This window comes from Bacillus sp. RB3 (assembly GCF_030164735.1).
Classification (GTDB): domain Bacteria; phylum Bacillota; class Bacilli; order Bacillales; family Bacillaceae_G; genus Bacillus_A; species Bacillus_A cereus.
In genome coordinates this window covers 1-48,105 of sequence record NZ_JASNGE010000037.1, presented here as the reverse complement: position 1 = coordinate 48,105, position 48,105 = coordinate 1, and the positions used below count along the sequence as shown (strand labels likewise).

The window sequence follows — 48,105 nt, the reverse complement described above, 5'->3', positions numbered from 1 at the left end:
TAAAAAATCCCCTCCATAATAAACAGTAAAGTAACTTTCTTTCAACTGTCTACTATAAGGGGATCATATCAATACGCTAAAGTCATCTTTTCTACCTTATTATTTCACTAACTCTCCATTATAAGCTTTTATATCTAATGGAGCAGTTAAATACTGTGCTGCTTTACTAACGAAAGATGTGAAGTGTTCACTCGTATTATGGCTCGCAACTGCTGCTTCATCTTTCCATACTTCTACCATCGTATAAACACTTTCTTTTTCTGTATCTTTATATAAATCATAAGATACATTTCCACTTTCTTCTCTTGAACCGTGAATGAGTGGCTGAATTTCTTCTAAAAATGATTGTTGTTTTGCTGGGTCTACTTGAAATATTGCGTGAATAATAATCATGGTGTTTCCCCTTTCATATTCCATATATTTCTATGACCTAATTAGATTACTTCCACTCAGCAACTTTGTCAATTGGAAGACGTACTGATTGGTAACCACTATCAGCAGCTTTTCCGATTGAAATTAACATTACTGGTACGTAACGTTCTTTATCTAGTCCAAATGCTTCTGCGATTTGGTCTTTTTCAAATCCACCAATTGGACAAGTATCGTAACCGTGAGCACGAGCTGCTAGCATAAATTGCATTGCTACAAGACCACCGTCAATTAGCACTGTATCTTTCATGACTTCTGGTGTAACCATTGAGAAGTAAGCTGAAAGTTTTTTCATTTGATCTTCTTTTACTTCTGCTGGCATAAGTCCACGCTCTACTGCTGTACCATAAATTTCTTCTGCGTTATCAAAGTTGTTTAAGTCACCAAATAAAGCGATCATTGCTGAAGACGTTTCTACTTGTGATTGGTTGAATTTCGCAAGTGGCGCAAGTGTTGCTTTCGCTTCGTCACTTTCAATTACTAAAAATCTCCATGGTTGCATGTTTACAGATGATGGTGCAAGTGTTGCTTCTGTAAGAATTTCTGTCATTTCTTCTTTGCTAATTTTCACTGACGTATCGTACTTACGAATTGAACGGCGTCCTGTTAAAATTTCGTTAAAATCATTTGTTTTTACTGAGTTAGTCATAGTTGTATTCTCCCTTTTTTTATAATTCTTTTATATTTTCTTGAATGTGATTTAACATATTTAAAAGATTGTCGCGCTGATCTTCACTTAATCCTTTAAATGCTGAAGCTGCAAAACGTTCTTTTTCCTCTTGAAACGCCTGAATTTTATTTCGTCCCTCTTCAGTAAGAGAAACTAACGTAATTCTGTTATCGTCTGGATTTTTACGTCTTACTATCATTTCATTTGCCTCAAGCTGTTTTAAATGCCTCGTTATCGCAGCATTATCAATATTCACTTCTTGTTGAAGTGCTTTTTGACTAATTTCACCAACTTCATATAACTGAAGTATAAGCTCTAAACGAGACTGGCTCATCCCCGTACACCCTTCAAACTTCGAACTTACTTCTTTATTTAGAAAGTGTAATTTATATAAAATAATCGCTTCTTTTGAGCATGAACTTGTCAAACTATCCCTCCTTTACATACAAAACAAAAACATTTGATGTATCAATAGTTGATATATCAATTAATATAATCTATATCGATTTAGAATGCAAGCATTTTATTTTCATTTATATTTTTCCAAATTAAGGCGCCTTGTCGCGTTACAAAAAATGTTAATTGCACTATAATAGTACTAATTTAAATGACTGGAGAGTGATTGTAATGCGGCAATACACAAATAGAAAAAGGGAATTAAAAATGGGAAATGAAATGAGGATATTCACATATGACAACAATAAATATAGGGATCGTCGCGCATGTAGACGCTGGCAAGACGAGTTTGACTGAGCGTATTCTTTATGAAACGAATGTGATTAAAGAAATTGGCCGAGTAGATAGTGGTAATACACAAACTGACTCAATGGAATTAGAAAGGCAGCGCGGAATTACGATTAAAGCATCTGTAGTCTCTTTCTATATCAATGACTTAAAAGTAAATGTTATAGATACACCTGGACACGCTGATTTTATCGCTGAAGTGGAGCGATCATTTCGCGTTTTAGACGGTGCAATTTTAGTTATTTCTGCTGTTGAAGGTGTGCAAGCACAAACAAAAATTTTAATGCGCACATTACAGAAATTAAACATACCAACAATAATATTCGTAAATAAAATTGATCGTAGCGGTGCAAATACTGAAAAAGTTATGAAACAAATAAAAGAGGTTCTTTCAAATGAAGCATTCCCTTTCTACTCTGTAGAAAACGAAGGAACGAAAGAAGCCCGAATCATTGAATACAAATCATATGACGATTGTATGGAACTGTTAGCACCATTTAATGAATCGTTACTTGAATCATATGTAAATAACGAAATAATACCGGACGCACTATTAAGAGAAAAACTAGAACAGCAAATACAGCAAGCGAATGTGTATCCAATCTTTTTCGGTTCAGCAATGACTGGTATGGGCGTAACAGAACTTCTTGAAAAACTTCCGGCTCTCATTCCAGCTCTTACATCGGCACAAGAGGAACCATTATCCGGTGTTGTTTTTAAAATTGAACGTGAACCTTCTGGAGAAAAGGTTGCTTATATAAGAGTTTTTTCAGGTAGCTTACATGTTAGAAAATATGTTAATATACAGCGCAGTAAGTCTCTATTCCATAAAGAAAAGATAAAAAAAATGTGCCTATTTCATAATGGAGATACCGTTCAAACTTCTACCGTTCCTAGCGGTGAGTTTTGTAAAGTGTGGGGGCTGAATGATATTAAAATTGGTGATATTATCGGTGAACGTACGGATTATATAAAAGATATTCACTTTGCCGAACCACAAATGGAAGCTGCCATTGATGCGGTACCTAAAGAGCAAATTCATAATTTATACGCTGTTCTTATGGAACTATGTGAAGAAGATCCGCTCATTAAAGTTTGGAAAGACAATGTTCATAATGAACTATATATTCGCCTTTTCGGTGAGGTACAAAAAGAAGTAATTGAAACAACACTTTATGAGAAATATAATTTGCAGGTTAATTTTTCAAATACGCGAGTTGTATGTATCGAGAAACCAATTGGCGTAGGCAATTCTGTTGAAGTAATGGGTGAAAAAGAGAATCCATTTTACGCAACAATCGGATTCAAAGTTGAACGTGGTGAACTTAATTGCGGTATAACATATAAATTAGGTGTTGAGCTCGGCTCACTACCTTTAGCATTTCATAAAGCGATTGAAGATACGGTATTTCAAACGTTAAAACAAGGATTATATGGGTGGGAAGTTACAGATATTATCGTCACGTTAACACATACTGGTTATGCTAGTCCTGTTACAACAGCGAGTGACTTTAGAAACTTAACACCGCTCGTTTTAATGGATGCTTTAAAACAAGCTGCAACATATGTATATGAACCAGTTAATGCGTTTGAATTAACTGTACCGGAGCAAGCAATTAGTACCGCAATGTATAAGCTCGCTGCCGTTCCAGCAACTTTTGCAGAGCCTATATTATATAATAATTCTTACCAATTAACAGGATCATTACCTGTTGCGAAAACAGAGAATTTTAAACGCATGCTTCATTCATTTACAGAAGGAGAAGGCATATTTACAACGAAGCCAGCTGGTTTCACAAAGCTTATGGCTCCCTTCCCTACTCGAAAACGTGTTGATTATAATCCGCTGAATCGTAAGGATTATTTACTTCATGTTTTGAAGGCTTATTAAAGTAAAAGAGGTGCAATTCGCACCTCTTTTGCATGTATTAATAGGTTAGTTTGTCCTAACAACTTCTTTAAGTTTTCCTACTATTTTCGCTATAGCCTCAATTGAATTTTCCGTTTCATATCCCCCAACATTTACAGAATGATTTGCATTTTTGACAACTTCAATCTGTAAATTCGTTTTATATAACTGATCAATTTGATCTGCATTGTATTGGTGATCTTTATCCCCAATAACTAAAAACCCTTCGTGTCGACTATGTAAGATAGAATCAAAAATTGTATCAAACGTCAGTAAAGGTGTAAGTAGTATCATTTTTGACTGCGCGAATTCTTCTCTCTTCATTAAATCATTTACAATCGGAATTGTTCCGAGTGACTTCCCTAAAAACATAGTCTCGTTGTATTGCTCATCTTTTAATACTTCATTTATTACAGGATTAATATCATCCATCATTACTTTCGTTACTTCTTCCATTGGTTTATTCATTAATTGTCCATCATAAGAATAATGAATATGTACAACATCTATTTTATGTTCAAGCATTAACATCGTTGCGTAATAAAATAACGGCTTATCATAATTGTATCCTGAACCTGAAAACATAAAGCAAACGGTACTAGAACCTTTTTCGATATGTGTATAATAAATTACTTTGTCATTTATATGTACCTCTTTTTTAGTTCCCTTCACCATTTTCCCCTCCGAATACATTTACTTTTGTAATACGATATGTTCTGTGTGAACTGATACATCCTTTACTTTCTCTTTTATAAATGCAGGCTGTAAGTTATATGTATGCAGTTCTTCTACTGGCACCCATCTAAACAAATACGTTCTACCCTCTTCTTCCAAAATATATTGATCCGCTCCACTCGCAGGTAACTCATGTAGCTCTACTTCATAATAAAAACTAATTTCATGAAACTTTCGCTCAGAAAGTGTAAAGAAATTTTCTACTGACCATATTAACCTTTTCCTTTTAATAGGAACACCTATCTCTTCCGCAAGCTCTCGTTTTAATGCATCTTCACTATTCTCTAGCATTTTTACTCTACCGCCGGGTACATACCAAAAATCTTCACCGTCACCTTGCAGAATGAGTATTTTATTATCATGTTTACAAATTGCTCCAACGCGGTAATTAAAACATGTTTCCTCAACTTTGAACGTAAGATCCACAACGATTACCTCCTATATTTCATTTAAAAATCGCTATAAAACTATTATTTATCGTACAAATAAGATTACTAAATTTCCCTAGTTTGTTCAATGTTTTTTCAATTTTACGAATCTTTTCATCAGTAACAATACATATGCATATATTACAATAATAGTACATGCGAAAAACGCCTTGTTTCTTTAATAACAAAGCGTTTTTTCTTGATACTATATTTAAATTGTTATCTTCCCACTCTCCCACCACTCCATGAAAGTTTTTAAAGAAGGAGCAACCCACGTTCTACTATCATTTTCATGGTTCCATACATATATATCATCTCTTTGCACTATTCCATTCAAAATGGAATAACCAAACAAATCACCATTTCCACCATCAGCGAAAAATAATAAACAGTCAAAAGGCATGTATAAATCCTTAAAATCAACTATATTTCTCATACTCATATTTTCAGTTTTAATTTTTGAAGCAGACCATATAAAGTCACCGTATTCACCTTCTATACCGTTTGTTTCCTGTAATAATTGATATAAATCATTCGGTAACTCCACATGTAAACATTTTTGTATATCAGTAAGTTCATCCTTCGTAGCTGGGTTTTTCAAGCTTAAATTTGATGAGATACTGTGAATGGTGTCTTTCCACATCACCTTTTCCTCCTTATGTGCAATCAAGCATATTCAAAGAACTCCGCTAAATTTATTGATACCATCTTTCTAACAATTCCTTCTCCCTCTCGCCTGAAATACCTGCTTTTAATTCCCATTCTTCCGTACTCTCCATCCACTCATACACATCTGTAACTGTCTCGTCTATTCTTCTAAAAGTAAGCCCTTCATTAACCGCACTTTCGATACAAATAGAAAACCCGCCTCTCCACGGCTTCGTCCCACCATCTAATGGGAAAGTTTCTGGAATCCACAAAGGCATTTCTGTCCAAGGCTGCACATTGTGTTCACTCATAAACGATTCGTCTACCCAAACAAATTCAGCATCGCTATTCGTAACTTTTTTACACGTATTTAATAGCTCTTCCATCGTCAATTCATCATTCGGACCTGTTATATTGAATGTACCTGCTTTATTATTTTCTGCCATGTTGAGTCCAAATCTCGCGACATCTTTTATATCAACTATCTGCACTGGACGATTTTTTCTTCCTGGAACTAACACGTTACCTCCTTTTGCTACACGCTGAATCCAGTATGGAAGTCGATCTGTATAATCGAACATTCCTGAAAGAAGTCCTGCTCTTACGTGTAAAACACGCCCCGGCCAATACTTCTCTGCTTCTTTTTCGCATAATACTTTCAGCGCACCATAATGCTCATAAGGAGATATTTCACCATTCTCTACAGCCTTTATTTGCTCTTCCGTCGGTTCAGGTTGTAATATATAGTCTTCTTTTATGTCATGCGGAATCCAATCTTTATATACGGAAAGGCTTGAGATGAATATATAGTGTTCAATATTATCTTTAAGCACTTCTCCAACATTCCTAATATGATGTGGAGAAAATCCACATGTGTCTATGACAACATCCCACGTTCGATTTTTTAAACTTGATACATCGTTATTTCTGTCACCGGTTAACTGCTCCACATTAGAAAAAATTTCTTTGTTTGTTCCTCGGTTAAATAACGTAATTTCATGCCCTCTCTGTAAAGCCTCTTCTACAAAAGCTCTTCCTAAAAATCGCGTACCACCTAGAATTAAAATTTTCATTGTTCTCCCCCATTCTTGATTGAAAATCGTTTCTTTTGTTAAACGATTTTTTGTTGTGGAAAGTTACGGGGTTGGTCTGATTTTTTCTGCAAGTTCAACATATGTAATTTCCATTTCATATATAATTAAAATATCGGATATTTGATTAAGCACTTATACATGTAAGTAGGTGAAAAATATGAATAGAAACATAGTTTATCATTCAACATTATGTATTTATTTTCTCACATCGCTTGTATATATCATCTTACTGAACATAGAAAATGGTCGTAATTATTTAGGGTTTACTATGGTTATTCCGCTTTTAGCTGCTGTTTTATATCAGAAATTATATAAGAAACAAAAAATAGTTCATACATTTGGAATTTCACGTCCAAAAATAAGAACATTAATTTTCTCCATTTTATTCCCAATACTTCTAGGTCTATGTCTGCATTTCTATTTCTATTTTTATATTTATAATATAAAATTCTTATTTCATCATTGTAATGAATTAGGATTTCTCCTACTCATTGGTCTTACAATTGCTGCTTTGTCTGCATTTTTAGAAGAAATCATATGGCGGGGAAATTTTCATTACCATTTACGAAAAAAATATTCATTAAAACAAACAGCAATCATTACTGCATTGCTTTGGTCTTTATGGCATTTACCAGTATCAATCTTTTATAAAAATTATCAGTTTCAGCTTGTAGGAATATTAAGCTATCTCTCATTATTATTTATATTATCTATAATTTTGACGTATACGAGAGAGTATAGCCATTCTGTGATAACACCCGCAATTTTACATGGTATGTTTAATGTATTTTATTTAACAGATGGAGTAGAAACAAGATGGGATATTAGCCTAATGGAATTAATTAAATTTATCTTGCTGGCAATTGTGTTTTGCATGATGTATCTAATGCATCGAAGAGTTAAAAGTACCTAAACAAATTATAAAGTACTTCAACGCCTATTCAATAATCGTATAGGTGTTGAAATTTTCTAATCTTAGGTGCTTAACTTAGTTAATACATCACTTTTTTCTACCATAGAGAATAAAACAAGTTTAACTAAACCTTTCATTCTTATTTTTATAAAAATAACCATATTAATCTTTTAAATAAGGAAGTATGAATTCTTTAATTAGCTTCCATCTATCCCCTGCATTCGGTATGACTTCAGAAGCAATCACTACCACCAGTTCCTTCTCTGGTACGCAGCAAATCATATTCCCACCATCGCCCATTGCACAGTATGAAAAGATTCCATCCTCTTCTCGTAACCACCATAAGTAACCGTAATGATTTTGGTTCATTGCTATTGATTCTTTTACCCATGATTTTGAAAGAATTTGTTCTCCATTATAAATACCTTCATGCAAATACAGCTGTCCAAACTTAGCCATATCTCTAGCTGTCAACGTTAGTCCCCATCCGCCCGTCGAAATACCATTTGGATCATGAACCCATCCCTTTACATCTTTTCCGAATAAGTCATCAAACCCAAATGCTTTCATATTGTAGTTTAGAATTTCTCTCATGCCGAGCGGCTGAAATAAGTGTTCATTCGCAAAGTCACGCGCACTTTTTCCTGTTACCCTCGTTATGATTGCCGATAGTAAATGAACTCCTGCAGATGAATATTTAAAAATCCCAATTTCTCCGCCTTCTCCTATCTTATTTAACGTATACTGTACCCAATCTCGTTGCGTACATAGCTCTTCTAACGGTTCCTGCCAGTCTACGAAAGGATGTGGAGCCGTCATTGTAAGAAGATGCCGCACTGTTATTTCAGATGAATGAACGTTATATTCCGGGAAAAATTCTATTACTTTTTGATCAACACTTTTTATATAGTCTTTATCTACACATATCCCAATTAACGTAGAGATAATTGTTTTTGTAACTGACGCTATATGAAATGCATCAGTTGGGCCGTGACCATTATAATAGTTTTCAAAAATAACATTACCTTTCTGTACTACTAACATACCATTCATATTTTTGTATTCTTCTTTTATAATCTGATCTAACTTTTCAGCAGTTTTCATTATTCATTCCCCTTTAATCCATGATTAAAAAGGTTCGATAGGTACATATATATCAACTATATGTTTATTTTCCGGGTGTTGCCTTGGGTCATTTTTATACATTTCAAAAGGATACGAATCTCTCGGCTTATATCCGCTATTGGGAAGCCACTCACCATATAAGAAACCCCACGCTCCTTTATATTCATCTTGGAATATTTCAAAATGACCTACCGCATACTTTCCAGAAGGTATTACCATTATTCCAATGTCGCTCGTTTCTACTGCGGATTCATTCGGAATTGTTATACAAAGACTCGTTCTTAAATGATTGTCTTCTGTAAATTCATGATGATCATGATAAATGGTTAATACTTTCGTATCCTCGAATACATGGTAGTTTTGCTTCGATGCGTAATGAAATAATTTCTCTATCATTTTTAGAAAAGCTATCGTTAACTCTTCATATGTACCGATATGTCTTATGTATGCGACGTTTATATCGTCCGCTGATACAATTTCAACATTTCCTCGAACCTTCTTACATTCATTGTATTGAGAAGGATTACTTACGTCTTTGCAATTCTTGCTATTGTCGTTTCGATATTGCGAGGGACTTACACCGTAATAATTTTTAAATGTTCGGGAGAAAACTGCTGAATCTGTGAATCCGAAGTGATACGCAATATCTGTAATTGTCATATCCAAACGGTATGTAAGTAAATTTGTTGCTCTTTCTAATTTTAATCGGTTTACATAGCGTGATAATGGCTCGTCTACTATCCCCTTAAAAATACGATGAAAATGAAACTTTGAAAATCCTGCTACATCCGCTAACTCTTCAATTGAAAGTGAATCATCTATATGTGATTCTATATAATCTTGCACTTTATAAATGCGTCGTAAGTACTCATTTCTACTTTGTTTACTCTCCATACTTTTATCTCCTCACAACAAAAAGGCTAACGTTAAGCTAGCCTAATTTTACACATTTTTCAAAAATAATACTCTACTACCGCCGTTCCCATCATAATTTGTATGTACAGATACACCCTCTACCTCATCATCCCCAGCCTCAATTCGAAAACCAATTTCTTGATGAAACTGTATCGACTTTTTATTAGTTGGTGACGTAATTGCTTTTACAACTTTACGATTATTTGCACGAGCGACATCAAAGAAATATGAATACAATGTCGATGCGATTCCTCTTCTTCTATACTTCGGATTTACACCGATAAAATGAACATATGCTTCATCTTTATGCGTTTGCGAAAAGAATCCGCATAAGAACCCTAACGTTTCTCCTTCTTCTTCAATGATAAAACTCGTTTCTTGAAAGTGAACGAAAAACAATTTTGGCAACATGGCAACCATGTCTCTCCCGCCCCACCAATCATTTAAAACTGAATGAATCTTTACATAATCTTCCCCTTGGATGTTTCTTACTCGCATATGTTTCTCCCTCTCACTCACTTCATTTTTTCATAAATTTTAATGACGGTTTCTACTAATAGAATGAATACCCATATCCCGCAAAATACAAGAACAGACTGGAATATAGAAGCTAGCATAACAATACTTATTAAACCTAATTCTGATCCTAAAATTGACATTTCATTAAATCCCATATTATGTATAAATGGACCAGTTGAAAAAGCCATTAAAATTGATCCTATTAAATAAATCACACTCATTATTTTTAATATTCTTATAGAAAGATACGAAGTTTTTTCTTGCTTCACTTGTGATAATTCGATCTCCCCGTTCTCAATTCCTTTTTGCAAACAGTCTTCACATAGAAATTCTTCCTTAATTTTTTTACCACCGTGCAACGTACCTGTTATTTCTTTACATCTTGAACATTTTCGATTTATCATGGTGTTATCACTCCAATCTATTCAGATTATACTTATATAATTCTGCATTTACCTTTATATTCCTTTTATGTGTTTTATAGAGAAAGGGCGTGTTTTATGATTTCAAAACTTACGTTTGGCCTGAAAAAATCTACCGCTCATTATGTATTAAGACCTAGTTGTTATGCGATTATTTTCCATTCATCTTCTTTAATGATTGCTGTTATCCAAAAAGGTGACCGTTATTTTTTACCTGGTGGCGGTATGGAAGGTAATGAAACAAAAGAAGAATGTTTGCACCGTGAACTACTAGAGGAATTAGGATGGTCAATTGAAATTGATCAATATATCGGTAATGCGGCACGATATTTTTATGCAGAGAAAGAAGATACATATTATTTAAACGATGGGTTCTTTTATATTGCGAACATGGTGCAGAAAAAAACTGAAAACTGTGAGGATGATCATGTTTTACGCTGGATGTCTCCATTACTTGCTGTTAAGCTTCTCATTCACGATCATCAAAAATGGGCCGTTGAACAAGCGCTTTTATTACAAAAACAAAAAGGATCTCCTTCTATATGAAAGAGATCCTTTTTACTGTTAACTTACTTTTTTCAAATTGAGAGCTGGCTTTTTGATTCCACCTTTTTTTACAACATATAAACCGATGAAGATAATAAGCCCGCCAACTAGTTGCATCATATTGATTTGTTCCCCAATTGTTACTGCCGCAAAGATAACTGCGAACAATGGTACGAGATACATATAAACCATTACTTTCGTTGAGCCTATTTGACTAATGCCGACATACCACATTGCTAGTCCGAAGATGGTCGCGAAGATGATTGAATATGCTAGTGATCCCCAGCTTGGTGTATCTACTGGCAATGTTAATGAATTTACGTTGAATAAACAGTATATAACTAGCGGTACAATTCCAATTAAAGTAGACCATGACGTGACTCTCATTGCGGAGTATTTTGTGATAAGAGGTTGCGCTAATATTGGATACCATCCCCACGCAATTGCTGCGACTAATCCAATTACATTTCCGAGCCACGCATACTCGTAAGTAGCTCCTCCTGTATGCCCTGTTAATAAAACGAATGCTGCACCAATAAACGCTACTATTGAACCAATTTGTACTTTCATCGAAAAACGTTCTTGTTTGTGTAATACTGCTAATATCCCTGTAAAAATAGGTGACATTGCAATTAATAATGAGGCGTTCGTTGCTGAAGTATATTTCACAGATAGCATAAACATCGTTTGATACATTGCCGTACCAACGATACCGACTGCTACTAATCGTAACCAATCTTTTCTTTCAATACGTAATGAGCGTTCCATCATAAATGTAATAAGTAATAATACCGGTGATGCTACTAAAAATCGTAAACTATTAAATTGAATGGATGACATATATGCCACGCCATACTTTCCTATTGTATAATTTGCTCCCCATACTAATGCAACAGATACTAGGAGCCATTCCATTTGCCATCGTTTCATCCAAATCTCCCCTTCCATATTTAGCATAGTAAAATTGGCTGGATATAACACCGTCCAATTGGCTGTTTTTTTACCCAGCCAATTTGTTATACTGAATGTATATAAGAGATGCGGAGGCGTTTGTATGGAATGGAAGCTAGATAACGACAGTAAAATCCCCATTTATCAGCAAGTTGTTGACTTTATTGAAAAACGTATTACATACGGAGAACTTCCTCCAGGAAGCTTCCTACCTTCCGAACGAAAATTAGCTACACAGTTAAATGTAAACCGAAGTACAGTAACGACTGCTTATAACGAACTACGTGCTATGGGAATTGTAGAAAGTACGACTGGTAAAGGTACACGTGTAAGTACACATATGTGGGGCGTTTCTCCAACATTAACGCCGAACTGGAGAAATTTCGTAGAAGGCGGTACATTCTTACCAAACTTACCGTTACTTCGCCATATTCGGGCAGAAGTACAACAAAATGAAAATATTATTGATTTCGCAAACGGAGAACTCGGTTGTAATCTCTACCCACACGATCAACTACAAACAATTTTACGAGAACAACCGTTAACACATTCATTAAGTTACGATCATCCACAAGGCTATCTCCCGCTGAGACAAGCGGTCGTAAAATATATGAAGGAATATTTAAAAGTGGAAGCGACTGAACAATCCATTATGATTACATCTGGCGCACAGCAAGCCTTACACCTTATCGTGCAATGTTTATTAAATCCAGGTGATGCAGTCGCTTTCGAAAGTCCTTCACACTGTTATTCCTTACCGTTATTCCAATCAGCAGGTATTCGTATTTTCCCGTTACCTGTCGATGAACATGGTATTAATCCGGATGATGTACAAGAGTTGTATAGAAAACATCGTATAAAAATGATCTTTTTAAATCCAAATTTCCAAAATCCTACGGGAACGATGCTGCATCCAAAACGTAGAAAAAAACTGTTATCACTTTGCGCAGATTTACGAATTGCGATTGTGGAAGATGATCCTTCTAGTTTACTTACACTAGAAAAGAAACAACCTTGCCCTACTTTAAAATCGATTGATGAAAATGGAACTGTCATTTATGTACATTCTTTATCTAAAATGATTGCACCAGGTTTACGAGTCGGCTGGCTTGTCGCTCCGCAGTCTGTAGTAGAAAGGTTATCAGACGCAAGGCACCAAATGGAATTAGGTATGAGCATTTTCCCGCAGTGGCTTATGCAACAATTTTTCGAAACTGTACCATTTCATTCTCATATCGTACCGTTACGAAAACAATTAGCAGAAAAAAGAGACGTTATCGTTCGCGCCCTAAACGAGCAACTTCATGATAAAATCTCTTTTTCAAACCCGACTGGTGGTATATACATATGGGGAAAATTAAAAGAACCAATAAATGAAAAGCAACTTATTATGCAAAGTTTAAAACAAGAAATCGCCTTTATGCCCGGTAGTATTTTCGGTGCGAAAGATGGTTATATTCGTTTATCTTATGGAAAAGTGAATATTGATCAAATTGAGGAAGGTATTTCTCGTTTGCGAGAGGCTATTTTAATTTGTGAAAAATAACTTTACATAAAGCTCTATCGTTTGACAAAAGAAAAATCTACCATTATTATCAACACGAACCTAGTTTTCCCGCATTAACGGGCAATCAAACTCCCACCTCAAAATTCAGCTGTAGCAAAGAAGTTAGGTGGGAGATCAACTGCCCGTAAATGCCCGATTGGTTCAATTAATAATCAGTGGAGGATGAACCCCCCACTGATTAAAGTTTCACTTTATAGGAGTGATAAAAATGAAAATTTATGTTGATGCAGATGCTTGTCCTGTAAAAGATGTGATTATTTTAGAGGCTACGAATGCAGAAATTCCTGTAACCCTCGTTACTAGCTTTTCTCATTATTCTAATGCTCAGCAACCAAAAGGTGTGGAAACAATATATGTTGATTCCGGAGCAGATGCTGCAGATTACCGAATTATGCAGTTAGCAAAAAAAGAAGATTTAATCGTAACACAAGATTACGGTCTTGCTTCGCTCGCTTTAGCAAAAGGCTGTATCGTACTACACCATAAAGGCTATAAGTATACGAATGATAACATTGAACAATTGTTACAAACACGATATTTAAGTGCAATGGTTCGAAAAAGTGGTAAACGTACAAAGGGACCGAAACCATTTACAGCAGAAGATAAAGAGAAATTTAGAGAGCTCTTTAAAAGTATGATCGCACTTTAAAAATGAATCGTCTATTTGCAAGGAAAACTTCGCAAAAAAAGAAGAGAATATCGGAATGAACATTCTCTTCTTGAGGTTTACCCGTTTAAAATGAAGGTAGATTATCTAAATTATTTTCTTTTATTCCATCCGGTTCACTACGTATAATATCTCTACCATACTTATGAAATACGTCCACATGAGCTAACTTCCCTGATTTTGCTTCACTAAGAGCAGTCATATAATCTAACTCTCTTCCGCTACTTGTTTTAAAAGCAATCAAATCACCTTCATCATTTTTACGAACAGCAACAATTTGTTCTGCTCCTGAAGTAACTTCCTGAGCTATTTCAAATTGAGCTTGCTCTTCCCCTTGATGTAAATAATCATTATATACTTTTTCAAAGTCTTTTTTGTCCATTAAACTCACCTCCAAAACATTTTATTAGTATGGTTGGGAGGTGTTGATTTTATGTACTTTTCTGTTAGAAAAACGAATTTTTAATACCTACGCAAACCCTTCAAAGTCTCCAATATATCATCTGTAAAGGCTGTACTACCCTCTGTCTCTAAAGCTCTGAAATATAAACTTCTTAAGAAAGCTCTAATATTTTGTACCAAAATATCATATTGAGGATGCGGGATGTCTTCAACAATTGCTATGCTATGTAGCCAATTGCTCCACTCTTCTTCAGTTAAAAGATTTTGGTTACGTAACGACATAATTGGTGCTACTAATCTCTCATCCTCAAAGTGAATGTATACGTAGTCATGTAAGCGTACCTTCTGACGAACAGCTGCAAGAATCGCATACGAAAATTCACGATTTTGGATTGTACGTGCTAACGCATCAAGCGCATCTGCTGCATGTGCAGTAGAGTGTGCCCAGCCTTTTCCTTCTACGTAACCTCTTACATCTTCTTCTAAATATACATATTCCAGCACTTGTTCTGCTACACTGTACAGTTGTTCTTCGGATAACAACGGTTCTCTTTCATGAACAGATAAAATAAGCGGTGGAATTAATACGGAGAATGCACGTTTAAATACAGAGTCTGTTCCCTTTTCACCAATTTTATAAAATAAATAATCAGGACTAATTGCTTGTAGCATTAACCCTCGTAATTCTTTTTGTCTAAACACATCATTTGTAATCCATGTATGAAGCGTACTATAAATTAAATCATCACGTAATTCAGCATCTGGTGATCCGATATAATCTAGCATCCACTGCGCATATGGATATGCATCTACGTCTTCTGGTACAGCATAATTGTTATTTTTAATTTGTAGTAGTTCTTCTTTTAGTTCTAGTACTTCATTCATTATATTTCTTGTCCCCTTTTTGCGTTTTTTATTGTCTTATCCCCTTTTATTTGCTTCATAAAATTAATTTAATTATAACAATAAACAAAAGGCTATACATATATTTCTGATTATGTATTACGCTCTTTCATGAAATATAACTTCTGGATTTCCTAAATCACTATTCTTAAATATAACATTCGCACACTCTTTCGGATTATGCTCATCTATATACATTTTACAAGCCGCGTGATACCTGTTTAAAAACATCTTCTCTGCTTCTTCATAACTTCCAAAAGCTTCAGTTTCCCGCTTAGCACCACGTTTTCTCGCAATCTCAAAATTTGTATCTACAAAGATTTTGTAATCAAATAAATCCGCAACGTCTTTTTTCAATAGAAACGTTCCATCTACTATTAATATCATATTTTGCGTGGCCAATAGCGGCTCATTATGTACAGGCATATCCGTTATTAAGTTATGAGAAATCGTTTCATACTGTAAATTTTCGTTAGGTCCTAAAGGCATTAATAATCTTTCTTTGAAAGCTATATAATCGTGTGCATCTTCATAATACCCTCTTGCAGATTCTTTTCCTTTTGCATAGCGAATCACTCTTGGATTATGAAAATCATCAATGCTGGCGCGTGTTACTGGTAATCCTCGTTTTTTTATTTCTTCCGCTAGTTCGTTTGCAAATGTTGTTTTTCCTGAGGCTGTAATACCGCTTACTCCAACTCTTATTGGATGGGTTAAGTTTAGCTTTACAATATGATCTGCAATTTCTTTGATTCTTTGTTTTCGGTTCATGATATCTCCCTTTATAATTAGTTGACATAATATAATTATAGATAATAATTCATGTCACTACTTGTCAGTAAATTGATATCCTTTCTCGAATCGCTGATATCTCGAAAAAATCATTGATATATTTTAAGTTATGATAGATATATTTGAAAAATCGTTGATATATTATTAGCTTACTTTCCCTTAAACCCTCGATATAAAGCAGTCCGTAATTCTTGTTTGTATTCTTCAATTTCTGGCATTTCGAGTTCTTCTGCTAGTCTGATAGCTAATTCAATATCATACGGTACTCGTACAAGTTGAATAGAAAAGCTCGCTGCTTCTTTTTCATTGTAAGTCCCTTCAAATATTAAATAGGAAGCTTGCGTTATTTCAAGTGGGTTTCCTACGCTACCGGCATTACATAACGTTTTCCCTCTGAAATTTTGAACGAACGCTTGGTGAACGTCACCGTAACAAACGACATCTGGTTTTCTTTCCCCTTCTATATTTTCCGTCAGATCACTATTTTCGAACATACTAATACGTTCTTCTCTTGAAGCGTGTGGTTGAATTCTTTCATATAAACTTCTCGGTGAAGCGTGAAACATACGAATGAATTTTCCACTCATATAAAACTCGATTGAAAATGGTAAGTTTCTTAAATAGTCATTTTGTTCTTCCGATAATTGTTTTTGATGCCATTTCAATGCTTCAAATTCAGTCGGCTTTGTAATAAAATCATCCCAGTTTCCCATTACGACTACTTCACATTCTTTACGAATGATTTCAATTGCTTCACTGGAATGAGGTCCTTTTCCTACTAAATCTCCAAGGCAAATAATGCGCTCGATTCCTCTTAATTTAATATCATTCAACACGGATTCTAATGCTTGAATATTACCGTGAATATCTGAAATTACTGCTATTTTATCCATATAAATTACTCCTTTATTTATTAAATTCGCTTGATTGATACCATTTTGGAATATAAGATGAAAAATGATTATGATCTTCTAAAATTCCATTTAATCTTTCCTTCATATCATCTACTAAATGCGGTGTACTTCGATTCGTCCAAACGATATCCGCTGGGAATGTCATCGCGACGTACAATGTATACAGTTTCCAAAAATGAAGCGATGGTTCGCCTCCGAAATAACCGTGAACTTGTCCAACCGCAAATGGTTTACTTATTCTTATAGTAAAAATCGCTACGTTATAAAAATCGTGTATTGGATCACCAAAATCATATCCACCAAAATCGATAACGATAAATTCCTTATTATGAATCATGCTATTTGCTGGATGGAAGTCATCATGTAAAAATCTTATTGGACGATTTCCCAATAAATCTTTATGATTTTCTACAAAGGTTAATACTGGCTTCAAATCCAGAAAATTCACCTCGTAATCTGTTAGTGCCTCTATGTATCTTTCGTATTTATTCCATCTAGATGTTTCCCATTTATTACTTGCACTTTCTCTTTCAATTGAGTGAATCCTCTTTAATACTTCCCCTGCTTTTCTTCCTGCATTATACTGTTCTTCCAACGATAACTTCGTTAAACCTTCTTCACCATTTATACCTCGGGTCCATTCAAATACTTGAACACATTTATTTAATTTCTCAATTATTATGAAATGAATTAACTTGGGTGTTGGAATATGTAATGACTCTAATTGTTTCATATACGTATATTCTTCTTGTTTACGTTCAAAATGAACAGCATCACATACTTTTACAAAATAGGTTTCTTGATTCTTTAATTCAATTTTATACTTCTCTTCATGTGAAAAACCTTTTGAAATAGCTGTACACGTTGCAATACGAGGCCATTCTAGTATTCTCTCTATCTCTCTAAGCATTTCTTCCACAACGTTCACCTCTATCAATATATGTACAAACTCCCTAACACTTCATGCTCTCGTTTATTTCCACCTTTAAACTCTACTGCAAATGGATATTCACCATTCTTATTCAAATGTTCTAGTACTAGCCCTTCTCCAATCGGTTCACAAAACTGCACATGAATATCTCCAAATACTACACTTTGACACTCGGCATTCCATTTTTCATTTTTCACAACTGAGCTTGTAGATAGCTCCATTACTTCTTTCCATTTCCGTACTGTTTCTCGAACATTTTTTACTGCGTAATGAATCGTTTCAATTTGTTGCACTTTGTTTTTATGTTCAGTAATCGTCCCACTGTTACGTAAATCGTTTCTTCTTTCTTCGTCCGTTTCATTCCACTGTATAAAGAAAGGTAATTTCGGTCCGTTCTCTTCTTGCTTAACGAATAACATTTTCCATTCTAAAAGTCGGCCATCTTTTCTCATACGTTTCCCTTCAAATGGCCCTATCGTATGTAAGCCGTACTTATTAAAGTTAACTGCTAGCTCCTCAATTGCATCTGTTCGGATCGCGATTTGTAGCATTCCTTCTCCATTTTGTAGTTTCACCACTGTTTCTTGTACTAATGGATTTTCTGCTTCTTTCGCTTTTTCTTCATGTTGAACTGCTAAAAATTCTATATATGATAAATCAAAATAACTTAAACTATTCCAAGTACCCCAATTCGTATGCTCTCCGCCTAATACAGTATGAAATCCCAGTTCCTGCATTTGTTTTGCCGCTTCCTCCGGTGTACCATGAACTGTGTGAACGAGATGATCAAATCGTAACATGTCTTTCTCCCCTTTCTCTCCATCCTTTTATTGTATATTTTATTTTTCTTTCATTCAATTCAAAAACTTTAAAACCCAGTTGATTTATACGATTAATATGTATTATAATGAAACAAATTTAATTATTGCTGATTGGAAAAACCAAAGGCACTTTTCTCATACGGGAAAAGTGTCTTTTTCATTTATTATTACAGGGGGATTATTTATGCAGAAATTAATTGTCTTTGCTATTATTGGATTTTTCGCTCAATTGATCGATGGAGCACTCGGAATGGCGTATGGGGTAACGTCTACTTCACTATTATTAATGTTTGGTATTGCACCGGCTGTAGCTTCCGCATCGGTTCATTTAGCTGAAGTCGTTACAACTGCAGCTTCTGGCGCATCTCATATCAAATTTGGAAACGTTGATAAATATACAGTTTCCAGGCTTACATTACCTGGGGCAATCGGCGCATTTATTGGGGCATGTTTTTTAAGTAATTTGCCTGGAGATGTAATCAAACCGTACATTTCCGTATTTTTATTTACTTTAGGGGTTTATATTTTATTACGATTCATCATTCAAAAACAAATTGTCACTTCAAATAAGCGTATGTCTGCCAAACAACTTGTGCCGCTTGGTTTATTCGCTGGATTCGTTGATTCAACTGGTGGCGGTGGTTGGGGGCCGATTACGACACCCGTTCTTCTAGCAAGAGGAAATGAAGCTAGAAAAGTTATTGGATCTGTAGATACGAGTGAATTTCCTGTTTCACTCGCTGCAACAATCGGCTTCTTCATCTCACTTGGCTGGGAACAAGTAAGCTGGGTTTGGGTATTTGCCTTAATGCTCGGCGGTATTGTCGCAGCTCCAATTGCTGCATGGTTAGTCCGCATCGTTCCACCCCATTTACTTGGCGTATTAGTTGGTGGTCTTATTATATTTACAAATATACGTACACTGCTTACTACATTTAAAGTGGATCCAACTGTTATTTCACTTTCTTACGTTGCAGTTGGTCTTGTCGTTATTATTTCTATTTTCATTGCTGTTCGAAATCATTCCAATCGCCCTCACGCATCAACGGCTGAGTATCCGAATGATCAGAAGCAAATGCTACCATAACTATAAAAAATACCGCTCAATTTAGAGCGGTATTTTTTATTTTTCTATTTTCCAATTAATCATCGTTTCTGTAGCATTTACTCTCTTCATATGTAACTTTTCTAAAACACGCATCGAACTATAGTTATCTAGGAGTGTCTCCGCAATTATTGTTTCTACCTCTCCTGTTTTGAAAGCCCAATCGATTAGTTCTCTTACAGCTTCTGTTGCATAGCCCTGATTCCAATATTTCTCAATAAATCCATAGCCTATTTCTACTGTTTGATTCTCGTTTGGTTTCCCTTTAAACCCAATATCACCTAAAACGCTATCATCTTCTTTCCGAAAAACATACCACGCTCCCCATGGTAATAAAGCCGCATCTTGTTTTACATTCTCTACATGCCCTACAATATGCGGACCGCTATTATATCCTTGCTCGTTAGCGACTTGAATCCTCTCTTCTGTACACGGCACTATATAGAGCCTTTTTGTTTCTAATTTCATTTTGATTTCCCCTTTTTGCTTAAACGTTACTCTAATTATAACAAATAATATGACTTTATTATGAATGTCGAATTATATTTTTCTGAATTTTCTTTTTATTTAGAGGGTTTTTCAATATTTTTTGCGAAACATTTGTATAACAATTTTTTCTTTGCTTATTGCTACATAATAGTAGGTTCGGGTGGAGTTTTGCAAGCGTTTCCTATACAATAACCGATATTTTTTGACTTTTCCTAACAAAATATCTTGCAATATATTCAGAAAGTCATTACAATTGCCATATATTAAAAATCTTAGCAATATATAAATCCTCATCAATCCGATGAGGTAGAGGTTGCGACTTTTAATAGTAAAACGGACGAGACACAGAGAATGTCACCGACTCCGTTTGAAAGGAAAAGTTGCCGAAGTTTATATTTCTTCTCTGGAAATATGAGCTGGGGCTGTCTCCGAAAGGAACAGAACTGTCACGTTTACAAAATTACCGTGTAAACGTGGGGTGCTATCTTAACGGAAGGGTATGATGGGGTGGTTATTTGTGAAACGTTCCGCCAAATTCCTTTGGCGGTTTTTTGTATTTTTCTCCCCCGCTCCTTCCTAACCTACAAGAAAAGGAGTGTTGAACATGAATAGCGCAACAAATCAATCTACCTCTAAAACGCAAACTACACAAGGACAAGGTGAATTAAAACGCGGATTAAAATCGCGTCACCTTACGATGATTTCTCTCGGCGGTACAATTGGTACCGGACTATTTCTTGCCAGCGGTGGTGTCATCCATTCAGCTGGTCCTGGCGGCGCATTAATTGCATACGCCGCAATTGGAATTATGGTTTACTTCTTAATGACAAGCTTAGCTGAACTCGCAGCTTACATGCCTGTTACTGGATCTTTTAGTACGTATGCAACAAAATTTGTTGATCCATCACTTGGCTTTGCACTTGGATGGAACTATTGGTATAACTGGGCCATTACAATCGCTGCTGAACTTGCAGCCGTAACATTAATTATGAAATTTTGGTTCCCAGATACCCCTTCTCTTATTTGGAGTGGATTATGTTTAGCTATTATTTTCCTTTTAAACTACTTATCTGTTAAAGGGTTTGGTGAATCTGAATATTGGTTCGCACTTATTAAAGTAGTTACTATTATTATCTTTTTAATTGTCGGCTTCATGATGATTTTCGGAATTATGGGCGGCGAAACTGTTGGCTTCAAAAACTTCACTGTTGCAGATGCTCCATTTAACGGCGGCATCATGGCAATTATCGGTGTGTTTATGGCAGCTGGTTTCTCCTTCCAAGGTACTGAATTGTTAGGAGTTGCTGCTGGTGAAACATCTGATCCAGAGCGTAATATTCCGAAAGCAATTCGTTCTATCTTTTGGCGTATTCTTTTATTCTATATCCTTGCGATTCTCGTTATCGGTTTATTAATTCCTTATACGACTGAAAGCCTTGCTGCAAGTGATGTAACAGTAAGTCCATTTACACTTATTTTTGAAAAAGCGGGCGTTGCCTTTGCTGCCTCTGTTATGAACGCTGTTATTTTAACGGCAGTACTATCTGCTGGTAACTCTGGTATGTACGCATCAACTCGTATGCTTTGGGATTTAGCTCGCCAAGGAAAAGCACCAAAATTCTTAGGCAAATTAGATAGCCGCGGTGTACCTGTAAACGCATTAATCGTAACGTCAATTGTCGGTAGTATCGCTTTCATTGCTTCTTTATTCGGTGACGGTGTTGTATACATTTGGTTATTAAACGCATCTGGAATGTCTGGCTTTATCGCATGGGTTGGAATAGCAATTAGTCATTACCGTTTCCGTAAAGCATATACCGTACAAGGCAAAGATTTAAAAGACTTACCATATAGAGCAAAATGGTTCCCATTCGGTCCAATCTTCGCATTTACACTTTGTATCATCGTAATTTTAGGACAAAACTACGGCGCATTTATGGGTGAATCAATCGATTGGAACGGCGTACTCGTTTCTTACATCGGTTTACCACTCTTCTTAGTACTATGGTTAGGATATAAATTTACGAAAAAAACAAAAGTGATTCCACTTGATAAATGTGAACTAAAATAAAGTGAAACGAGCAAACAAATTTGTTTGCTCGTTTTTTATTGCAAACCTCTTTGCTTCCCTATTACTCCTGTTTTTGCCATAATAGAAGAAATATAATTAAAGGTTGGGATACAATGAACATTCGCATTACTGATGAAGCAAAAGCAGCTATACATAGATTAGAACGTAAAGACAAAAAGATCATTCGCATTAGAGGGACAATGACAAACTCTTGTAGTATTTTCGTTGATGTCGATTTAATTTGGGATACATATAACGCAGATGATGTTGTATATGAAGATGCAGATCTTATCGTACAAATGGATTCATTCACGAAAGACTACACTGGTGATACGGTGAAACTTGATTATAAGACGACAGGTTTTAGTATTACGACTCCGAGTGAGACTTTAGTTTATGGATTGTCGATTAAAAAATAAAAATTGTTTTCATTTGACCACTGAGGTGAAAAAATGGGTAAATATGTTCCGTTAAAATTTTTATTTAACGAAGAATTAGCAGAAAAAATGGCTGATTCTATTTGTAAACACGATCCTACTTTCTCTAAAAGAAACTTTGTATCTTCTGTAACATGTAAAGTTGAAAATTTAGAGTTAAAGCATCGTATTGAAGTAATTGCAGATGAATTACACAATGCTTTACAAAAAGATTTTAATGCAGCCATACATATATTACTGAAAACATTAGGACCAGAAAATACAACAGAAGTAGGCACATTTACATGTATGAAATAACGAAAAGGAATACTGCTGAATATGCCATTCGGCCTTTTCTTCAAACATACCATGAAGACACACTAGACATATTGCAACAGTGGATTTATGACGAAAACAGCCACATTAGAAGATTAGTTTCTGAAGGTACAAGACCAAGGCTTCCTTGGGCTAAAAAAATTGGAGCTCTAAAAGGTGACTTTAAGAACAATTTACAGCTTCTTGAACCTTTAATGAATGACCCTTCTAAATATGTTCAAAAATCTGTAGCCAATCATATGAACGATATTACGAAAGAAGATAAAGAACTCGTTTTTCAGTGGTTACAGCAATTACGTGATAAACAGCATCCTATTAATCCTTGGATTATAAAACATGGACTAAGAACAGTAATAAAAAGTGGTACTTTACCAAAAAATTTTTCTTTTTAAGTATTTTAAACAAAACCGCTTATGCTTCAAAAATGAAGCATAAGCGGTTTTCCTTTTGAATACAGAAATAACAAACATAAAAAGTACTTTAAATTTCTTCTTTATATCATTATTTTACTAACTCTTCTATGTTATTACTTTCCTTAATTTTTTCGGATGATAGCCAGAGTGAATAACTTGTTCCATCCTTGTTCCTTAAATATATGTTAAATTCCTTATTATATAGTTCTTCTTTAAGAATAGTGACTACCTTTCTCAAATCATCTATTACATATGGATCATTTCTATATTTTATCTCACTGTCATTGAAAACTAATGTCAATTCATACTCTAGACAATTGCCGTCTTTCGGGTGTGGACAAGTAATATCCTCAATTTCAAAACGATCATTTTGAATTTCATTTAACCTTACGCCTACTTTTGTTTCAGTTTGAACCAAATATGTCCAATAACCGCTTACTGTGTTTTTCATTGTTAAAAGCAGTTCTTCTTTCGTTATAGCTTTTTGCACATTTTGAAAAGGCAAGCCTATAGATTCACCATTATAATCCTCAATTTCAAGTGTTGTTATCTTTCTATTACTCTTCTGAATGAATTGGATTAGAGCATATAAACGATCTAATTCTTTTGATTCAAATTGACTGTAATCAATCTTGTCACTCATTTTTAAAGTTAATAATAACTTATCCGTTGGTTTCTCCTCTATATCATCATCCACTATATATTGAAAAACATTTTTATTTTCAGGTTCCACGTAACCTAATTTTTTAATTTCTTCTAGCATTGGTTTAAATTTCTTATATTCCTCATATGTTTTTTTCCGTATTGATATTCATCACCTTTTATTATTGAATATAAGAAGCCATCTACCTCTACTCTAAATTGAATATTTTTGTTATTTTTTGCTTGAACAGTATGATATGTATGCCCCATATTCCCTTCGTTTATAGCACCCCAATGTGTTACAATCACATCAATTCCGTGCTTTTTTTTCACATATTTTTTCACCTGATCGTCATCTTTATAATTACACCCACTTAAACATAAGAAACATAACAATACTAACATTACATTTTTCATTCTTTTCATATAGCACCTTGCCCTCTTTTCGCATAAACAAAATATTCCATATATAAAGAATACTAAATCGCTGAATGTTTTCAAAGAATTAAAATATTTTTACACTCGGTATATATATCTATTTCTTTTATTAATGGCTCTAATAAGTTTTAATATTGATAATCGAATATAATAAAAAGAAACCTAAATTTAAGGTTTCCCATTTTTACCAACAATTTAAATTTTAATAGATATTTTTTAGCCAAGTAATAATTCGTAGTACCTGAAACGACTCAAACCAAGTAATGAAAAACAGGACAACAAAGAAAGAGATAAGTGATATGAATTTTAATCTTCCATCTTCACGTCTAGCAATCGCTATAATACTCAGAACCACTCCAATTAAAAAAGAAATATACCCTAATAGGATAATAGGCTCAGAATAGCTATCTATTATCCTATTTAATCCAAATAATAACATTCCAAAAGTCATCAAGGTTATTGAAAATACACTAAATTTTTTCATAATTCAACCTCCAGTATAATTTTACTATTTTATGGAGAGAATAATTTTTTTATGCGTATGAATGAACAATTACACTATAAAAGTAGATAACTCAATTTATTTTTTCATTAAACAACTGCCTTCTTTTATACCCTCAAAGGATTTTCACTCAATTAACCCGAATATATAAATAACAATTCTCACAAGGAGTAACTTTATATGAATCTATTCGAACACGAAACATAAAACCGTTCCACTTTAATAAGAGGTCCTCCCTTTTTCTTTTCTCATCATATCATCCATTAAAAAAATAGGAGGACATAATTATGAAACGTGATCCATTATTTTTAACTTTATTAGAAAGTGCAAATACACATTTTAGCGGCTGGGATTTTTCTTTCATTTCAGAAACAGGTCGAATGAAGAGCGAGCCTTTATCGTGGTCATACGGCAGTACTGCTTTTCAGCTTATGCAACGTGCAGAATCAATGCTCGATATGGGTACTGGCGGCGGAGAGTTTTTATCTATGTTACAACCGTTCCCGTCAACTATATTCGCTACTGAGGGCTACGCTCCAAATGTGCCAATTGCTCGAAAGAAATTAGAGCCTTTAGGGGTTACCGTTGTAGAAGTGACCGATGATACTGCTTTGCCATTTCAAGATGGTCAATTTAATTTAATTATAAATCAACATGAATCGTATGCTGCTTCTGAGGTAAACAGAATTCTTTCTCCAAGTGGCGTTTTTCTTACACAACAAGTTGGCGGTCTTGATTGCGCGGAACTTAATGAGCAGTTTGGCTCACCACTAAATAGCGAATTTGCAAGTTGGTCTCTCGAAACCGCATGCAGTGAGTTAAAGCAAAATGGATTTACTATCTTAGATGCAAAAGAGGAATTCCCTTTCCAACGCTTTTATGACATTGGCGCTATCGTCTATTATTTAAAAGCGATTCCGTGGCAAATTCCTGATTTTACTGTTGAAAGGTATTGTGAGGAATTATATCGTATACATGAAATCATCTTACAAAAAGGTTATTTTGATGTGAAGCAACATCGTTTTATGATTAAGGCGATTTGTAGCTAACAAAAAGAGGTGGCAAATCCACCTCCTTTTTGCTCCGTTTACATATGTTCTCTACTCTTTCATAATAAGAAAAGTTATATCATGCATATTACAATTATGACCAATGAATTGTATTTCTGAAACATATAATCACCTCGCATATATGATGAGAGCAAAAACGTGATTTTTCACTTTCCTCTTCTATTGAGAAATGAGTTGTTTTTCATATCGCTTGTTCGCATCATCTTCTGTCAAACATGCAGTTGTGTAATGAATAATATTCCGGTTATCATACGTAAACATATGTTCTAACTTATTTTCTTCTGTTAATACTGTCGGTAAGTATTTTGGTAAATTGCTAACTACTCCTCTATTATCACCATCTAATATCCAATCAATTTCTTTCCATTCTAATAGACCTTCAGCCGTACGTAATGGTGTATTCATTTGCATTCCATCTGGCAAATCAGCAACGAACACATACATTCCTTCACTAGCCTGGGGCTCATCTTTACCCTTAAAACCAACAGTCCCTTTATACGTTACACTTGAAAGTTCTATGCCCGTTTCCTCAAATGTTTCTCTAATTATTCCTTCGTATGGCGTTTCATTATCTTCTATTTTTCCTCCAACACCATTCCACATCCCCATATTCGGCTTTTTATTTCTATTTAATAGCAGTATTTTATCGCTTTTTCTAATAAAGCAAATTGTGTATTTGTACATACGATCATTTCCTTTCATTTTCCACATGAGTTATTTGGCTTATTTTCAAGTATCGACGAGTCTAAACATAAATTTTTCATATCATTTAATCCAAAAGGTTTTTTAAAGAAAATAAAGTGAAACTTTAATAAGTGGGGTTTTGCTCCTTTCCCACTTATTCTATTATTTTCATTTTTGAAAAAGGATAATATACAAATTCCACCTTGCCAATTATGTTATCTTCTTCAATATATCCTAAGCCATTTCGACTATCTCTACTTACTTCGCGGTTATCTCCCATTACAAATAACTTATTTGGCGGAATTTTTGTCTTTTGAAAGTTATAAAACACTTGTGTGTTGTTAAATAAATCTTTGTTTGTATATGGTTCTTCTTGCTTTTTATCGTTCACATATACCTTTCCGTTCGTTATGTTAATTACATCACCAGGAAGCCCTATTACACGTTTCACATAATATTTCGATTCATCCGCTTCCTTTATAATGACAATTTCTCCGTGTTGTAAATTAGAAAGACGTACTACTGCTTTATTTACAAATACGTAGTCTTCTTCATATAAAGTCGGCTGCATCGATTCCCCTTCCACCTTACATAAAGTAAAAGAATGGTAGCCTATGACTATCACCAATATAAATAGTATGTACTTTCCCCAGCCTCTCTTAATCTCCTTTTTCATATCCATTCCCACCTTATAAAGCGCTTTTTAACTCAAAAAATATATCACTGCACAATATGTTTCCATGCAGTGATACTATTTTTACTGTGCCTTGTTCGGTTGTTCTACTGGAATTGAATTTGTATTTGATCTATTTGTTTTTAATTCAAAATACGCATCCAAAATCTCTTTACCAATCGCAGAATTAATTCCTGATTTATCATCATTCACCCATGGTACAACAACTGAAAAAGCTACTTCCGGATCAGCATCATATGGTGCATAACCGGCAAGAGTTAAATTATAACATTTTTTTCGGTTGTTGTTCTCATCTCTTCCAATATCACTTTCTCCACCATATACTGTCTCAGCTGTTCCTGTTTTTCCCGCTGGTTTATATGGTAGACCTTTAAACGTTCCGGTACCTGTTCCGTCAGCTTCTTGAAAAACTCTTCTAAATCCTTCTTTTACATGATTAATGTACGAAGTGTCCATATCCACTCTATTTAATACAACTGGTTCAATCGACCGAACGACTTTTCCTACATCCTCTGGTCTATTCGGTTGCTCTCTAACTTCTTGTACAATTTGTGGCTTCATTCGGTAACCGCCATTTGCAATGGTTGAAATATATTGTGCAAGCTGAAGCGGCGTATATGTATCATACTGTCCAATCGCGTAATCAAGTAAAAATCCGGGTATGTTATCAGTTCTACCTACTTGACCAATTGATTCATTTGGCAGGTCAATACCAGTCGACACACCTAGGCCAAATTGTCTAAAATAGTAGCGCATTTTATTAAATGTTTCTTGTTTAATATCTAATGGATTGTTTGGGACATAATTAATGCCTGCCATTTTTAAAGCCGTATTAAACATATAAACGTTCGATGACACTTGCAAAGCTCTTAAATCATCAATATCCCCAAATTCTTTCCACGATTTCTTCGGCTTAGAACTTCCTTTAAAATACATTGGCGCATCAAAGAAATGTGTATACGGCTTAATCGCTTCTGTTTGATATCCAGTTAATAAAGTAGCCCCTTTTACAGTTGACCCTAACTCATAAGAACTTGTCATCGTTCCTAATGCATAATCTTCTATTTGCATACCGCCATCTTTATTTACAATTTTCTTTCCTGCCATTGATAAAATTTGACCGTTTTTCGGATTCATCATTACTACGAACGCACGATCCATCATCGGCTCTGCAGCATGAAAGGCTCGTAAATTCTTTTCAAGGCTTCCCTCTACTCTTTTCTGTAAATCCATATCGACTGTTAACATCAAGTTATTTCCACTTTTTCCTTCAGTCACTTTTTCTGTTCGAACAATCTTCCCTGCTTTATCCATAATATTTTTAGACTGTTCTTTCGTTCCATGTAGTGCATCTTCGTATTGTTTTTCAATGTAACTTTTACCAATACGGTCGTTTCGATTATAATCACGAACTAAATAATAATCTAATTGTTCTCTTGGCAACCCTTCATTTTCATTAGAAACGCTACCTAGTATAGAGCGCAGTATTTTATCATTTGGGTATTCACGTTCCCAATCTACTGTCGTATCTACCCCCGGTAAACTTGCCAACCTTTCACTAACGACAGCATATTCATTTTGACTTACATCTTTTTTAACGATTTGCGGCGTCATTTTATATCCCGCATTCATTTTGCTTTTAATGGCTAGTACTTCTAGGTCTTCTTTTGAAAGTTCACTTAATTCTTCTTGTGTAATTCTTTCCCGGCGCAGTTCTTCTACTTTTTTATCTAACTCTTTTCCTTCTATTTCTTGCTTTCTAAATTTACTCTCATCTTCTTTCGTTACTTTCGCTGCTGCCCGCTTTTCATTTAACTGCATCCAAAAATCCTTTTTATCTGTTTCTGTTAACTTGTCTATGTCCTCTTGCGACATTTCAATTAGCTTAGCTAAATCTCTTGCTACTTGTAAAACTTCTTTCGAGTCTACTCCTCTCATTTTCGTATATGTAACGGTTCGCAATGGTTTATTATTTACAATAACGTGACCTTGCCGATCAAACATTTTCCCTCTAGGAACGGGAGTGCTTACCGTTACATCTTCCTTTTTATTTACTTCATTTCTATACGTTTCTCCATCAATGATTTGTACTTTACCTAATTGAATTATAATAGCTGAAAATAAAAGAAAGACAATAAAAAATAGTACATTTAACCGAAATGGAATATGAGTCTTTTTCTTTTTCGATAGTTTTTTCTGCTCCTTTTTCTGTCTCATTTCGCTCCCTCGCTTCATTCTATTAACATTTCTACGCAAAGTCATTATGTATCAAATTTATTTATATGATATATATAGAATTTTATATTAATTATATAAGAAATAAAAGATTTAATTTTCAGTTTTTTATTTTTATATCCTATTTATTACCATTCCCTGAATGCAAAATAACATGAATATTATTCTAAAAGAAAAATGGAGCAAATTTATTTTTATAAATTATAGAGATGTTGTTACTACATTATCAAAATGTTTTCATATGGCTTAAAACAGCGATTACTCAAATAAAAAACTGAGGTATCTACCTCAGTTTTTTCGATAACTTATTTCATTAAAGATACCTCTTCAACAAATTCACCAATTTTATTTTGAAAAACATAATCAAAGTTATATTCCTGTCCTGTTAACTCTTCATTTACTAAAATAGTTGTTGCCCCTACTTCTCTCTTTGCGATTTCCGGGAATGAAGCGACAGGTTGTACTTTTAATGACGTTCCCATAACGAGAAGTACATCTGTTTCATATAAACGTTTCATCGCATTTTGATATTGAGGCAGTGTATCTCCGTATAAAACAACGTCTGGATTTAAAATGAAATTACACTTCTCACAGCGCGGCACTTCATGATCAATCATATACTGTAAATCATATCCCGCTTTACACTTCGGACAATGTGCTGTTTGAAGTGTTCCATGTAAATCAATGACATGTTTACTGCCACCTAATTGATGTAAACCGTCAATATTTTGCGTTAAAATCGTAATATCTTTCCCTTGTTCTTCTAGCTCAGCTAAAAAACGATGTCCACGATTTGGTTTATATTGATGGAACGTATTAATTTGAAAGATTTCTTTATAATGCTTCCAAAATTCTTTCGGACTTCGGTTATAGTACCCTCTTGATAAATACATCTCCACATTCGCATCAGCATACAATCCATTTGCTGAACGGAAATCTGGGATACCACTTTCCGTACTTGCACCAGCGCCTGTTAATACTGTAATTTTCTTCGCTTTTTCTAAAATTAAACGTACTTCTTCAAATTGTTGCACAAAAATCACCTCTATGTATTTTCCTATTCTTATTATACCAGTTGTTTACAGGAGGTGTTGTACAATTCATTTTACTTAATGCGTTGCGCCCCCAATCTCTACAATATCTACTTCAACTGTCATCGTTACTTCAATTGCCAATTCTATTCCCTTACTAATAGTAGAAAGTGACATACTCGGTTGCCCTGGATAATTACTCGCTTGTTCTAGTAAAAACGGAATATGAATGAATCCGCCTTTTATTTTCTTATCATGTTTCTCTAATTCATGCATAAGTCCATAGAATAAGTGATTACAAACGAATGTGCCTGCCGTCTGTGACACAGATGACGGTATGCCCTCTTCGCGAAGTTTTTTTACGATTGCTTTCATCGGAAGTGTAGACCAATACGCAATCGCTCCTTCTTCTACAACCGGTACATCTACTGGCTGATTCCCTTCATTATCAGCAATTCTTGCATCATCAATATTAATTGCGACACGTTCTATCGTAATATCTGGTCTGCCCCCAGCTTGTCCGATACATATAGTAATTTCCGGCCCCAGTTCTTCTATATACTCTTTTAATACGCTTATTGATTTATGAAATACAGTTGGTATTTGTTTGCTTATTATCTTGTATTCTCCAATTGTTTTTTCATGCAAACCTTTTGCTACTTCCCAAGCTGGATTGATATTTTCTCCGCCAAACGGATCAAACCCTGTTAATAATACTGTTTTCATAGTTTTATCCTCCTAATTAAAAACGATATACAAGGCCGTACATAATAAACATATTTATGATAAAAATTGAAAGAGCAATTGGTACTTGCGCTTTAATAACCGCATTTTTATCCTTTAGCTCTAAAAGCATCGCAGGTACGATATTAAAGTTTGCTGCCATTGGCGTAAGCAGTGTTCCGCAATATCCAGCAAACATACCGAGTGCTGCCATAATTGCTGGGTTTCCGCCGTGCATTTGAACTATTAAAGGTAAGCCAATTCCGCCAGTAATAACAGCAAACGCTGCGAATGCATTTCCCATTACGACTGTAAATAGCATCATGCCTAAACAGTACGCCATAACAGCAACGAACGGATACTCTGTCGGTAACACTTGTCCGACTAAATCAGAAACGACTTGTCCAACGCCCGACTTCGCGAAAATACCGCCAAGTGCCGCTAACATTTGTGGTAAAATAACAGCCCAGCCGACAGCTTGTAATAGTCTGCTTCCTTCTTGAACAGGCGTTGTTATTTTCGATTTTGTAATACGCATCGCCGCGACAAATGCGAGTAATGCACCAAGCGCTAATGCAACTAAAGTTACTTTATCTGGATCAACAAGAGAGACATTTCCCCATTTAATTTTCCCTAACGTCAACGTACCGATAATTGTAAAAATAGGAATTAATAGTGCAGGCATAAAAATTTTATTTTTTAATTTCTCAGCATGTTTTACACGTTCTTGTACTGGAACTTCTTTTTCCTCTGATTTTGTCACTTTATTTAGCGAGGCTAAAACGACCATAGCGAGCACGATACAGCCAACGTAAAACGAAGGAATTACATTTCCAAATAAAAATGTAACTGCAAACAATGCCCAAAATAAACTAGAACCGAATCTGTTTGGATGTTCACGATCGAATGCGATACGAACAGCGATAAAAGCAACAATTATCCCTAATACATAATAGATTGTATCCATTGTGATGATGTTCATATTAGATTGCCTCCTTCTCTTCTTTTCCTTCTGCCTTCATTGTTTTCTCTATATATTTATCAAACCTTCTAAATCTAATCCAGCTTACAATAAGTGCAGATATTGCTGTCGGAATGCCCCAAAGTGCCATATCCCATACACCGACATGCATACCTACTGAATCGAAGAATCCTTTCATTAATAAAATAGCACCAGTTGCGATGAAAATATCTTCTCCGAAAAACCAAGCTGTATTTTCCGCAGCAGCTGCGTTTGCTTTAATCTTTTCTCTTAATTTTCCAGGAAGTTTACCGTATTTACCTTGCGCAGCCCCTTCTGCCATCGGTGCAACGAGCGGCCTTACTGTTTGCGCATGCCCACCAATATTAAGCCCTAGTGCTGCTGATGATTCTCTTATCGTAAAATATGACATTAATACTCTTCCAGTTGTTGCTCCTTTTGATTTCGTTATAAGTGCTTCGGCTCTCTCTTTTAAACCGTAACGCTCTAAAATTCCGATTACCGGTAAAGTTAATATAATTGGCATAGACATATATCTATTTTCTATGAAAAATTTACCGAACATGCTGATCACATCATAAAAACTTAATCCTGAAACCATACCAGTAACAATACCTGCAACCATAACTACTAAAAGTGTATTTAATCTAAATAAAAAGCCCACTGCCACTAATAATATCCCGATTAATTTCACCAATTCCAACACTTCCCCTCATTTTTTATTTCGGTGCACATATAGAAATACCATCATGTCCGAATGTTCTGTATATTCTTTCTGCAAATTGCACTGCTTTTTCCCCATCACCGTGTAAACAAATCGTTTGCGCCTGAACTGCTACTTTCTCTCCATTGATCGAATTTACATGGCCTTCTTTCACCATTTGAAGTACTTGCTTTATCGCTTCGTCTTCATCTTTTATAAGCGCATTTTCTTCTGTACGGCTCGTTAATGTACCATCTTGTTTATACGTACGATCCGCAAAAGCCTCTTGTACGAGAGTTACATTGTATTTTTCTGCAGCCTGTATAAACGCCTCGCTATTTGCTAATCCGTAAAGTAATAGACTTGGATTTATATGATAAATTGCCTTTGCGATTGCATCTGCAATTTCCGGATTAGACGCCGCCATATTATATAAGGCACCGTGCGGCTTTACATGATGCATCTTCCCGCCAGCCACTTTTACAAACCCGTCTAATGCGCCGATTTGATATAAAACATAATCATATACTTCACTTGCTGAAACATTCATGTTTCTTCTACCAAATCCAATTAAATCAGGAAATCCAGGATGCGCCCCTATTGCTACGTTATACTCCAAAGCTTTTTCAACAGTTTGACGCATAATAGACGGATCACCCGCATGAAAACCGCAAGCAACGTTTATAGAGGAAACGAACGGAAGAATTTCATCATCATTCCCCATTTTATAAGCTCCAAAACTTTCTCCTAAATCACAGTTTAAATCAATTGTAGTCACAATGTATTCCTCCTAATTCCAGCTTCGTAAAGCGATGAATTTCTTTAATAGATTCATATTTACTTCCTGTTCTATGTACAATTGTTCCGCTTCTTCAAGCGTAATTTTCTCAAAAGAAACATAGTCCCCCGGCTTTAGCTGGGCAAGAAGAGGTAAATCTACTGAAATGATATTTCCCATTCTCGGATAGCCACCTGTCGTTTGCCTATCTGCCATTAATATAATCGGCTGTCCGCCATTAGGAACTTGAATGGTTCCAAATGTAACAGGACTCGATAAAATCTCTTTTTCTTCAATCCTATTTAAAACTTCTCCCTCAACCCTATAGCCCATACGGTCAGCATAATTAGATACCTTATACTCTTTCGTAAAAAATGCCTTTCTACTTTCTTCTGTAAATTGATCGTATTCAAAGTCAGCTATGACACGAAGCTTAAGATGTTTCTTATACTTTGGTAGTACGCTGTTGCTAATTACCCATTTCGTTTTTATTCGCTCATCTTTTTGTAAGTCTTGAATGAAACGATTCGCCATTTCTGAGTACGTACCAATTTGAAAACAATCTCCTTTTTTCATCATTCTTCCTTCTATACCACCAATCGCAGCACGTATGTACGTACTTTTGCTTCCCATTGTACCCTCAATATGTATACCACCCGCAAAAGTCACATACGCTCTACAACCACTTTTCACTTTTCCAAAACAAAGCATACTACCTTCTTCCGCTAAAATGGGACGCCATAATGGGATACGTTCTCCATTTAACAACGGTTCCATATCAACCCCACCAATTGCGAGTAAAGTCGTTTTCTTTATTAACAATTTAGGACCTAAAATCGTCATTTCTAATCCTGCTTCATTCTCTTCATTACCGACTAACATATTGATGAGCCTAAGCGCATTTTTATCCATAGCACCCCCAACAGGTACACCAAACTGTTGATAATAAGATCGCCCTAAATCTTGGACTGTTGTAAACATTCCTGCATGCAAAACTTCTACATCCATTCTTTAGCCCCCTCAAGCGATACGTACTCTTCCTTCGTTATCGGGATAAATCGTAAATACATACCACTTTGAATATATGTTGGTATTTCTTCTTTCGGATTAAATAGAGTAATAGGTGTTCGGCCGATAATATTCCATCCACCTGGTGTTTCAAGCGGATAAATACCTGTTTGATTTCCCCCAATACCTACTGAACCAGGAGAGATTTGTAATCGTGGTGTTTCTTTTCTAGGTGTTTCTAATTCTTTTGATAGTCCTCCTAAATACGGGAACCCTGGTGTAAAACCAAGCATATATACAAAATATGTAGTTTCACTATGTATTCGAATCACATCTTCTACTTGTAAACCGTGATAATGCGCGACCTCTTCTAAATCAGGTCCATATTCTCCCCCGTAGCACACTGGTATAGAAATATGTTTCATATCCTGTTTTACTTCTTCTTTATAAGAATCACACAGCTCCTTTATATACTGGCGAACGTAATCATATGACCTTTCACTTCTCTCATTTCTCTTCCATACTTCGTATACATTGTAGTAAACAGCTAATGAAGTAAACGACGGAACACACTCAATCATTCCTGCAAACGGATATTGCTGCAGTGCTTTAAATAACCGCTGTACTTTCTCATATATACCCATCTTAATTTCTTCACCAAATGTAACAATAATTGCTTGATCCCCTAACGCAGAAAATTTCATCCTACTCCCTCTTTCTATGCCAAAAAGCCGAGTTCTTTCGAAATGCGATGCGCTGTTTCTTTCACCTTCGCAATAAAATATGAAATGTTACTTTCGCTGTACTCAATTGCTAATCCTGAAATACTAATGCCTGCTACAACCGTTCCATCGCTCGCGAAAATGGGTGCTGCTATCGCGGCTGTATGATTTTCTAACTCAGAATAACTAATTGTGTAGCCTTCCTTTTTTGCCATTTGCAACACTTCTAACAATTGTTCCTTATCCACGATCGTACCATCTGCAAACTGTTTTAAATCCACTTCCTCTATGTATCTCCGTTTCTCTTCCTCAGAGAAATACGATAGTAAAATTCTTGGACATGCACCAGCATAAAGCGGTGCTCTTCTTCCAACCGCCGTATACACGCGTACCGGCTGAACACCCTCCATCTTTTCAACGTAAATTGCGTCATTATCATCTTGAATTATTAAATTAACTGCCTGTCCTAAACTATCTCTAAGTTCTTTCATATAAGGAATTGCTATATTTCTTACTGATAATCGTTGTGAAACAAGTTGACCGAACCGTAAAAATACGACCCCTAAACGATATTTCCCCTTTTCGTTTTTTTGTAAAAACGCCATCTCTTCTAACGAGCCAATTAAACGATAAACAGATGTTTTCGGCATATTTGTAAGCCGAACCATCTCAGTTAAACTTAGCTCTTCATGCTCATAAAACAACTCTAAAATATCCATTGTCTTAACTGCCGTTTTATTTATACTCATTCTATCTCCCTTTCGTTCCAAATTACGGAACTTAAATTCCATTTTTCGAAACAAACATATAATTTAAAATTATAAAATACTCTTTCAATTCAATCAATAGATTTTAAGCAAATAAAAAAGTATGGAAGAATATCTCTCCCATACTTCACCACACTTTATAACGCTCTTACTTGTTCCAACGGCCAGAAAACAGCTTGTCCTTTTCCGACAATTTCATCTTCTGAAATAAAGCCAAACATGCGACCATCCTTAGAAACTTCACGATTATCCCCTAAAACAAATACTTGGCCTTCTGGCACTTTCGTTTTCCCAGTGATTTGTTCTAACGTAAAGTCTGGAGTTAATACACGACCTACTGCTTTTTCTTTAAACTTTTTTAAATATGGTTCTTCCATCGCTTTTCCGTTTACATATAAAACATCATTTTTATACTCAACTGTATCGCCTGGCAAACCAATTACTCGTTTTACTAAATCGTATCCTTCTTTTCCGTGGAAGACGATAATATCAAAGCGATCTAATCCACTTATACTATAACCAATCTTATTCACGAGAACTCGTTCGTTATTTTTTAAAGTGGGCATCATTGATTCACCTTGCACTAAAGAAGGTGTAAATAAAACACCGCGAATAATAGCAATTAATACAAGGGTAAAACCTATCGTTTTAGCCCAAGAGAATAATTCTTTCTTCGTATTTTCCTTCATCGTTTCTCCTCTTTCTTAAGCACTTATTTTATTATTTCAACTAATTCTTGTACTAAATTAGGATCTATTTCAGAAAAACATGATTTTCCTTCTCTTACCGCTGTACCGACATGCGCCTGCGTGATTCCAGTTTCATCTAGCAATCGCTTTATATTTTCTTTCGTCACGCCAGCTCCAGCTACAAGCTGAATTTGACCATCGCTTACCTTTTGCATTTCTGTAAGCACCGGAATATTCTCTACTATATTTCCTTGTCCACCTGAAGTTAAAACGTGAGTCACTTTATGAAACTTCTTTAAAGTTCTCATCGCTTCTACTGGATTTTCTATATCATCTATCGCACGGTGGTACGTTACATTTATTCCATCTACAACAGATAGTAAGTCCGCTAATTTCTCTTCATCCACTTCATTTCGTTCATTTAATACGCCTAATACTACACCAGCTGCTCCTAACTTCTGTGCAACTATAATATCTTCTTTCATCATTTCAATTTCTTCTTCCGTATATGTAAAAGACTTCGCATGCGGACGAATCATAACATGAATTGGTATACTTACCGCTTCTACCGCTTTTTTTATAAAAGCATAACTCGGTGTTAAACCACCTTCTGTATAAGATGAAATTAATTCAATCCGCTTCCCGCCAGCGCTTTCAATTCGTTTTACATCTTCTAAACATGTTGCAATAACCTCTAGCATGAGATGACCTCTTTTCGTGCTTTTTTCTTATTATAACATTAGTAAAAATAAGAAGCCTAGCTTTCTCCTTTAAAACTTAAAAAAGAAGAATGAAAAGAAAGATTTTTTTATTGGCAACAATTATTGGTAACATCCTATTATTCATGTACACTCCTACCATAATGAAAAAACCCGTCATTTTGACGGACTTTTCTAATTTCAAGCTTTTCTTTCCTCAGTTTTCATATCAATGCCTAATTGATCTTCCAATAACTTTACACCTTTCTTTGTAAGATGGACAGCTCGGTTCTTATCCGTTTTTGTAATCATTCCTGTTCAAAAAATAGTTTTGCTATTGCAGATCCTAACCAACCGGCAATATGGTAGCGTCGTTCACTCCAATCAAGGCAAGATTTTGCAAATACCCTCCTTTTTGTATCTGCCTCATCAACATTTATTCCAAAATTCAGAAACCATTGCTTACCTTGTTCCGTTACAATGTATTCTCCATCCTCTAAAATTATAAATTGCCTATCTAGTAATTTTTCAGTTATCTCTACACCGAGTTTGCCTGCAAGATGATCATAACAAGTTCGAGCATAACGAATTTGTTTTAGTTGGCTTGATTGTTTTAAAGAGCGAACTTGAACTGTTGGTGCAATTGTCCCTAACTTTTCAAGCACTTCTGCAACTTCTTGATTAGCAAGTCGATAGTAACGATGTCTACCATGTTGTTCAACTGTAAGTAAATTCCCTTCTACTAATTTAGAAAGATGCGAACTAATTGTTGGATGTGACACTTTTGCCATATAAGCCAATTCACTAGCAGGTAGTGCCTGATTATTCATTAGACAATCTAATATGATTGCTCTTGTAGGTTCAGCAATTAGTTTAGCTATATATGAGATATTCGGATATACATTCATATTTCGATGATACCCTAACTATTAAATTGATACAATTATTTTAAGTTTAATAGTAAAGGAGAATGTATTATGAATGCAATTGATCTTAGTATATTAAATTTGAAAGAAACGAGAAGGCGCTCAGAAAAATTATGGAATTCTCTTCCTAATAATTTTCTTAATTGGAAGCCTGATCCTGAGGCTATGTCTTTTGGTGAGATGATTCGTCATGTATGGAGTTCAACTTTTTACTACCATATGATTATAAAAAACAACGGTTCAATAAACGACATACGTATCCCGTATGATGACGAGCCGATTACTTGTGTAAAAAAAGAAATTGAATTGGCACAATCATACTTTACTGACTTCATAGAATATGTTCAATCGATAAGCATAGCCGAGCTAGATTCAAGACTTATTGATAGAAGCGATGTTGGCTATCAACGATATTTAGGCGATATGCTATTACGAATTGCCTATCATGATGCGGTCCATGCAGGTCAATTTTTACAATATTTACGAACGGTAAACTTAGAAAGACCATTAATTTGGGATTAAATACGAAAAATGTTTATACAGCCTCCAAACTGGCATTACAATAAGAATTTTTCAACAAGAAACAATCACAAAACCATGATAATCATTTATATTAAAAACCTACATCTCAACTAAGTACTTCATACACATAAAAAGCACGGGTTTGATTACTAATCAAACCCGTGCTTTCAAAACAACTATAATATCCATAAACAATAAAATGTAAGCTTTAAAAACTACGACCGAAACGCCGCATCCGCCAGCATAGACAATGTTGCATCATCCATCGGTGGATTATGCAGTCCTGCTCTGACGTTTAAATAGTAACGATGGAGCGGATTTTTTTCTGATAAACTTTTTGCTCCTACGATGCGCATCGATTTATCCACTATAGATATCGCCGCATTTGTTACAGCATATTTCACGGCTGCTAATTCTACTTGCAGTGATAGTTTATCTTCTGCCTCATCGTACTTTTTCGCAATTTGATATAAAAAGACGCGAGCTTGCATAAGCTCGAGTTCTAATTCTCCAACTAATCTTCTAACATTCGGCAATAAACTAATAGAATGGTTTAAACTGTTTGGCTTGTATGATTCCGCAAATTGAACTGCATAATTTCTTGCTGATTGTGCAATTCCTAAATAACATGCTGGTATATGTAGCAACCAGCCAACCCCCTTTTGTTTTACTTTCCCGCCTTTTATATCTGTAAAAAAGCGACTTTCTATCTCTACATTTTGTAAGACAAGGTCGTGGCTAGCAGTCCCTCGCATTGCAACGCTATCCCACGTTTCTTCAATAGATACACCGAGTGTATTTCTTGGAATAACAAACTCACCAACTTCTTCTTGGCCTTCCATACTTGCTGAAATAATAAAATAATCAAGTACTGGCGCCATCGTTGTAAAAGTTTTTCTTCCATTTATAACCCACTTCTCGCCTTGTTGAACCGCTATTGTTTCTGGTTTGCCGCCACGCGTCGGACTCCCTGATTTCGGTTCTGTTGCTGCCCTGTTAAAGAGCGCACCATTACGTACTTCTTCGCAAAACCATTTGAACATCTCATCATTCCAAGAGCGATTTTCCGCTAGCTCTTTCACAATGCCAAGATGCCAGCCAATCGATAATGCAGTAGCTCCGCAGCCTTCCGCGATTTTCTCTTGAAATAAAACAAAGTCATATAAAGAAATCGCACTACCACCAAATTCCTTCGGTAACGTTAATTTCGTATATCCGATATCTTTCAAATCATTTATATTTTCATACGGAAATGATCCCAATTCACTTAGCTGATGCTCCCTTTCCATGAACTTCGGAATCAATTTATTTATTTGTGCAATAATGAAAGATTGTTCTTCTGTTTCAACAAATGAGAGTGCCATACTATAATCTCCTTTATGTTCGATTCATCAACCGCTCACTTTTTCATTATGATTATATGAAGCTACCTCTCTATTGTTTCACTATTCCGATAAAAATACAATGTTTTTGACTAATAAGAAAAGTTCCTATTTAAGGATAGGTTCTTTTCTTATGTTAATCTCCCTTCAATGCCTTTAATGGCAAAGAGGTTACATATCCAATATACGAGAATAATTCTTTAAAGAAGAATGGAATTTCTGTGTCTAACGTTTTATATGCTGATGTCGGCGTTGGTGAAGCATACGCTTCAATATTAATATGTTTTGCAATTCTCATTGCGCGTTTCATATGAAGTGGATCACTTACAATCGTGTATGTGCGTATTCCGTTCTCTATTCCAACTTGCTTCGCATTTTTTAAATTTTCTTCAGTGAAAAGGGATTTAGTTTCAATTAAAATATCTTCCTCTTTTACACCTTGTTTCATTGCATATACTCTTGCAGTACGTGCTTCCTCAAGTTCTGCCTCGAACTTTGTACCACCTGTAAAAATAATCTTTTTAATATTTCCGTTCTTATATAAAGAAATCGCATGATTAATTCTTTCTTTAAATACAGGAGATGGTTTTCCGTTCCACGAAGCTGCTCCTAGTACGATACCAGCATCCGTTTTCACGTCATCATTTGCTTTAAAACGATAACTCCAAATATCGTAAGCTGCATAACTTACATATAAAATAGCAGAACAAATCATTAGTAAAAATACTTGAAAGATTCGTCTTTTCTTACTCTTCTTATTTTCTTTCATTTGTAATTGCCTCCGTACATCATCCATACTTCTATAAAAAACATTTATATCAAATCGTTTTGTTTGAGTTTATTTAAAAGAAGGAACTTTACTTGTTATTTATGTATAAAAGGGTTTTCATTTAAAATTGAGGATTATCAATTCATTTTCATTTGCGGTTTTCATTACATTTTTTAAATTCATAAGTTTATTACCATACAACTACATTGTAACGAATTTTTTCTCAGAAGGGAACGATGAAACAAAAGGAATTAAAATAAAGTAGCATTTTGTAAGAAAAAAGGTATATTTTTCATGTCTCACGAACAATATACCTTTCAAAACACGAATTATAACTTTTCTTTATATAACTCTAATTTTTCTAACAATTGTTCTTTTACGCCTGGCCATTCACTCGAGATAATACTGTACACCACCGCATCTCTCACATAACCATTCGGTAATTTTCTTTCATTTCTAAGCACACCTTCTTTTACTGCGCCTAATCTTTCAATTGCTCGTTGTGCTTTTTCATTTCTTGCATCCGTCTTAATTTGCACTCTCAGCATATGCAGTTTTTCAAAAGCATACTGGAGAAGCATATACTTACACTCTGTATTTATACTCGTACGTTGTACACTCGGATGATACCACGTTTGCCCTAACTCAACTGTCTTATCTTCTACTGAAATATTATATAAACGTGTACTTCCTACAATCTTATTCGACTGTTGATCTACGGTTACGAAAGGTATTTGATTACCTCTTCCGTAGCCCTTTATCGCTTTTTGAACGTATTGTTGCATATCTTGCACACTATCCATTTTAGAGATTAAATACGCCCAAATATCCCGATTTCCTTCTACAATCGAAAACAAAGTTTCGACATCAGTATTATCCATTAACCGCAACTTTGCTCTTTCGTGAATAATTTCCATTTTTAAGCCCCCTTTGCTGTTACTATATCATAAGAATCAAAAACGTATTATAAGAATAAAAAAATATAACGAAAAGAATTCTTTTCAAATATATTCTTCTCGTATAAGGTAGGAAGACCCATCAGTAACCCTTAAAAAATAATTTTTTGATAATTTCCAATAAATTCTATATAATGATAAACGGGAGGGGATAAAAAATGCTAGATCAAATTACTTGGGGAACGCCAGGCAGCTTATTATGCTTAGGGTTCTTTTTTGCGGGACTAGGAATCTTCTTAAGAAGCGTTACGTCGTATACGAAAAATAAATAAGAATATCCCGCTTTTAAACAAAAAAAGCCCTCTTTTTACAGACGGCTTCTTTTGTTTAACTTTATCTTATTAAAACTTCAAAGCAATAAATAAGCAATCGGCGTAATAATAAGTAACGTTAAAATCGTTCTCTGCACATATAAAATAATAAGTTCAGATACTTTTAATGGAATATCTGTTGATAATATACAAGGAATGGAAGCGGAGAAAAACAAAATAGATGATACGGAAACAACTGCAATAACAAACTTTGTCACAATTGGTGCACTTACTACTAATAATGACGGTAAAAACATTTCTGCAATACCAACTGATGCGGCTTTAGCGGCTAAGTCTGCTTCTGGTAATTGTAATAGCCATGTAAACGGATAGAAAATATAACTGATCCAATCAAATATTGGCGTAAACTTCGCTAAGACGATACCAATTAATCCTACTGACATAATGGATGGTAAAATTCCCATCGTCATAATAAATCCGTCTTTTAAATTTAATGCAATATTTTTCATAATGCTCGGTGCAGACTTTGATACTTCTAACGCATCTTCCCAAGCACGTCCTAACATTTTCTCTTTATAAACAGGCTCTGGGAACCCTTCTTCTGTTACATATGTATCTGGTTTTCTACTGAGGGGCGGGATTCTTACGGTGATAGCAGTCACGATGAATGTTACAACAAGTGTAGTCCAAAAATAAACATTCCATAAATGCATAATATCTAATGTTTTTGCGATGATGATCATAAATGTAGCGGATACTGTAGAAAATCCTGTAGCGATAATCGCCGCTTCTTTTGTCGTATACTTTCCTTCTTTATACACGCGATTCGTAATAAGGAGAGCAAGCGAATAACTTCCAACGAAGGACGCAACTGCGTCGATTGCCGATCTCCCCGGCGTATTCCATAATGGCCTCATAATCGGCCGACAAAATGTACCGATAAATTCAAGCAATCCATATCCGACTAATAACGCTAAAAACGCCGAGCCAATTGGAACGAGCAAACTTACTGATATGACTAGCTTCTCATACAAAAACGGTCCAACATCTGGCGCAAAGAACCAAGCTGGTCCTACTTTTAAACAATATAATATGCCAAATACAACGCCAACTACTTTTAAAATAGAAAAACAAATGTCTACGATAGATGCATTCCATTTCTTCGTATAAAATGGATAAATCGCACCAATTGCCATAACAAATAATGCATAATAAGGTACTATGCCAGGAACCGAAGCCCTAATCCACGATACGATATGATCAATCATAATAGACGATGCACCGTTTATCGTAACAGGAACGAAAAACATAAACACTCCAACGAGACTAGCAAGTATAAACCGAAGAATAATTCCCTTCTCTTGCCCTGTCTTAATTACATTACTCTTTAATTCAATTTCACTCAAAATTCGACACCTCCTATTATCTAAATATTCTGTATAATTATGTTGGATTCCTTCTTTCCATTTCTACTATTTCATCATATAAAAAAAGCCTATTTTAAAATAGGCTTTTTCTACTACCTCTCATAATCATCCACAATCACTTGAATGATACGATACGATTCTTCTGCTACTTTTTCATTACTATCCCTATTCGCATCATATGTAATTAACGCCTTCCAAAGTGCCCATCCTCTCGCTCTATTCCACGTTTCTTCATCCATGCGTAATACTTCATTAAATACATTTCTACTATTTTCATCAAAAAACGTCCACGCCATCGCTGCATCACAAGCCGGATCCCCTACTCCTAAAATACCAAAATCAATTACGGCACAAAGCTTTCCGTCCTTAACGAGTAAGTTTCCAGGTGCAACATCCCCATGAACCCAAACTGGCTTACGGTCCCATGTTGAACTAAGTGCTACATTCCAAAGGTGCTTTAATAATGCCTCGTCAAAAACATCCTTATTATTTTCAATAGCAACTCTCGCCTCTTCAGCATATACAGATATAAGCCCGCCTCGGTAAAAATTATGTGTTCCAGCTAAAGGTCCGTTACTCGCATTGATAGATTGCAATTCTACTAAAAAAGATCCTAAGTCCGCCGCAAATTCATTTAAATCCCGAACGTTTTGTTTCGTAACTGTTTCTCCCTCTATCCACTTATTAATAGACCAAGGCAATGGATACGCTTCAGACGGATTTCCTTTCGCAAGTGGGGTAGAAATCGGTAAAGAAAGCCCCTTACTTAATATAGGAAGCCAACTATTTTCTTTCTCTACTTGCGGTGCATATGCCGCATCACTTGGCAATCTTACACTCATCTCATACCCTAAGTGAAACGTCCTATTATCATGCCCACTAAACTTTACAGGTTTCACTTCTAAATGGGCCCATTCGGGAAATTGTTCCCCTATCAATCTTTTAACTAAATCAGTATGAATTTGATTCATTCACTTGCCCCTTCTCTTTTGAAATTTACTAAGTCCATCTGTACTCCCAACATACTCAAAACCACTTCTTTTATAAAAATCATTCAGCGTACGATTATGTCCAACGCAATCTAACTTCAAATACTCTTTATCACATTGTACATTCTCGTCTATCCACTGTAAAACCCTCTCTCCTATTCCGTTCCCCTTATACTTCCGTTTCACCGCAAATCTATGAATATATAATGAATTAGAAACTTCCTCTTTACCAAAAATATGTTCATCCCATTCATTTTGTTTAGGAGAAACTGTAATCGTACCAACTATTTCATCTTCTTTCATAACAATATACGTATATTTCTCTCTTATACATTCTAGTATTTCAGCCGTAGCTTCCTCTCCTAAAAGATACTGCCACTGATCCACTTCTTTATATTGTAGCCATTGTGCTACTTCTTTTAATAAAAGGATAATACTATCACTTTCATTTTCAGTAGCAATTCGAATTGTATATTCTTTACTTATATTGCTCTCCATATTGCCTTTCCCCTTTCAAATTGCTACCATACTGACAAACGAGTCCTTCCATCATTTTCATCTGTAATATATTCTACATAAAATCCTTGATTCCGTGCGTTTTCATACATCAATTCAATCGCTTTTTGATCTTTCGCATAAATTTGTATGCATTGAGCATCCACTGCTAATACGATTAGCTCACACTTACTTTCCTTAAACTCTTCATATGTTTCAATATCTATCGTTTTTTCTCCTTTAGGATATGCTTTTAAATCTGCAAAAATAAGATAATATATGTTGTCTTTAACTAACTTTTTCAATGCTAACCCTTCCACTACACTTGGTTCTTCTGGAAATAATGCCTCATCCAATTCACCACGTGCTATTAAGTAGGACTCCTCATCCCTCACTCGCCAATCAAATTCAGTAATATCAATTGGGTTTAACACTTTCCAAAGTACATTGCTGTATTCATTTGGAATATCTACAAAAATCCCTCTTTTCATATGCTTGCTCCTAACTTATTCATTTTCATACATTATATATGAAATGTAATTACTATATTTTGTCGATACATATGTACATCATAAAAAACCGCTCCACTATTAGTGAAACGGTTTCCTTTTTCTTACATTTAAATATTTCATTCAATTGTTGCACTGCCTTTTAAAATAATTTCTAATATATGCACCACATTAGCCGTTCATTCTTAATGCTCACTTCGACTTTACAAAATAATATAAAAACCATACTGCATGATTTTGTTCATCCGCAGCTATTCTCCGTAACAACTCTTTCAAATGTACATCGGATGTCTCATCTGAAATTTCCAAATAAAAATCTACTGTTTTTTGTTCATCTTGTATAGCGAACTCTAATCCTTGTAAATACGTATTTGGGCAGTCTTCAGTAATTTGTGGTTTCGGCTGCCTGCCAGTTAAGTTCGTATAAATTTGTACAAAGTTGTGGAAATGCTTTATTTCATCATTACGAATTTCAAGAATTTGTTTTTGTTCTACTTGATTTGGAGCCATATTCGCTAATTTTGCATAGCAGCTTATGGCGCTATACTCTCCATTTATAGCTTTTTCAATATCACCAATCAACTTATCATTTTGCCTATAACAATCATAATAATTTGAATTATACATCGTATCCCCCCATACTTTCGCTTACCATTTTATGCATTTAGAAATAGTAGGAGCCTGTGTATTTAACGGGACGGCTTTAGAATGAAAGAAAAGTTTGAGAAAAGGGTCTATTTTGCAAAGGAATTGCTTATGCATAAAATAATACTATTGTATACTGTTGCTATAAACTCTCGCGGGAGTTAGGAAAATAAATTCGCGAATCAACGATTGGTTCAACATGATGCGGTGCGAAGCTATTATGAGTTAAGTGACATAATTAGGAGGTTCCACTATGCCATCTTTATTTAAAACTATGGAGTTCCAGCTAAAAACCGAACGACTTGACCTGAGTATGTGGGAGGAATCCGATTCAGTTTGGATGAGGAAATTAATTGGCGAACGTGGTGTGGACATGCCGACCCTCGACTCCGTTCGTAACCGGCTTATTGAGATGCGTAAGAAGGCAGATGAAAATGGCATTTCCCTTCTCACTATTCGAAGAAGAGACGAAGGCGATTTCATCGGATACTGCGGCTTGATTATCGGTCGTTCCACACTTGAAGAGCCGGAGATTGCATACGAGTTGTTCCGCAGCGCTCATGGTAAAGGTTATGCGACTGAGGCGGCATCTGTTGTACTGGACGCGGCGATTGCTACTGGGCGCCAAAGACTTTGGTCGACTGTAGGTGCTTGGAATATCGCTTCCCTCCGGGTACTAGAAAAGATAGGATTTAAGCGTCATCACAGTACGTGGGATGACGAACGTGGTGAGATTGTCTGGAATGTACGTGACCTTTAGAGATCCCGACTTAATTCTAAACATAACACTTTTCAACAATTAGGTGTTTACATTGAGGAAAAGCCAGAAAAATTAACAAACTTTATTATCAGCAAATATTCATTCTTCAGCTTATAGATTTCATCAAAAAAAGCCGTTTCACTAATTTGAAGTGACCCCCGAAAGTTAGACAGGTCGTTTCATTAGGCAGCCTCTAGGGTATGAGCCCGGTA

Annotated in this window: 52 protein-coding genes, 4 pseudogenes and 1 riboswitch; of the genes and pseudogenes, 13 read left to right on the top strand and 43 right to left on the bottom strand. The window is 35.2% G+C overall.

Annotation, left to right across the window (positions count from 1 at the left end; all coding sequences use genetic code 11):
• Nucleotides 1-99 precede the first annotated feature (99 nt).
• The 3 genes from QO049_RS26795 to QO049_RS26785 are packed head-to-tail and all read right to left on the bottom strand — an operon-like array spanning nucleotide 100 to nucleotide 1,526.
• Nucleotides 100-393 (bottom strand): putative quinol monooxygenase, encoded by a 294-nt coding sequence (locus QO049_RS26795; protein WP_044584585.1) that lies wholly within the window; start codon nucleotides 391-393, stop codon nucleotides 100-102.
• A gap of 46 nt (nucleotides 394-439) precedes the next feature.
• Nucleotides 440-1,078 (bottom strand): nitroreductase family protein, encoded by a 639-nt coding sequence (locus tag QO049_RS26790; RefSeq protein WP_098207496.1) that lies wholly within the window; start codon nucleotides 1,076-1,078, stop codon nucleotides 440-442.
• A gap of 19 nt (nucleotides 1,079-1,097) precedes the next feature.
• Nucleotides 1,098-1,526, bottom strand: coding sequence for a MarR family winged helix-turn-helix transcriptional regulator (locus tag QO049_RS26785; protein ID WP_078418102.1), 429 nt, complete (start codon nucleotides 1,524-1,526; stop codon nucleotides 1,098-1,100).
• Nucleotides 1,527-1,790: 264 nt separating this feature from the next.
• Here QO049_RS26785 and QO049_RS26780 point away from each other — a divergent pair, with 264 nt between their 5' ends.
• Nucleotides 1,791-3,734, top strand: coding sequence for an elongation factor G (locus QO049_RS26780; RefSeq protein ID WP_246960361.1), 1,944 nt, complete (start codon nucleotides 1,791-1,793; stop codon nucleotides 3,732-3,734).
• Nucleotides 3,735-3,779: 45 nt separating this feature from the next.
• Here QO049_RS26780 and QO049_RS26775 read toward each other — a convergent pair whose 3' ends face one another.
• From QO049_RS26775 to QO049_RS26760, 4 genes are all read right to left on the bottom strand, one after another.
• Entirely contained in the window at nucleotides 3,780-4,445 is a 666-nt protein-coding gene (locus QO049_RS26775) for an alpha/beta hydrolase (protein WP_284489643.1), read from the bottom strand.
• A complete protein-coding gene (locus tag QO049_RS26770) occupies nucleotides 4,446-4,913 on the bottom strand; it encodes an NUDIX hydrolase (RefSeq protein WP_000366230.1) in 468 nt (155 codons plus the stop codon).
• Nucleotides 4,914-5,126: 213 nt separating this feature from the next.
• The gene (locus QO049_RS26765; RefSeq protein ID WP_139894546.1) at nucleotides 5,127-5,558 is read right to left on the bottom strand and encodes an SMI1/KNR4 family protein; all 432 of its coding nucleotides are present in this window, start codon (nucleotides 5,556-5,558) and stop codon (nucleotides 5,127-5,129) included.
• Between the two features lie 52 nt (nucleotides 5,559-5,610).
• Nucleotides 5,611-6,636, bottom strand: a complete 1,026-nt coding sequence (locus QO049_RS26760) for an SDR family oxidoreductase (RefSeq protein ID WP_139894547.1) — start codon at nucleotides 6,634-6,636, stop codon at nucleotides 5,611-5,613.
• Nucleotides 6,637-6,805: 169 nt separating this feature from the next.
• Between QO049_RS26760 and QO049_RS26755 the strand changes: the two genes are divergently transcribed.
• On the top strand, nucleotides 6,806-7,570 hold the full coding sequence (locus tag QO049_RS26755; RefSeq protein WP_246960364.1) for a CPBP family intramembrane glutamic endopeptidase: 765 nt from the start codon (nucleotides 6,806-6,808) through the stop codon (nucleotides 7,568-7,570).
• A gap of 162 nt (nucleotides 7,571-7,732) precedes the next feature.
• Here QO049_RS26755 and QO049_RS26750 read toward each other — a convergent pair whose 3' ends face one another.
• The 4 genes from QO049_RS26750 to QO049_RS26735 are packed head-to-tail and all read right to left on the bottom strand — an operon-like array spanning nucleotide 7,733 to nucleotide 10,533.
• Nucleotides 7,733-8,674, bottom strand: coding sequence for a serine hydrolase domain-containing protein (locus QO049_RS26750; RefSeq protein ID WP_087966934.1), 942 nt, complete (start codon nucleotides 8,672-8,674; stop codon nucleotides 7,733-7,735).
• A gap of 24 nt (nucleotides 8,675-8,698) precedes the next feature.
• On the bottom strand, nucleotides 8,699-9,589 hold the full coding sequence (locus tag QO049_RS26745) for an AraC family transcriptional regulator (protein WP_246960367.1): 891 nt from the start codon (nucleotides 9,587-9,589) through the stop codon (nucleotides 8,699-8,701).
• A 48-nt stretch (nucleotides 9,590-9,637) separates the two neighbouring features.
• Entirely contained in the window at nucleotides 9,638-10,108 is a 471-nt protein-coding gene (locus QO049_RS26740; protein WP_087966930.1) for a GNAT family N-acetyltransferase, read from the bottom strand.
• A 17-nt stretch (nucleotides 10,109-10,125) separates the two neighbouring features.
• Nucleotides 10,126-10,533, bottom strand: coding sequence for a DUF3980 domain-containing protein (locus QO049_RS26735; RefSeq protein WP_087966928.1), 408 nt, complete (start codon nucleotides 10,531-10,533; stop codon nucleotides 10,126-10,128).
• A 96-nt stretch (nucleotides 10,534-10,629) separates the two neighbouring features.
• Between QO049_RS26735 and QO049_RS26730 the strand changes: the two genes are divergently transcribed.
• The gene (locus QO049_RS26730) at nucleotides 10,630-11,097 is read left to right on the top strand and encodes an NUDIX hydrolase (RefSeq protein ID WP_087966926.1); all 468 of its coding nucleotides are present in this window, start codon (nucleotides 10,630-10,632) and stop codon (nucleotides 11,095-11,097) included.
• 18 nt (nucleotides 11,098-11,115) lie between these two features.
• Here QO049_RS26730 and QO049_RS26725 read toward each other — a convergent pair whose 3' ends face one another.
• Nucleotides 11,116-12,027 (bottom strand): DMT family transporter, encoded by a 912-nt coding sequence (locus QO049_RS26725; RefSeq protein ID WP_284489642.1) that lies wholly within the window; start codon nucleotides 12,025-12,027, stop codon nucleotides 11,116-11,118.
• Between the two features lie 124 nt (nucleotides 12,028-12,151).
• Between QO049_RS26725 and pdxR the strand changes: the two genes are divergently transcribed.
• Together pdxR and QO049_RS26715 are read left to right on the top strand one after the other, a co-directional pair.
• The gene (pdxR, locus tag QO049_RS26720) at nucleotides 12,152-13,594 is read left to right on the top strand and encodes a MocR-like pyridoxine biosynthesis transcription factor PdxR (protein WP_087966922.1); all 1,443 of its coding nucleotides are present in this window, start codon (nucleotides 12,152-12,154) and stop codon (nucleotides 13,592-13,594) included.
• A gap of 229 nt (nucleotides 13,595-13,823) precedes the next feature.
• Nucleotides 13,824-14,264, top strand: a complete 441-nt coding sequence (locus tag QO049_RS26715) for a YaiI/YqxD family protein (RefSeq protein ID WP_076538532.1) — start codon at nucleotides 13,824-13,826, stop codon at nucleotides 14,262-14,264.
• A gap of 85 nt (nucleotides 14,265-14,349) precedes the next feature.
• On the opposite strand, the gene QO049_RS26710 is transcribed toward QO049_RS26715, so the two are convergent.
• The 6 genes from QO049_RS26710 to QO049_RS26685 all read right to left on the bottom strand — a co-directional run bounded on the left by QO049_RS26710 (nucleotide 14,350) and on the right by QO049_RS26685 (nucleotide 19,024).
• Entirely contained in the window at nucleotides 14,350-14,664 is a 315-nt protein-coding gene (locus QO049_RS26710; RefSeq protein ID WP_000358163.1) for a DUF3892 domain-containing protein, read from the bottom strand.
• Nucleotides 14,665-14,744: 80 nt separating this feature from the next.
• The gene (locus tag QO049_RS26705; protein WP_001006672.1) at nucleotides 14,745-15,569 is read right to left on the bottom strand and encodes a DUF2785 domain-containing protein; all 825 of its coding nucleotides are present in this window, start codon (nucleotides 15,567-15,569) and stop codon (nucleotides 14,745-14,747) included.
• Nucleotides 15,570-15,686: 117 nt separating this feature from the next.
• Nucleotides 15,687-16,358 carry a nucleoside/nucleotide kinase family protein gene (locus QO049_RS26700; RefSeq protein ID WP_118414585.1) on the bottom strand — a complete coding sequence of 224 codons (672 nt, stop codon included), beginning with the start codon at nucleotides 16,356-16,358 and terminating at the stop codon, nucleotides 15,687-15,689.
• A 170-nt stretch (nucleotides 16,359-16,528) separates the two neighbouring features.
• Nucleotides 16,529-17,272 (bottom strand): metallophosphoesterase family protein, encoded by a 744-nt coding sequence (locus tag QO049_RS26695; RefSeq protein ID WP_000357653.1) that lies wholly within the window; start codon nucleotides 17,270-17,272, stop codon nucleotides 16,529-16,531.
• 13 nt (nucleotides 17,273-17,285) lie between these two features.
• Nucleotides 17,286-18,212 (bottom strand): aminoglycoside phosphotransferase family protein, encoded by a 927-nt coding sequence (locus QO049_RS26690; RefSeq protein ID WP_284489644.1) that lies wholly within the window; start codon nucleotides 18,210-18,212, stop codon nucleotides 17,286-17,288.
• A 14-nt stretch (nucleotides 18,213-18,226) separates the two neighbouring features.
• Nucleotides 18,227-19,024, bottom strand: coding sequence for a VOC family protein (locus QO049_RS26685; protein ID WP_000943369.1), 798 nt, complete (start codon nucleotides 19,022-19,024; stop codon nucleotides 18,227-18,229).
• A 205-nt stretch (nucleotides 19,025-19,229) separates the two neighbouring features.
• Here QO049_RS26685 and QO049_RS26680 point away from each other — a divergent pair, with 205 nt between their 5' ends.
• A complete protein-coding gene (locus QO049_RS26680; protein ID WP_042890741.1) occupies nucleotides 19,230-20,132 on the top strand; it encodes a sulfite exporter TauE/SafE family protein in 903 nt (300 codons plus the stop codon).
• A gap of 36 nt (nucleotides 20,133-20,168) precedes the next feature.
• Here the strand turns inward: QO049_RS26680 and QO049_RS26675 are convergent, their stop codons facing one another.
• A complete protein-coding gene (locus tag QO049_RS26675) occupies nucleotides 20,169-20,618 on the bottom strand; it encodes a GNAT family N-acetyltransferase (protein WP_016110242.1) in 450 nt (149 codons plus the stop codon).
• Between the two features lie 320 nt (nucleotides 20,619-20,938).
• Nucleotides 20,939-21,131: riboswitch (Lysine riboswitch) on the top strand.
• A 112-nt stretch (nucleotides 21,132-21,243) separates the two neighbouring features.
• On the opposite strand from QO049_RS26675, the gene QO049_RS26670 reads away from it, so the two are divergent.
• The 3 genes and pseudogenes from QO049_RS26670 (at nucleotide 21,244) to QO049_RS26660 (ending at nucleotide 23,854) form a co-directional block, all read left to right on the top strand.
• Nucleotides 21,244-22,710, top strand: coding sequence for an amino acid permease (locus QO049_RS26670; protein WP_001083389.1), 1,467 nt, complete (start codon nucleotides 21,244-21,246; stop codon nucleotides 22,708-22,710).
• A gap of 113 nt (nucleotides 22,711-22,823) precedes the next feature.
• The gene (locus QO049_RS26665) at nucleotides 22,824-23,129 is read left to right on the top strand and encodes an iron-sulfur cluster biosynthesis family protein (RefSeq protein WP_001026196.1); all 306 of its coding nucleotides are present in this window, start codon (nucleotides 22,824-22,826) and stop codon (nucleotides 23,127-23,129) included.
• Nucleotides 23,130-23,162: 33 nt separating this feature from the next.
• Nucleotides 23,163-23,854, top strand: a pseudogene (locus QO049_RS26660) (DNA alkylation repair protein).
• Between the two features lie 109 nt (nucleotides 23,855-23,963).
• Here the strand turns inward: QO049_RS26660 and QO049_RS26655 are convergent.
• Nucleotides 23,964-24,943 (bottom strand): annotated as a pseudogene (locus QO049_RS26655) (hypothetical protein).
• Nucleotides 24,944-25,157: 214 nt separating this feature from the next.
• A complete protein-coding gene (locus QO049_RS26650) occupies nucleotides 25,158-25,439 on the bottom strand; it encodes a hypothetical protein (RefSeq protein ID WP_000714731.1) in 282 nt (93 codons plus the stop codon).
• A 305-nt stretch (nucleotides 25,440-25,744) separates the two neighbouring features.
• Between QO049_RS26650 and QO049_RS26645 the strand changes: the two genes are divergently transcribed.
• The gene (locus QO049_RS26645; protein WP_074625304.1) at nucleotides 25,745-26,506 is read left to right on the top strand and encodes a class I SAM-dependent methyltransferase; all 762 of its coding nucleotides are present in this window, start codon (nucleotides 25,745-25,747) and stop codon (nucleotides 26,504-26,506) included.
• A 180-nt stretch (nucleotides 26,507-26,686) separates the two neighbouring features.
• Here the strand turns inward: QO049_RS26645 and QO049_RS26640 are convergent, their stop codons facing one another.
• On the bottom strand, nucleotides 26,687-27,211 hold the full coding sequence (locus tag QO049_RS26640; RefSeq protein ID WP_000280182.1) for an NUDIX hydrolase: 525 nt from the start codon (nucleotides 27,209-27,211) through the stop codon (nucleotides 26,687-26,689).
• A 51-nt stretch (nucleotides 27,212-27,262) separates the two neighbouring features.
• On the opposite strand from QO049_RS26640, the pseudogene QO049_RS26635 reads away from it, so the two are divergent.
• Nucleotides 27,263-27,331 (top strand): annotated as a pseudogene (locus tag QO049_RS26635) (cephalosporin hydroxylase); the annotation flags it as partial.
• Between the two features lie 34 nt (nucleotides 27,332-27,365).
• Here QO049_RS26635 and lepB (QO049_RS26630) read toward each other — a convergent pair.
• The 13 genes and pseudogenes from lepB (QO049_RS26630) to QO049_RS26570 form a co-directional block, all read right to left on the bottom strand.
• Complete coding sequence (gene lepB, locus QO049_RS26630) at nucleotides 27,366-27,887, bottom strand: signal peptidase I (RefSeq protein WP_001986493.1); 522 nt, start codon at nucleotides 27,885-27,887, stop codon at nucleotides 27,366-27,368.
• A gap of 81 nt (nucleotides 27,888-27,968) precedes the next feature.
• Nucleotides 27,969-30,122, bottom strand: a complete 2,154-nt coding sequence (locus QO049_RS26625) for a peptidoglycan D,D-transpeptidase FtsI family protein (RefSeq protein WP_001249181.1) — start codon at nucleotides 30,120-30,122, stop codon at nucleotides 27,969-27,971.
• Between the two features lie 323 nt (nucleotides 30,123-30,445).
• A complete protein-coding gene (locus QO049_RS26620; protein ID WP_141543170.1) occupies nucleotides 30,446-31,174 on the bottom strand; it encodes an NAD-dependent protein deacylase in 729 nt (242 codons plus the stop codon).
• 75 nt (nucleotides 31,175-31,249) lie between these two features.
• Nucleotides 31,250-31,897: a pyroglutamyl-peptidase I gene (gene pcp / locus QO049_RS26615; protein ID WP_284489641.1), complete on the bottom strand. Its 648-nt coding sequence runs from the start codon at nucleotides 31,895-31,897 to the stop codon at nucleotides 31,250-31,252.
• A gap of 16 nt (nucleotides 31,898-31,913) precedes the next feature.
• Complete coding sequence (locus QO049_RS26610; protein WP_001021658.1) at nucleotides 31,914-32,876, bottom strand: DUF979 domain-containing protein; 963 nt, start codon at nucleotides 32,874-32,876, stop codon at nucleotides 31,914-31,916.
• A gap of 1 nt (nucleotide 32,877) precedes the next feature.
• On the bottom strand, nucleotides 32,878-33,573 hold the full coding sequence (locus QO049_RS26605; RefSeq protein ID WP_141540091.1) for a DUF969 domain-containing protein: 696 nt from the start codon (nucleotides 33,571-33,573) through the stop codon (nucleotides 32,878-32,880).
• 22 nt (nucleotides 33,574-33,595) lie between these two features.
• Nucleotides 33,596-34,357 (bottom strand): 5-oxoprolinase subunit PxpA, encoded by a 762-nt coding sequence (gene pxpA, locus QO049_RS26600; protein WP_016110256.1) that lies wholly within the window; start codon nucleotides 34,355-34,357, stop codon nucleotides 33,596-33,598.
• Between the two features lie 12 nt (nucleotides 34,358-34,369).
• On the bottom strand, nucleotides 34,370-35,365 hold the full coding sequence (locus QO049_RS26595; protein ID WP_246960383.1) for a 5-oxoprolinase subunit C family protein: 996 nt from the start codon (nucleotides 35,363-35,365) through the stop codon (nucleotides 34,370-34,372).
• Nucleotides 35,356-36,069, bottom strand: a complete 714-nt coding sequence (pxpB, locus tag QO049_RS26590; RefSeq protein WP_246960386.1) for a 5-oxoprolinase subunit PxpB — start codon at nucleotides 36,067-36,069, stop codon at nucleotides 35,356-35,358. Before pxpB ends, QO049_RS26595 begins: the two co-directional genes overlap by 10 nt.
• 14 nt (nucleotides 36,070-36,083) lie before the next feature.
• Nucleotides 36,084-36,836, bottom strand: coding sequence for an IclR family transcriptional regulator (locus tag QO049_RS26585; RefSeq protein ID WP_000026390.1), 753 nt, complete (start codon nucleotides 36,834-36,836; stop codon nucleotides 36,084-36,086).
• A 155-nt stretch (nucleotides 36,837-36,991) separates the two neighbouring features.
• Nucleotides 36,992-37,543: a signal peptidase I gene (lepB, locus tag QO049_RS26580; protein WP_000662498.1), complete on the bottom strand. Its 552-nt coding sequence runs from the start codon at nucleotides 37,541-37,543 to the stop codon at nucleotides 36,992-36,994.
• 23 nt (nucleotides 37,544-37,566) lie between these two features.
• Nucleotides 37,567-38,244 (bottom strand): copper homeostasis protein CutC, encoded by a 678-nt coding sequence (locus QO049_RS26575; protein ID WP_000895111.1) that lies wholly within the window; start codon nucleotides 38,242-38,244, stop codon nucleotides 37,567-37,569.
• A gap of 198 nt (nucleotides 38,245-38,442) precedes the next feature.
• A pseudogene (locus QO049_RS26570) lies at nucleotides 38,443-39,149 on the bottom strand (ArsR/SmtB family transcription factor).
• A gap of 69 nt (nucleotides 39,150-39,218) precedes the next feature.
• On the opposite strand from QO049_RS26570, the gene QO049_RS26565 reads away from it, so the two are divergent.
• Complete coding sequence (locus QO049_RS26565; RefSeq protein WP_000991284.1) at nucleotides 39,219-39,689, top strand: DinB family protein; 471 nt, start codon at nucleotides 39,219-39,221, stop codon at nucleotides 39,687-39,689.
• A gap of 215 nt (nucleotides 39,690-39,904) precedes the next feature.
• On the opposite strand, the gene QO049_RS26560 is transcribed toward QO049_RS26565, so the two are convergent.
• From QO049_RS26560 to QO049_RS26525, 8 genes are all read right to left on the bottom strand, one after another.
• Nucleotides 39,905-41,053: an acyl-CoA dehydrogenase family protein gene (locus QO049_RS26560; protein ID WP_246960392.1), complete on the bottom strand. Its 1,149-nt coding sequence runs from the start codon at nucleotides 41,051-41,053 to the stop codon at nucleotides 39,905-39,907.
• 154 nt (nucleotides 41,054-41,207) lie between these two features.
• Complete coding sequence (locus QO049_RS26555; RefSeq protein WP_000662216.1) at nucleotides 41,208-41,840, bottom strand: YdcF family protein; 633 nt, start codon at nucleotides 41,838-41,840, stop codon at nucleotides 41,208-41,210.
• A 329-nt stretch (nucleotides 41,841-42,169) separates the two neighbouring features.
• Nucleotides 42,170-42,757, bottom strand: a complete 588-nt coding sequence (locus QO049_RS26550; RefSeq protein ID WP_000402584.1) for a GNAT family N-acetyltransferase — start codon at nucleotides 42,755-42,757, stop codon at nucleotides 42,170-42,172.
• 388 nt (nucleotides 42,758-43,145) lie between these two features.
• On the bottom strand, nucleotides 43,146-44,474 hold the full coding sequence (locus tag QO049_RS26545; RefSeq protein WP_098877819.1) for a YjiH family protein: 1,329 nt from the start codon (nucleotides 44,472-44,474) through the stop codon (nucleotides 43,146-43,148).
• Nucleotides 44,475-44,587: 113 nt separating this feature from the next.
• Entirely contained in the window at nucleotides 44,588-45,466 is an 879-nt protein-coding gene (locus tag QO049_RS26540) for an aminoglycoside phosphotransferase family protein (RefSeq protein WP_246960397.1), read from the bottom strand.
• A complete protein-coding gene (locus QO049_RS26535; RefSeq protein ID WP_053512486.1) occupies nucleotides 45,467-45,982 on the bottom strand; it encodes a GNAT family N-acetyltransferase in 516 nt (171 codons plus the stop codon). It abuts the gene before it with no gap.
• A gap of 23 nt (nucleotides 45,983-46,005) precedes the next feature.
• On the bottom strand, nucleotides 46,006-46,470 hold the full coding sequence (locus tag QO049_RS26530; RefSeq protein ID WP_000820157.1) for a DUF2691 family protein: 465 nt from the start codon (nucleotides 46,468-46,470) through the stop codon (nucleotides 46,006-46,008).
• A gap of 210 nt (nucleotides 46,471-46,680) precedes the next feature.
• The gene (locus tag QO049_RS26525) at nucleotides 46,681-47,115 is read right to left on the bottom strand and encodes a ferritin-like domain-containing protein (RefSeq protein ID WP_246960399.1); all 435 of its coding nucleotides are present in this window, start codon (nucleotides 47,113-47,115) and stop codon (nucleotides 46,681-46,683) included.
• A 271-nt stretch (nucleotides 47,116-47,386) separates the two neighbouring features.
• Between QO049_RS26525 and QO049_RS26520 the strand changes: the two genes are divergently transcribed.
• Nucleotides 47,387-47,893, top strand: coding sequence for a GNAT family N-acetyltransferase (locus QO049_RS26520; protein WP_001139531.1), 507 nt, complete (start codon nucleotides 47,387-47,389; stop codon nucleotides 47,891-47,893).
• Nucleotides 47,894-48,105 lie beyond the last annotated feature (212 nt).

Coding starts and splice junctions, on each gene's coding strand:
- QO049_RS26530 (WP_000820157.1), bottom strand. CDS start 46,470: ATGAAAAGAGGGATTTTTGTAGATATTCCAAATGAATACAGCAATGTA.
- QO049_RS26725 (WP_284489642.1), bottom strand. CDS start 12,027: ATGAAACGATGGCAAATGGAATGGCTCCTAGTATCTGTTGCATTAGTA.
- QO049_RS26795 (WP_044584585.1), bottom strand. CDS start 393: ATGATTATTATTCACGCAATATTTCAAGTAGACCCAGCAAAACAACAA.
- QO049_RS26665 (WP_001026196.1), top strand. CDS start 22,824: ATGAACATTCGCATTACTGATGAAGCAAAAGCAGCTATACATAGATTA.
- QO049_RS26715 (WP_076538532.1), top strand. CDS start 13,824: ATGAAAATTTATGTTGATGCAGATGCTTGTCCTGTAAAAGATGTGATT.
- QO049_RS26760 (WP_139894547.1), bottom strand. CDS start 6,636: ATGAAAATTTTAATTCTAGGTGGTACGCGATTTTTAGGAAGAGCTTTT.
- pcp (WP_284489641.1), bottom strand. CDS start 31,897: ATGAAAACAGTATTATTAACAGGGTTTGATCCGTTTGGCGGAGAAAAT.
- QO049_RS26680 (WP_042890741.1), top strand. CDS start 19,230: ATGCAGAAATTAATTGTCTTTGCTATTATTGGATTTTTCGCTCAATTG.
- QO049_RS26705 (WP_001006672.1), bottom strand. CDS start 15,569: ATGAATGAAGTACTAGAACTAAAAGAAGAACTACTACAAATTAAAAAT.
- QO049_RS26730 (WP_087966926.1), top strand. CDS start 10,630: ATGATTTCAAAACTTACGTTTGGCCTGAAAAAATCTACCGCTCATTAT.
- QO049_RS26775 (WP_284489643.1), bottom strand. CDS start 4,445: ATGTATTCGGAGGGGAAAATGGTGAAGGGAACTAAAAAAGAGGTACAT.
- QO049_RS26745 (WP_246960367.1), bottom strand. CDS start 9,589: ATGGAGAGTAAACAAAGTAGAAATGAGTACTTACGACGCATTTATAAA.
- QO049_RS26710 (WP_000358163.1), bottom strand. CDS start 14,664: ATGGACAAAAAAGACTTTGAAAAAGTATATAATGATTATTTACATCAA.
- QO049_RS26640 (WP_000280182.1), bottom strand. CDS start 27,211: ATGTACAAATACACAATTTGCTTTATTAGAAAAAGCGATAAAATACTG.
- QO049_RS26520 (WP_001139531.1), top strand. CDS start 47,387: ATGCCATCTTTATTTAAAACTATGGAGTTCCAGCTAAAAACCGAACGA.
- QO049_RS26790 (WP_098207496.1), bottom strand. CDS start 1,078: ATGACTAACTCAGTAAAAACAAATGATTTTAACGAAATTTTAACAGGA.
- QO049_RS26575 (WP_000895111.1), bottom strand. CDS start 38,244: ATGCTAGAGGTTATTGCAACATGTTTAGAAGATGTAAAACGAATTGAA.
- QO049_RS26735 (WP_087966928.1), bottom strand. CDS start 10,533: ATGATAAATCGAAAATGTTCAAGATGTAAAGAAATAACAGGTACGTTG.
- QO049_RS26700 (WP_118414585.1), bottom strand. CDS start 16,358: ATGAACCGAAAACAAAGAATCAAAGAAATTGCAGATCATATTGTAAAG.
- QO049_RS26555 (WP_000662216.1), bottom strand. CDS start 41,840: ATGAAAGAAAATAAGAAGAGTAAGAAAAGACGAATCTTTCAAGTATTT.
- QO049_RS26740 (WP_087966930.1), bottom strand. CDS start 10,108: ATGCGAGTAAGAAACATCCAAGGGGAAGATTATGTAAAGATTCATTCA.
- QO049_RS26670 (WP_001083389.1), top strand. CDS start 21,244: ATGAATAGCGCAACAAATCAATCTACCTCTAAAACGCAAACTACACAA.
- lepB (WP_000662498.1), bottom strand. CDS start 37,543: ATGAAGGAAAATACGAAGAAAGAATTATTCTCTTGGGCTAAAACGATA.
- QO049_RS26540 (WP_246960397.1), bottom strand. CDS start 45,466: ATGAATCAAATTCATACTGATTTAGTTAAAAGATTGATAGGGGAACAA.
- QO049_RS26685 (WP_000943369.1), bottom strand. CDS start 19,024: ATGTTACGATTTGATCATCTCGTTCACACAGTTCATGGTACACCGGAG.
- pxpB (WP_246960386.1), bottom strand. CDS start 36,069: ATGAAATTTTCTGCGTTAGGGGATCAAGCAATTATTGTTACATTTGGT.
- QO049_RS26625 (WP_001249181.1), bottom strand. CDS start 30,122: ATGAGACAGAAAAAGGAGCAGAAAAAACTATCGAAAAAGAAAAAGACT.
- QO049_RS26780 (WP_246960361.1), top strand. CDS start 1,791: ATGACAACAATAAATATAGGGATCGTCGCGCATGTAGACGCTGGCAAG.
- QO049_RS26535 (WP_053512486.1), bottom strand. CDS start 45,982: ATGGAGAGCAATATAAGTAAAGAATATACAATTCGAATTGCTACTGAA.
- QO049_RS26675 (WP_016110242.1), bottom strand. CDS start 20,618: ATGAAATTAGAAACAAAAAGGCTCTATATAGTGCCGTGTACAGAAGAG.
- QO049_RS26550 (WP_000402584.1), bottom strand. CDS start 42,757: ATGGAAATTATTCACGAAAGAGCAAAGTTGCGGTTAATGGATAATACT.
- pdxR (WP_087966922.1), top strand. CDS start 12,152: ATGGAATGGAAGCTAGATAACGACAGTAAAATCCCCATTTATCAGCAA.
- QO049_RS26585 (WP_000026390.1), bottom strand. CDS start 36,836: ATGAGTATAAATAAAACGGCAGTTAAGACAATGGATATTTTAGAGTTG.
- QO049_RS26650 (WP_000714731.1), bottom strand. CDS start 25,439: ATGAAAAAATTTAGTGTATTTTCAATAACCTTGATGACTTTTGGAATG.
- lepB (WP_001986493.1), bottom strand. CDS start 27,887: ATGAAAAAGGAGATTAAGAGAGGCTGGGGAAAGTACATACTATTTATA.
- QO049_RS26560 (WP_246960392.1), bottom strand. CDS start 41,053: ATGGCACTCTCATTTGTTGAAACAGAAGAACAATCTTTCATTATTGCA.
- QO049_RS26610 (WP_001021658.1), bottom strand. CDS start 32,876: ATGAACATCATCACAATGGATACAATCTATTATGTATTAGGGATAATT.
- QO049_RS26525 (WP_246960399.1), bottom strand. CDS start 47,115: ATGTATAATTCAAATTATTATGATTGTTATAGGCAAAATGATAAGTTG.
- QO049_RS26695 (WP_000357653.1), bottom strand. CDS start 17,272: ATGGATAAAATAGCAGTAATTTCAGATATTCACGGTAATATTCAAGCA.
- QO049_RS26765 (WP_139894546.1), bottom strand. CDS start 5,558: ATGTGGAAAGACACCATTCACAGTATCTCATCAAATTTAAGCTTGAAA.
- QO049_RS26645 (WP_074625304.1), top strand. CDS start 25,745: ATGAAACGTGATCCATTATTTTTAACTTTATTAGAAAGTGCAAATACA.
- QO049_RS26565 (WP_000991284.1), top strand. CDS start 39,219: ATGAATGCAATTGATCTTAGTATATTAAATTTGAAAGAAACGAGAAGG.
- QO049_RS26750 (WP_087966934.1), bottom strand. CDS start 8,674: ATGAAAACTGCTGAAAAGTTAGATCAGATTATAAAAGAAGAATACAAA.
- QO049_RS26595 (WP_246960383.1), bottom strand. CDS start 35,365: ATGGATGTAGAAGTTTTGCATGCAGGAATGTTTACAACAGTCCAAGAT.